Origin of the sequence: Pseudomonas putida (genome assembly GCF_028682635.1) — a bacterium.
GTDB classification, from domain to species: Bacteria; Pseudomonadota; Gammaproteobacteria; order Pseudomonadales; family Pseudomonadaceae; genus Aquipseudomonas; species Aquipseudomonas putida_AE.
The window spans coordinates 114,221-170,093 of the sequence record NZ_JANHLK010000004.1; the positions used below are offsets into that span (position 1 = coordinate 114,221).

Consider the following 55,873-nt stretch of genomic DNA (forward strand, 5'->3'; position numbering starts at 1 on the left):
GCTTTACTCGACAAGGTCCTGGAGCGTCGCCGCGGGCAACCGCTGGCCCTGGGGCTGATCGCCCTGGAACTGGCCCGAGGCCTGGAGATTCCCCTGGTCGGCGTCAACTTCCCCGGGCATTTCCTGCTGCGGGTGCCAGGCGCCGATCATCTGCTCGACCCCTGCGGCGGCCGGCGCCTGTACCCCAACGATTGCCGGGAACTGCTGCACCGCCAGTACGGCCCGAACCTGAAACTCAACGCTGAGCACCTGCTCACCGCCGACCCCGCGCAAATGCTCCAGCGCCTGTCACGTAATTTGCGCCAGCTGCACCTTTCCCACGACGATTACATTGGCGCGCTGGTCGACGCCGAACGCGTGCTGGAACTGGGCAACGCCAGCGCCTCCGACTACCTGGCCCGGGCCAGCCTCTACCAACGGCTGGACTGCCCGAATGCCGAGCGCTTCGACCTGGAACATGCGCTGTTGCTCAGCGACGACCCGATCCAGCGGATTCGCCTGACTGAGCGGCTGGGGCACCTGCCGCCCAATTCCATCGTTCATTGAACATGCGGGTGTGCCCGGCGCTGCGGTGTACCTGTTATACCGCGTCATCGTTCTTCGCCGGCAAGCCGGGCTCCTACAGGTACATGCGAGGCTTTATGGGGTGTCTGGCTGGTTAGCCGGATGCGCCTTGATGAACGCCGGATGCGCCGCCGCCAACCCCGCCACTCGACGAATCCGTGGATACGCCTCAAGGGCGATGTTGAAGCGCTCAGCCGCGTACAGCTGCGGGATCAGGTAGACATCCGCCAGACCTGGCTCAGGCCCGAAGCAGTAACCCTCCTCCCCAATCAATTGTTCCACGGTCGCGAGGCCTTGAGTGATCCAGTGCCCGATCCACTCCACCACCTGCGGTTCTTCGTGACCCAATTGGCGCAGCCGGTTGAGCACGCTGACGTTGTGCAGCGGATGCACATCGCAGCCAATCACCGCCGCCACGCCACGCTCACGGGCGCGGGCCGCGAGGTCCGTGGACAGCAGCGGCACCTGTGGATAACGTTCCTCCAGATACTCGATGATCGCCGGTGACTGGATCAGCAGGTCGCCTTCATCGATGCGCAAGGCCGGCACTCGGCCTTGGGGATTGATGGCCAGATACGGCGGCTGCCGATGTTCGCCACCTGGCGGCGCGATCAGGTTGACCGGAAGGGCCTGGTAATCCAGGCCCTTCAACGCCAACGCAATCCGCACCCGATAGGACGAAGTCGAGCGGTAGTAGGTAAAGAGCTCCATGACCCGATCCTCTTAACGCGCCGACACGACTGTGCCACGACATTCGCCGAAACCGATGGAGGCAAAACCTTCGCGGCTGCAACGGCCACGCAAGATGATTTCGTCGCCGTCTTCAAGGAATTTGCGCACCTCGCCCGAGGCCAGTTCGATCGGTTTTTTACCGCCCTCGGTGATCTCCAGCAAGCTGCCGAACTGACCGTTTTCCGGCCCGGACAAGGTGCCCGAACCGAACAGGTCACCGGCCTGCAACTGGCAGCCGTTGACGCTGTGGTGCGCGACCATTTGCGCCACGGTCCAGTACATGTGTTTGGAGTTGCTCAGGGTCAGGCGATGGGCAGGCAGGTTCTGTTCGCGCATGGCTTCGGTCAGCAGCAGCACTTCCAGCTCGATGTCAAAAGCGCCGGCGGCTTGGTCGCGCTGGTCGAACAAGTACGGCAGCGGCTGCGGATCGCCTTCCGGGCGTGCAGGCTGGGCGCGGCGGAACGGCTCCAGCGCTTCGGCGGTGACGACCCAGGGTGAAATGCTGGTGATGAAGCTCTTCGACAGGAACGGCCCCAGCGGCTGGTATTCCCAAGCCTGGATGTCGCGTGCCGACCAGTCGTTGAGCAGGCAGAAACCGGCGATGTGATCGGCGGCATCACCAATGGCGATGGAATCGCCCATGTCATTGCCCTGGCCGATCCAGATGCCCAGCTCCAGTTCATAGTCCAGGCGCGCGCACGGGCCGAAGGTCGGCTCGGTCTGGCCGGCCGGCAGCGTCTGGCCTTTCGGACGGCGAACGTCGGTGCCCGACGGGCGAATGGTCGAGGCGCGGCCGTGGTAGCCGATGGGCACGTACTTGTAGTTCGGCAGCAATGGGTTGTCCGGGCGGAACAGTTTGCCGACGTTCTGCGCGTGTTCGATGCCGACGTAGAAGTCGGTGTAGTCGTTGATTTTCGCCGGCAGGTGCATGTCGCAATCCGCGGCCAGAGGCAGCAGTTTTGCGCCCTGGGCTTCGACCTTGCCGTGCAGGGTGCTGCCGTCCCTGAGCAGTTCGATCAAGCGTTCACGCAAGGCCACGCGAGCCTCGCGGCCCAGCTCGAAGAACGCATTCAACTGGCCGCCACGGGTGGCTTCGACCGCAACTTTTGCAGCGCCTTCGAACAGGCCGGCCTCGAGTGCCGCTTGCAGATCGAAGATATGGTCGCCGATGGCCACGCCACTGCGCGGCGCCGAACCTTTCACGCTGAACACGCCCAGCGGCAGGTTCTGCAGCGGGAAATCCGCATGATCGTTGGCCGAAGCAACCCAGCTGCGAGTGATGGAAGTTTGCGTCATGGGTTATCTCCGGGTCGGGTCGAAAGTGGCGGGCAGCGTGGCCCAGCAAGCATCGTAGTTGGTTTGCAGTTGCGGGCAATCGAGGGCATGGCGGCTCGGGCGCAACACCTGGCTGGTCTCGAACATGAAGGCCATGGTGTTGTCGATTTTCGCCGGTTTGAGGTCGGCGTTGACCGCCTTGGTGCAGGTCTCGCCGTCAGGCCCGTGGGCGCTCATGCAGCTGTGCAGCGACGCGCCGCCGGGCACGAAACCTTCGGCCTTGGCATCGTACTCGCCCTGGATCAGCCCCATGAACTCGTTCATCAGGTTGCGGTGGAACCACGGTGGACGGAAGGTGTTCTCGGCCACCATCCAGCGCGGCGGAAAGATCACGAAGTCGAGGTTGGCCAGGCCGTGGACGCTGGTCGGCGAGGTCAGCACCGTGAAGATCGACGGGTCCGGGTGATCGAAGCTGACCGTGCCGATGGTATTGAAACGGCGCAGGTCATATTTGTACGGCACGTTGTTACCGTGCCAGGCAACCACGTTCAACGGCGAGTGATTGAGCTCGCAAGCCCACAACTGACCGAGGAATTTCTGCACCAGGGTCGTGGGTTGTTGCAGGTTTTCGTAGGCCGCCACCGGGGTCAGGAAGTCCCGCGAATTGGCCAGGCCGTTGCTGCCGATCGGCCCCAGGTCCGGCAGGCGCAATGGCGCGCCGTGGTTCTCGGCGATGTAGCCGCGCGCTTGCGGGTCGAGCAGTTCGACACGGAATTTCAACCCGCGAGGCAATACGGCAATTTCCAGCGGCGCCACTTCCAGCACACCCAGTTCGGTGGCGATGCGCAGACGGCCCTGTTGCGGCACCAGCAGCAGCTCGCCGTCGGCGTTGAAGAACACGCGCTCCATGGAGCGGTTGGCGCAGTACTGGTAGATGCTGATCCCCGCCGGTTTATCCGCGCCAGAGTTGGCCGCCATGCTCACCAGGCCGTCGATGAAATCGGTCGGCTCGTCTGGCATATCCAGCGCGTTCCAGCGCAGGCGATTGGGCGTCACTTCGCCCAACGGACCGCCGGCCAGTTGCCGATCGAGCTTGGCGAACGCCGGGTGATTGGCCGAAGGCTGAATGCGGTACATCCAGGTCCGCCGCGCTTCGCTGCGGGCCATGGTGAAGGCGGTGCCGGAGAACAGTTCGGTGTAGAGACCGTACGGCGCTTTTTGCGGGGAGTTCTGGCCGACGGGCAGTGCGCCGGGCAATGCCTCACTGCTGAATTCGTTGCCAAAGCCTGACTGATAGGCCAGCGCCTGGACGTTTGAATCGGAGTTCATGGAGCCTCCTGAACAGGGAGTCGGCAATGGCCCTTCACGCTATGACAGCGATCATGGCACGCCGGGGTTGTTTTTATCGTAATCTGATTACGCATAACGTAATTTGATTGGTATTGACCGTCAAGCTATAAAGACGCCCATTCGTCCCGGGATCCCTCCATGGAAAAGCCTGAAAGCAACGGTAAACAGAAAGTCCGCTCCGCCGAGGTGGGTACCGACATCCTCAAGGCGCTCGCCGAGCTGTCGCCCTCGACTTCGCTGTCGCGCCTGGCCGAGCACGTGCAAATGCCGGCGAGCAAGGTTCATCGCTATCTGCAGGCGCTGATCGCCAGTGGTTTTGCCGAACAGAATGCCGCGACCAACCATTACGGGCTCGGCCGCGAAGCGTTGCGCGTCGGTTTGGCGGCACTCAACAGTATGGACGTGCTGAAAGTCGCTGCCCTGCCATTGGCCGAACTGCGCGACGACTTGAACGAAACCTGTTTTGTCGCGGTGTGGGGCAACCAGGGCGCGACCGTGGTGCATATCGAACCGGCGGTGCGCGCGGTGACGGTGGTGACCCAATTGGGCTCGGTATTGCCGTTGCTCAGTTCATCGACCGGCCTGGTCTTCGGCGCCTACCTGCCCAAGCGCGAAACCGTCGAGTTGCGCGAGCAGGAACTGCAATCCGTCAGCGCCCATCCCCTCGGCGATGATCAGGCCTATGAAACGCTCTGCGGGCAGATCCGCGACCGCGGCTTGCATCATGTGCACGGCTTGTTGATGCCCGGCGTCGATGCCCTGTCCGCGCCAGTGTTCAACGCCGTCGGGCAGGTGGCTGCCGTGATGACCATTGTCGGCCCGGCCTCGTTGTTCCATGCCGACGAAAACGGCCCGGCGGCCCAGCGCTTGCTGGCGGCGACCCGGGCCGTCAGTTGGCGGATGGGGTATGAACCGTCCACCGTCATCGGCTAGCCGGATTACATCAAGATCGTTCGCTCGCTGGAATCAGGCTCGGCGAGCGACTGCTTCATCAGTTCGCTGACAACGGCCAGATCCACCGTTGTGCCGGTGCACGCAGAGATTGCCCCCATGCAGGTATTAACATTCCCGAGCTGTTTGGCAATGGCCTTCTGCGCCACCGAGAACCCCAATTTGCCGATGCGCATGGTGGCCAGTTCCATCATGCAATCGAGGTAACTTGAGAACAACTTCTCGTAGTCCCCTTCCTGATACGCCTTAGCCCCCTCAAACACCGCTTTCGTCATCACGACTGCACTCAATGCGAGTCCGATGGGTGCAAAAGGAATGCTGGCAATGGCGACCGCCGCGACGGCAGTATCGTAGATCAGCTTGCCGACGATCTCCCCAAGGCTGGTAGTCTTGGCATCAACGTCGTCAATGATTTGAGCGATTGCATCGGTGTAGCAACGGGAGAAATCGCGGACTCGACTATCGAACTGCAAATGAGGGATGTCCTCGATGCTGCTGCGCTTCACTTTCTCGAGGTATGCACCGACGACTTTCTGCTGCGTGTACTTGACTCGCTTGCTGTAATAACTGCCAAGGCCCGCCGTTTTTACCGATTTGGCAAACTCGGCCAAGGGTCTGAACGATCTGCAATCCGGTGCATAGGGGGTATACAGCAGATCCTCGGCGACGCCATTGCGCATGAGGCGGAAAATATAAACGCCGTCGACCTGGCGATCTTGCAGATAAAACGTGTAGACACCCTCGCGTTGAGGGGAATCAGGATCTTCAGAATCCGGGCTTTCGCCAGGTTCCGCTTCGCGCAGCTGATCAATGAGCCGTTCGAGCTGCTCAAATTGTTGGCGTTCAAGATGACCACTGAACAATTCTTCCAATGCTGATCGATGCATTTCATGTCGCCGCAGATCCAGGAAGACGTCGCGCTTCAAGGCATAACCCGGAGCGCCCTGATCCAGATAGTCGCGCCTCAACATGGCGATGTACTGCTCACCTGGGCGCAACGTTCTTGACCAGCCCGGCAAATACTCGATCAGCAGGTCGGAAACAGGCGGATGACCGGGAGATAGACGAATGGACGGGTAGATTCCGGGGTTGTGGGCCGGACCACTGGCTTCGGTAATGTGATGTTCCTCGATGATCATCCGGGACAAGGTCATCTCTTTCGAGGCATCAAGCCTTACCACAATCAGGTCAGGATCGATGTCGACTGTTTCGCCGTTTTGCGCCAGGACCTCCTCTGCACACTTCTTGATCAGCCCATGGGCGAATTCCTCGTAACTGATCAGCGCTGCCTCGCGGCTTGCAAGTCGGGTTAAACCTTTGAGCTCGGTGTTCAGCCGGGCATAACATTGGCGCTGGGCTGCGGTAGCCGAGCGATAGCCTGCGGGCACTACCGCGTCCATTTCTCCCCGCAGCCAATCGACATGCTGCATAACTGCCTTGTGCAATGCACCCTCTGCACTATTCGACCATGGGCTGCGCTGGATGCCACGCCACTGAGTCGGCAGGTCTTGTACGAGTCTCATGTACGCGTCGATGCTGGCGCGTTCACTGGCGAGGGTCTGGCGGCTCAGGTAACTGCGCCCTTCGGCTTGAGCGATCCAGTCAGCCAGATGGAAAGTCAACTGCCTGAAGCTCGGGAACTCATACCAGCTCCGGCCACCCGGACCCTGCGGAGCATAAAGTACACAAGGGCCTTCTTCACCCTGTGGCCCGCAATAGACAATCATCCCCTCGAAACCGCTTTTCGAATCAACGATCGAGAGTGCTCCCATGGAATAATGCTCGTCACCCTGCGTGGCAATAGCGACGATCTTCAGGCTATCGTCATTAATTTGTCTCTGCAGCTTCGCACTGAACGAACTCAGGGCTATACGACAACCCAAAAGAAGCTGTAGGGCCTGAAGCACGGCTTCATCCGCGTATTTCTTTTCGAATTTTTCCGCATAGAGCTTGCGCATGCTTGCGTCGAGCATCAGCTCCAGAAGATCTTCCTCATCCATGCCGGACGGCAGCGCCTCCCCTTCCAGTTTGATCTCCAGCGGGATTGCGGTGGATCCGTACAATCCGTTGAGCATGAATTCGGGAAGCGTTACGCGATTGCCCTGCACGACCTTTTGCTTGCCGACAAAGAATGTGTGGCGAGCGTTGACGAAAACATGTTCCGGCTCGAGAACTTCACCGGTGAGAATCCGTACAACTTCCTGCGCATAAAATCGGGCGAACGCCTTGAAGGATTTTGTTTCCCCCAGCAGTTTGTCCAGCGCCTGTTCACTTTCTGTCAGGGACTGCTCGGCGTCAAAGTAGTATTGGCGATCCTCCTCACTTGCACGCTGCAGCCAATCCGGCAGCTGTTGTGTTTGCCTGGTCGGGCGTAACACTTCTTCTTGAAGCCTGTACTTGGCCTCATTGGTTAATCCATTAATATTCATGCACTGTCCTTTTTGCATCCATCATTATGCAGATTGTTACTGCGAACGCCCCAATCCTGTTCAAAACTCAAACTGAATGACTGTCACTACCGGGGCGATTCAAATTTTATAAACACTCCAGCCAGCGAAGTACACCCCGAAACTTGTGTGCATTCATGAACAGACAAAGTACCTGCCAATTCAAACATCAAGTAACAATACCTAATACTTTCGCCCTGGCCACGGCTTGCGTCCGGCGCTCCACACCCAACTTGCCGTTGATGCGTCGCGCGTGGGTCTTGACCGTATGCAAGGAAATGAACAACAGATCGGCAATCTGTTGATTGGAGTTGCCCTGCGCCACTAGCCGCAGAACCTGTATTTCACGTTGGCTCAAGCGGTTCTGGTCCGCACCCGGCGCCTGGGGATCATCGCGCGACTCGGTCACGCCAATGGCTTGCGGCAGCTGCGCCTGGCGCAACTGCAGATCGCGCAGGGCCTGTTGCAGGTTGCACCGCTCGACCAGTGCCAGTCCTTGCGCCAGTGCTTGCCGGGCAGCGTCCGCATCGCCTGCAAGCCAGGCGACTTCAGCCAGCGCCAGATGCAATTGCCCTTGCAGCGCCGTCATCCCCCGCTGCCTGGCCCGTTGCAGTTGCCCTTCAAGCCGCTCCAGAGGCGTTTGCGCCTGCCCCAGGTAAACCTCGGTCAGGACCAGCAGCAATTCCAGGCCGTCAATCAGCTCCAGCGTGGCCGGAGGGGCTTGGCGTGCACAGGGGCCATGATAGTGACGCAACACCCGGGTCAGGGCCTGGTACGCCAGTTGCGGTCGCCCTTGTTGCAACCAGAAATGGATACTGGTGTGCAGCAAGACTCCGCGATACACGGTCTCGGGAATCCGCCGTTGCTGCATCAGCCGTTCGGCGTCGCGCAGCTGGTCGAATGCCTGGGCGTAATCGAGGCGATTCGCCGCCAGCTGGGCCAGCCCGAGGAAGCCATACAGCGCGCGTTTGTCCTGGCTGCGCAAGCAGATCTGCAGACCGGTCTCGAAGTACATGGCCGCCTGTTGCTCGCGGCCCAGGCTCAGGTTCAAGCGGCCGCGACGCAGGGCGATCCGCCCCAACAAGGGTCCGGCATTGCCATGCTGGCTGCAGAGCAGGCCGTGCATGTGGGCGAGCAGGTCATCGGCCCTGCCGGACGCTCCGCGCTGCTCGAGCAATTGCGCGTGATCGAGCTCCAGCAAGCCTTCGAATACCAGTGAGCCGTGCGCCCGGGCGAGACACAACGCCTCCCGGCTGAGCGCCTGTGCGACGTCGAGTTCGCCCCGCAGCAAGGCCTGTTGGGTCAACCCGGACAGGCACATCAGCCGGGCAGGCCAACATTCGAGGTCGAGCTCGTCGAGCGCCTCGAGCAAGTGCGCCCGGGACGCATCCATGCGCCCCAACAAATGCAGGAGCCAACCCTGTTGAGCCTGCCAGCGTGCGATCAATTGCCGTTGCAGAAATGCCGACGGCTGGGGGCTGAATCGCGACAATTGTTCGATGCACTCGGCGGCCTGCTCGAAGCGCCCGGCGAACAACAAGGCCGCGGTGATCAAGCCGACCAGTTGCGGCGAGCCAAACAGCAACTCCTCGCCGCGTTGCTCGTGCAAACGCAGGAGCAAAACGACGGTCTGCTCTTCGAACAACTGCTCGAAACCGAAATGCTGCAACAGGCTGACGGCGACCTCGAACTCCTGCGCCAGCAAGGCCTGTTCAAACGCGGCCTTCCAGTCCTGCTCGGCGACGAACCACTGGCAGGCACGACGATGCCAGAAGCGTGCGGCCGGCCATTGTTCATCGCGCATCAAACGGCTCAGGGGAGCGAAGACCTGCAACCAGTCTGTGGAGTCTTGCCAGGGCTCGATGAAACAGCCCCGCTCCTGCAACGCACTCAGGTATTGCGCGCCCTCGCCAGCGCCGAACAGGTGATCGCTGAGCCGAGCGTTGAACCGTGGCAACTGCGCCAGCACCCGCCAGGCCTCGGCAAGCTCCGGCGCCAGATGGGCGAAGAGCTCATGCTCCAGGTAGTCGTGCAGGGTATCCGGTCGACCGTTCGGGGTGTCGTGGCGGGTCCAGTCGCATTTTTGCAGCAGCGCTATCCGCACCCCGGCGCACCAGCCACCACTGTTCCGGAAAATTCTCTCGGCACCTTTTGCGGCCAGGGCCGGCTCCAGGTGATGCAAGAGTTTTTCGATTTCATCCTGATTGAACGCCAGTGCGGCAGGCTCGGCATCGTACAGCTCGTCACCGAGCAGCAGCCGTGGCCAGTTGCATTGCGCACGTCGCCGCCCACTCAACCACCAGGTGATCATCGGGCTGCTGCCGGCCAGCAAGCGATCGAGCAACAGGTCCAGCGCCGGGTGAGGAACACGACAATAGTCATCGATAAACAGCCAGGTTGCGGTCGGTAATCGAGCCAGGTACTCCAACAATACCGACTCATCCGCCGTTGCTAGTCCCAGCGCCTGCGCCAGGCGCTGGCAAAAGCCATCGACACTGAGCGCCTCCCCCGCCATTGGCAGCCAGCGGACCTGGCAGGTTGCAGGCGCATTGAGCATGCACTCGACGAGCAGCGCACTCTTGCCACTGCCGGCCGGCGCGCAGAGCAATTTCACCCGCGCCGTCGAGGCCAGCAACGGCTCGACCAGGCGCGCGCGATACAAGTGATGTGGAGACAATCGGGGCAGGTGTCCAGGACGGTCCAGACACGTCGTCATGGCAGTCATAGTGGTGCGCCTTTTTATTTTTGTGGCGCCACCCTAGCCCCCTGTCGAGCGCTTATTGAAGAAGTATTCAACACACTTATCGAGCCCTATAAAAAAGGTGACCACGAGGTCACCTTTTTGTGCAAACGCTGTAGGAAATCTACCTCACACCTGTACTCCGCAATGCTGCAGGCGTGTAGTCCCCGGCTTTGGCGGCGATGTTGAATTCGAAGCTGCGCTTCTCCTCGTTCTTCATCCCCAGGGCGATGTAACGACCGGCAATCAGGTCGTACAGCGCTTCAACGGTGTAGGCCGGGACCTGATGATCGTAGTAGAACTGCGCGTGCCCTTCAGCCACCCGCCAGAGCTGGCCACGACCGTCGTAATGATCGGCCAGGGCCACCTGCCAGGTGTCTTCGTCGATGTACATGTGGCGCTTGGCATACACGTGCCGCTCATTGGGCTTGACCGTGGCGACCACCTCCCAGACCCGATGCAGTTCATAGCGGGTCAGGTCCTGGTTGATGTGCCCGGCCTTGATCACATCGGTGTACTTGAGGTTAGGCGAGTCGAGCTTGTAGCTGTTGTAGGGGATGTACATTTCCTTCTTGCCGATCAGCTTCCAGTCATAGCGATCCGGCGCTCCGGAAAACATGTCGAAGTTGTCCGTGGTGCGCAACCCGTCGGACGAGGTGCCCACGCCGTCATAGGCCACTTGCGGTGCCCGGCGCACACGGCGCTGACCGGCGTTGTAGATCCAGGCCTTGCGGGGTTCCTGGACCTGGTCGAGGGTTTCGTGGACCAGCAGCACGTTGCCCGCCAGGCGCGCCGGCGCGGTGACTTCCTGCTTGAAATAGTTGAGGACGTTTTCATCGCTGCCTGGCTTCAGGTCTCCCAGCAGTGACGGCACCGCCACTTCGTCCTTGAAGCGGATGACCGTGAAATCACCATTGGACTGGGGCGTGGCCTGGGTGATGGTGCGACGCAGGTTGCCGCCGTGATAACGGGTGATGTGGTTCCAGATCACCTCGACCCCGTTCTTCGGAATCGGAAAGGCGTAGTAGCGATTGCCGGTGAAATTGGCCAGGCCGTTGCCGTCATTGGTCGGCGTCACATTCAGTGCGCTGCGCTTGGCCGCCTCGTAAACCTCCGGCGGCAGTGCCGCCGTGCGATGGCTCGGATAGACCGGTATTTTGTAGGTCTCGGGGTAGCGCTTGAACATTGCGACCTGGCCATCGGACAGCTTGTCCTTGTACTGGTCGACGTTCGCGGCGGTGATGATGAACAAGGGTTTTTCATTGGCGAACGGATCGGCCAAAAAGCCCTTGCTGTCCACCGCACCCGCATTCTTGGGAATACCACCGGTCCAGGCTGGAATCGTTCCGGCGGCATTGCCGGCCTTCTCGGCGCCCAGGGGCGTGAGGCTGGTACCGAGCTTGTTGGCTTCTTCGGCCGATACCGCCGCCATCACGTTGACGGCCAGCAGGCTCAGGGCCAGGGCGGTGCCCAATTGCAGAATCATCTTGCGCATTGAATTCATCCTTTTTCAGCCAGGTCAGAAGTTCACGCCAAAGCTCAACGCGACGAAATCGCGGTCTTCGAGCACGTTGTAGTCACCGCCGAAGAAGTCGGTGTAACTGAGGCTTGCGGTGTAGGTGTTGCGGTAGTCCGCATCGACGCCGAGGCTGACCGCCTTGGCCCCTTCATTGAACAGCCCGTTGGGGCCGTAGCCGGCGACGTCGTGGGACCACGACAGGTTGGGACGGAAATTGATCCCGGCGATGACGTTGTTGTAATCGAGGATGGCGCGGGCGCGATAACCCCAGGAGGTCGACGTGACGAAACCATCGGTATCACCGCCGAAGCCGTATTGGCCGTACACCGAGTCGCGGCCGTAGCGCAACTTGCTGCGCGCCTCCAGGCCACCGACCCGGACCACGGCCGCTTCACCCACCAGGGTCAGGCGATCCGCGCCCGCGACCTGGTCGACGAAGTGCGTCAGGGTGCTCTGGACCTGGGTCACTTCCTTGCGCCGGTAGCCTTTGTTGTCGGCACCCGGTGAAGTCTGGATCGGCGACGCGGCGCCACCGGCAATCGGGTTGAGCATCGCCAGGGTCAGGTCGGTGCTGTTGATCTGCACGGGCAGGTTGGGGCGATAGCTGATCTCGCCGGTCCACGCCGTGCCGGTGGGCAAGGTGGTGGAGAAACTCGCGCCATACAGGCGAATGTCTTCCGGGTATTCAAGGTAATACTGGCCGCGACCGAGCATTACGCTTTGCGCCAGGCCTGAGCCGCTACCGGGAGCGATACGGTTGGCGGCCGCGACAATTCCGGGAATGCTCGCCAGTGTGGACAGGCCGGCCGTCGTGGTACCGACGTTGGGCGTACGACTGTGGTAGTTCATGAAATACAGACCGTACTCGGTGTCATCCCCCAGCCAGCGCAGCGCAGTACCCCACTGCCCGGAATCCCGGGCATCGCGGTCTTGACCACGAGGAACGACCACGCCTTCGCGGGTGACCTCGAAACCCTGGCCAAACGCAGCGGCAATCGGCTGCAGTGGCGCAATGGCCGGGCTGGCCACGGTGTAGCCCTTGTCACACCCATCGGCCACCACGTCGGTGCCGAAGAAGGTGCCGCAGTTATCGACGACGGTCTGGTCCCACTCCAGCTGATAGAAGCCTTCCACCGTCAACTTGTCCGTCAGGCCCTGGGAGGCGAACAGCATGTTGACCGGAATCAGGCCCTCCTTGATCTCTGCACCGGGACGGCGGAAAGCCGAGACGTCGACCGGGTTGATGCTGTTGATCGAGTTGCCGATGAAGGTGCTTTCGCCCCAACTGACCACCTGCTTGCCGGCGCGCACCGTGCCTGGCAGATCGGCGATGGAATAGTTGTGATAGACGAAGGCGTCGAGGATCTGCCCGCCGGACGACTTGGAGCCCTCTTTGCGATTGTGATCGCTGATCGGCTTGAACGGCCGGTCTTCGTCCTTCAATTCGAAGTCGTACCAGTACTTTCCACGCACGAACACACCAGTGTCGCCGTACTTGAGTTCAAGGTCGTGAATACCCTTGAAGATCTTCGAGAAAGTTTCACCCTTGCTGAAATTCTGCCGCCCGTCATCACCCGTCGACGCCTGCCCGCTGCCACCGTTGACGATGCCGACCAGAGCATCATCGGCATCGCGCATGCCCCAGCTCGCACCGACCGACAGCGAAGAGTCGAACGTGCCCTCGATTTCGCCAATGTTGAATGAAAGCGCCTGCGCCTGGGCACAGCACCCCAAGGCCACCGCAACGGCCAGCGCCTGCGGTGTGAAGATGGCGCGCATTGTTGTTTTTGTCATGCGTCTTCCCCGGTGAGTGACAGAAGGCCACACCCTACTGCCGCACGCCGGGAGCGATAAGCGCACCAAGGAGGTATTCGTGGTGTCGCTCGAAAGGATGAATGACTGCGTGGCACGGGGGGATTGCGCGGGGCATAGACACACTGGATGTGAAGGCATCATTCAGAAACATGGTCTACGCTGCTGGCAGGCAGGACTGTTGCACCAACCGTAACGGTGCATCTCCGCGATCGCTATTTTTCCTTGGCAGGCAAAGACTTATTCTTGCCCTGCGCTTTCGGAAAAGCAGCCGCAAAGCGCCCTCGCGGTTCGCGACAGATTTCAGATGATTTGAACGTATCGAGTCATCGCCCCGTGTACATCGACGTTGATTTGTAGCTCCTGGATCCAACGTCTTCTTTGGCCGCTGCGTTTGCAGCGGCCTTTTTTATGGGCGGTGGTTTGTGCGGAATTTCCCAACCACTAAAGTTAAAACGTACGTCCTACAAGAAATTTCCTATAACACTATAAGAAATAGCTTTTCACACAGAAAGATAATCCAGCATATATTCCTGCCGGATCGAAACCTCTCTCAATTTCCTCTGTAAAAGCCTACGCACTTCTCAGACCCCTTACTTGTCATTTAGCTGTAACTTTTTAGTGGCCAGACGAGACGGTTGGTAGCGTAACCGCGCCAACAAGTTTGCATTCCAAACACGCGCCTACTAAAAGGATTTTAATATGCAAAGGCCACCAGCGCGCCCCAAGGACAAAAATTCAAGGCCCGGTTTTCTTGAAATAGACACACCGCTGGTAACAATCGGGGTAGCACCCGATCACTTTATTCCCCCTCCCCAATCGGGAACGCGTTTGCAAGCTGGACCTTTTGGACCTGGGGTATCAACTTATAATCAAAATCGTGGAACCGTAATAAACACCACTCGAGCGCTGGAACAGGAGTATCAAACCAGATCCGCCCAGCTACCGGCAACCCTGGAAGCAGAACTTACAGCGACCCGAAATGAAGGCCCCACGGACCCGGTGCCACCATTGCAATCAATCGCCCGGGAATTAGGCGTACTGAACAAAGTTACAGAACGAAAAACCGCTGAACTTAACATTAAATCAGCTTCTGCCAATGCGTTTTATGGAGGCGACCCGTTTAATCGACATATCAATGAATTCATGCTCAAGGCCACGAAGATGGAGAAGTGGCCGGGGCCGGAAGGCATTGCCATGCAGGCTTTGAATCAATCCCTCAGAGCCGCGATCGAGGTCAGATTACTTTCTCAAACCCTGCAATCTCTCCATCAGCGAACTGTCGACCTTCAACACACCTTCAATGGCATGCAGGCCGCTGAACAGGCGCGACTGGCAGCTGAACAGGAAGCTCAACGTGTCGCGGCTGAACAGGCACGCATCAGGGCTGAAGCTGAAGCACTGGCCTTTGCGCAAGAGCAGGCGCGGTTAGCTGCACTGGCTGAAGCCGAGCGGATGGCCGGCGAGCAAGCCCGGATTGCCGCTGAGGCTGCCGCACGGTATATCGCTGCTGAACAGGCACGCCTGGAAGCCGAGGCCGAAGTAAAGCGTCAAGCCGAACAACTGCGTCTCGAAAATCAACGGCAAGCTGAGGAACAGGCACTCCGCGAGGCAATGGCGGCGCTTGATGCCGCGAAGGGAGTTCGCTCGTTTCCAGTATCGGGCGCGGCGGCGGCAAGCGGTCCGGTGTTCACCGTTGCGGCAGGAACACTGGCCGTCGACGCGGTCACCCAGCTCGCGATCAAGACTGCTCTGCGCTCGGCGGCAGCCACTGCAATAACGGCGTTGGCAGCAGCTATCGGCACAGCGTCAGGTGTCGTGATCGTCGTGGGTGTCGCAGCGCTTGTTTATTACGCATTGAGGGACAACAAAGAGCCGTACGCCTTGAGCGTGCCGCTCTCGGATCTGACGACATACGACGCCGACGAACTGCATGCCATCGCCCTGGCCAACGGGGAAATCGAGCTGCCGGTCACCGTCGGCGCCAAAACTGTGGATGACGCCACCGAGTATTCTGTCGTTGCCACGAACGGCAACACGGTGCCTCGCAAAGTGCCGGTTCGTCTCGCGACTTACGATCAAGTTCAAAAAATCTACAGGACTGAAACCCCGGACGCCCAATCCCCTGGCATGACATGGACGCCAATTGTCAGACCAGGCGATACGTCAACGACTCTTCCGGTGAAGGAACCGGACGTTGCCCCCTACACAGGTGCCAGCGCCAACGCCATCGAAGGAAGGGTAGATACAAATCCGGAGTTGGATCTCTACAGCTTTGGTGGCTTCATCTATGTGTTCCCGATTGAGTCGGGAATTCCGCCTCAGTTTGTGATGCTCAGGGATCGGCGGAGCGAACCCGGTCTATCTAGTGGGACAGGACAGTTAATATCTGGAAATTGGTTGGAGACAGCGTCAATGACCGAAGGTGCACCGATTCCCGCGCAGATTGCGGACAAACTCCGAGGACGAAGGTTTTCGACATTTAAAAATTTCCGCAGCGAATTTTGGAAAGCTGTGAGTAACGATGAGCTATTGAACGGCCAGTTTACAAAACTAAGGCAAATGGACATGAAGCAGGGGCTCGCTCCAGCTGCCTTTCCTCAAGATCAAGTGGGCAAGAGAATCAAGTATGAAATCCACCATATCATCCCAATCGGGAAAGGCGGTGAAGTCTATGATATGGACAACCTTCAAATCATGACGCCTAAATCGCATATCCAAACTCACGCCAAGGCAAAAGGAGTAAAAAAATGACCCTTAAGAGCAAACTGGAAGAATACACAGAAGCCGAATATATGGCTCTGATTGAACGTTTGTTCGAAGGTAATTATTCTTCTGAAGAAGAACACGATGCAATTGTTGAAACCATTGTTAGCACCTCAGAGCACCCCGATGGCACGGGAGTTTTGTATGACCCAAGACAGGGCATTGAAGACAGCCCGACGGGGGTGCTAAATGCAATAAAACAGTGGAGACTAGACAACGGAAAAGCAGGCTTCAAAGTCTAGTTATAGCCACATAAAAAGAGAGGGAGCAAGCCCGCAAGTTTGCTCCCTCATCTAAACTTTCTTTACATCGAATACTTCTGCAAATTCCCCATCATCTCCTTCAGCGCTTCAATATTGTCCTTCGGATGCGCCGCGCCCTCGAAATCACAAATCTGCTGCCAGTGCGCCGCGACGTCTTCCGGGGAGAAACCGACCCGCGGATCGAACCCGGCGCCGAGGCTGCGTTCCCAGCGCACCTTGCCCATCCAGCCGCCGCCGACTTCGAACAGCCCGGAGGTTTCCTGGCAGTTCTCGCTGGCCAGGTACACCACCAGCGGGCTGACCAGTTCCGGCTTGAGTTGCTCGAACACTTGCGGCGGGATCAGGCCTTCGGTCATGCGGGTGCCGCCGGTGGGGGCGATGGCGTTGACCAGGATGTTGTTCTTGCGGCCTTCGATGGCCAGGGTGCGGGTCAGGCCGTAGAGGCCGAGCTTGGCCATGCCGTAGTTGGACTGGCCGAAATTGCCGTAGATGCCTGAGGTGGACGCGGTGAAGATGACCCGGCCATAGTTTTGCTCGCGCAGGTGCGGCCAGGCGGCGCGGGTGACTTTGTAGGCGCCTTCGACGTGGACGCGGTAGACCAGGTCCCAGTCGCCATCCTCCATTTTGTGGAAGGTCTTGTCGCGCAGGATGCCGGCGTTATTGACCACCACGTCGACGCGACCGAAGACGTCAAGGGCGTGCTGGACGAGTTTGTCGCCGTCGGTGACCGAGTCGTGGTTGGCCACGGCGGTGCCGCCCGCCTCACGAATTTCGCTGACCACGCGGTCTGCCGCCGAGGCATTGGCGCCTTCGCCCTGGGTCGAGCCGCCGAGGTCGTTGACCAGCACCTTGGCGCCCTGTTTGGCGAACAGCAGTGCGTGCGCCCGTCCCAGGCCGCCACCCGCGCCGGTGATGATCACGACTTTATCTTCGAAACGCACAGACTCATTCATGGGGAACTCCAGCAGGCCAGGGACAATGGATTGGAGTGTCAGGCACGGCGTTGCCGGTCACAATGAATACGGGGGAGGCTGAATGGTGTGCGATAAGGCAGGGGGATGATGAGCATGAACCCTGTAGGAGCGAGCTTGCTCGCGAAAAACCTGAGAGCACCGCGGGGTGTCAGGCTCCCCGCGTCATCGTTGACCTCCATCGCTGGCAAGCCAGCTCCTACAGGGGATCGGGTGTGGTCGCGAGGGGCGGTTTCCACAGGGCTACTAGGAGCAGGCCACCTTGAGCGGCATTGCGATCAACCGGTCGCGAAACGCCAGGTAGTGCTTGAGCACCTGGCATGGCGCTTCGATCTGTGGGTAATGACCAATGTCGCTGAGCAGGACCGCGTCCGCGTTGGGGATCAGCTCACGATAGCGCGCCACCATGTGCGCACCGGAAATCGGATCGACCTCGCCATCGATCACCCGCAGCGGCACGTCGCCGCGCTGCATCGCCCCGACCCAACGCTCGCGTTGGACTCGCCGCTCGGGGATGTAGGCAATCAATTTATGCATGACCCGTGGGCCGTGGTTGCTTTCGACCAGGCTCCAGAAATCATCCATCTGGCTCTCGCTGGGACGGGTTTGTGGGCCGAAGATCTGGCGGAAACTCTTCACCAGGCCATCGCGACTGAACGCACGGCCGATCATCCAACCCAGCGGGCTGAGCAGGAGTTTTTGCACCAGCACCGGGCGATGGGTTTCGGGGAATAGCCCGCCATTGAGGAACACGCAACTGGCGAGGTCGATGCCCGCTTCGTAGTGCCGGGCCAGCAGTTCCTGGGCCACGCTGTCGCCGTAGTCGTGGGCCAGCAGGTGCAGCGGTTGCTCGACGCCCAGGTGGGCCAGCAGCGCCTGTTGCAGGTCGGCCTGCTCCAGCAGGCTGTACTCGTGATTCAGCGGTTTGGCCGAGTCGCCGAAACCGAGCATGTCACAGGCAATCACCCGATAACGCTGGGCCAAGGGTTGCCAAAGGTAATGCCAGTCCCAACTGGCGCTCGGGAAACCATGGATGAGCAACAGCGGCTCACCCTGCCCCGCCGTCCAGTAACGGATGGCGTGACCACGAAACAGGAAAGTCTGGCCGCGCTTGCGCCAGACACTCAGGGGGATCTCGGCAAGTTGCATTAGAGTTTATATCCCGGGTCGAGTTTATCGAGCTTGCGCAGCAGCGCCGGCCAGGCCAGCGCTCCGCCCATTCCTTGAGCACTTTTGGTGACACCGGCGATCATCGCCTTGGCCCCCGCGAGAATCTGCGGTTCGATGGCAATCAGTTCGGCGCCACCGTTCTGCGCCATGACCTGGATATCGCAGGCGCGCTGAAAGATAAACATCGCCAGGAAGGTGTCGGCGATGGTGCTGCCACAAGTCAGCAGACCGTGGTTGTGCAGCATCAGGAAATTGTTTTCACCGAGGTCGGCTTGCAGTCGCGCCTTTTCCTCGTGGTTGAGGGCAACGCCTTCATAGGCGTGATACGCCAGGCTGGACAGGACAAACAGCGACTGCTGGCTGATCGGCAGAATGCCCTGGCGCTGCGCCGACACCGCCACGCCCGAAGCCGTATGGGTGTGCAGCACGCACACGACATCGTGGCGAACTTCATGCACCGCACTATGGATGGTGTACCCCGCCGGGTTGATCTCGTAGGGGCTGTCCATCAACTTGTTGCCGGCCTGATCGACCTTGACCAGGCTCGAGGCGGTAATTTCGTGAAACATCAGCCCATAGGGGTTGATCAGGAAGTCTTCGGTGCCGGGCACCTTGGCGGAGATGTGGGTGAAAATCAGATCATCCCAGCCATGCTGGGCGACCAGGCGGTAGCAGGCAGCGAGGTCGACGCGGGCCTGCCACTCGGCAGCGCTGACTTGGTCTTTGACGCTGGAAGCGGATTGGACGGGGGCTACGCTCACGAAAAGGAACCTCGGTTTTTATTATGGAGTGTTTCCAATGACTACCGAGTCTAGTCACCCTCCGAGGTTCGCGTAGTTGCATTGGCAGCCAGCTTGATGGCCGAGCGAGTCAGCGGTGTCGATCAGCCCCGCAGGGCGTCGACCAGTTCCGCCAGCCAAGGCTCGGCGTCCGTTTCCGGGGTCACGCTTTCACTGGCGTCCAGGCGCAGCATCGGCAGGACTTCGACAATGCCCAACTCACCGAACAGCTCGCGCATCAGCTCACCACCGCCGCAAAAGGTATCGCCATAGCTCGCATCGCCCAGGCCGATCACCGCCCCCGGCAAGCCTCGCCAGGCACTGGGCAGCAGGTCGCGAATCATCGAGTACAGGGGCTGCAGGTTGTCCGGCAGCTCGCCCATGCCGGTGGTCGACGTCACCGCCAGCAAGGCTTCGGGCGCGAAGGCCTGAAGATCGGCGAGGCTGGCACGGGGGTTGTGGAAGGTTTCGAAACCGGCGTCTTTCAAAATATTGGTGGCATGGCGGGCAACTTCTTCAGCCGTGCCGTACACCGAGCCGGAAATGATGGCGACTTTCATCAATCTGATCCTGAAGCTGAATAAAAGACCGGGATATTAACAGCACGGTCTGGATTGTTCTTTTAGAATCCCACAGACGACCAACAAGGAAGGGTTTTACCGATGATCAACGCGAAGCTGCTGCAGCTGGCGATCAATGCCTCCAACGACGGTATCGTGATTGCCGAAAAGGAAGGCGATCAGGACAAGATCCTGATCTACGTCAACCCGGCTTTCGAACGCCTCACCGGCTACACCAGCGAAGAAATCCTCTACCAGGATTGCCGCTTCCTGCAGTCAGGCGACCGCGACCAGGACGCCTTGCCGAAGATTCGTGACGCACTGGACAGTGAAGGCTCCTGCCGGGAAATCCTGCGCAACTACCGCAAGGATGGCACGCCGTTCTGGAACGAACTGTCGCTTTCGACGGTGAAAAGTCCGAGTGACGGGCAGGTTTATTTCATTGGCGTACAGAAGGACGTGACCATCCAGGTCAAGGCGCAGCAGCGAGTGGTGCAGCTTGAAGCGCAATTGGCCGAGGTCCAGGCCGAGCTTGATGCGCTCAAAGCGACGAACGGCAAAAACAAAACCGCGAATTAATTGTCATTAACTACAATCACCAGTGCCTCTGTAACTAAATTTTTCGAGCCCATCATGCAACGCGACGCGCTCCTCACCCAGGACGAGCTGGATTTTATCCAGACCATGCAACACAACCCGCAGCTGAATGTGCGGGATGCGACGTCGAGCCTGCTGGTAAACGGTGGCTCGCAGATCCGTGACCTTCTCACGCGCCTGGCCGCGCATGAGCAGGTCACCCTGCAAGCCAACTTCGAAAACCAGCAAATGACCTTCCCCCTGCATTTGGTGGAAGACGAATTTCATGCCATGCACCTGCGCCTGGGCGTGCCGAGCATTTATGAAGGCGGGCCATCGGTCCGGCCATGGCGGCTGGTACTCGACGAACCGGTGGCGCTGGAAAACGCCAAGGGCCAACCCGGCACCCTGTGGGTGCACGAAGTATCGTTCAAAGGGGTGTTGCTGGAGATTCGCAACAAGACCAAGGCACCCAAGCATTTCGCCTTGTGGTTCAGCCCATCAGGTTATGAGCGGATCGCCTTGCGTGGCACGCTGGAAAAAGAAACCGAGCGGGGTTTCTTTGCCTACCAACTGAGCCAGAACGACCTGGATGAAACCGAGCGCCTGCGCCAGTTCATTCTGCAACAACATCGCTTGACCCATCCTACCCTGCACCTCTGAGCCCTGCCCTTCTGAATCCTGCCCTTCTGAACATCAGGTATCCAGGTTGCCCGCCAGAAACTGGTTGAGGCGCTGACGCATCACCGTTCCCTCATTTCCCAGGCATCCGATCGATGACCCGGCGAGGTTTTCCTGCGCCAGGTCGCACGCATCACCGGCCAGCAGCAAAGGGCAATCCAGGCTCATCGCCAGACGATTCAGGCGCCGGGGCAAGTCGGGGCTGGGGACGTGGTTGGAAAACAGCACCAGCGCCCGGGGCTTGATCCTTTCGCAGACCAGGGTCAGTTCGTCGAACGGTTGGCCGGTGGTCAGCACCCGCACCCCCATTTGATCGTTTGCGAGGAACAACGCGGCGATCAGCAATTCAAGCTCGCGACACTGGCCTGCCAAGGCGCTCACGATGACGCGCCTGGGGTGCCTGTCACGGATCAACAGCAGGCGCTGCACCACCCGTGAGCGCAGGAAACCATCGAGGAACAACCACTCGCTGGCCCGGCCAAACGTGTCCTGGCGCTGCAGCAATTGCCGCCACAGCGGAAGAAGGATGTCCTGGAAAACAACCGGCTGGGAGTAGCTGGAAAAAATCTGCCCATAGACCTGCTCCAGCCGGGCGTCGTCAAAAGCGCTGACGGCAGCCGCAAGCTGTTGCTGCCATTGTGCGTAATCGGCCTGCACCAGATTGTTGGGAATGATGTGGGCCAGTGCCTGTAACGGCGCTGCCTTGGCCAGGATCTTGCTGATCTTGCTGACCGCTACCCCGCGTTCGATCCAGTTGAGGATGCTGCGCACCCGCTCGATATCGGTCATCGAATACAGGCGGTGCCCGCTTTCGGTGCGAGTGGGCACGATCAGGCCATGCCGTCGCTCCCATGCGCGAAGCGTGACCGGGTTAACACCGGTAAGGCGCGCCACCTCGCGAATCGGAAAAAGCTCTTCCCGTTCCAGGGAGAGCGCCGGTGACACATCCAGGTCAACGTCGGTCAAGACAGGCATTTATCGGCCTACATCCATGTGTGGTTCAAATCCCATTGTACCTCCGCTGCACCTCTATGGTTCAAGGCATAGATTGTTACCGAGCCACTGACGTCGCGGGTAGAATCAGGAATAATTTTTGCTTGTCCCAAGATGCAGCCCACCACCCCGGCGCTGCGCCTGGCGAAACTCCTACCCGGAGCGACGCATTTGTTTACGGAGATACATGATGTCTACCTCCCCCGTCACGCTGATGGTGGCGCGCCGCGTCGCCGATGGGCGTTATCAGGACCTGATGGTCTGGTTGCGCGAAGGCGAACAACTGGCCACCGACTTCCCCGGTTACCTGGGCTCCGGCGTGCTCGCTCCGCCGCCCGACGATAACGAATTCCAGATCATCTTCCGCTTCGCCGACGAGCCGACGCTGCACGCCTGGGAGCACTCGGCTTCGCGTACCGCCTGGCTGGCCCGTGGCAGCGATCTGTTCGCTCACCCGAAGGAACATCGGGTGAGCGGCATCGAAGGCTGGTTCGGTGCAGCGGGACAACGCCCGCCGCGCTGGAAACAGGCAGTTGCGATCTGGCTGGCGTTTTTTCCGGTGTCGCTGTTGTTCAATTTTGTACTTGGGCCGTTGCTGAGTGAGATGACGCTGTTGCCTCGCGTGCTGATCAGCACCCTGTGCCTGACGCCGTTGATGGTCTATTTCTTCATTCCGTTGTCGACCCGTTTGTTGGCCAATTGGTTGAATGGCACATCTGCACGACCGTTGCCTATTCGACCGTCCACCCAAAACCGCTGAAATAGGTAGACCGCCCGCGTCGCTGGTATAGTTTTGCTCTTACCGCGATGCGAGCCGTTCATGACTTCTACCGCAGCCCCCATTCTCATCACCGGTGCCGGCCAACGTGTCGGCCTGCATTGCGCGCAGCGCTTGCTCGAAGACGGTCATCGGGTGATTTTCAGTTACCGCAGTGAACGTCCCGGCGTGCAAACCCTGCGTGACCTGGGGGCGATCGGGCTGTTCGCGGACTTCTCCAGCGAAGCAGGGATCGTCACCTTCATCAGTGAACTGAAAACCCATACCGACAGCCTGCGAGCGATAATCCACAACGCCTCCGAATGGCTGGCCGAAACACCGGACACCGATGCCACGGCCTTCACCCGCATGTTCAGCGTGCACATGCTGGCGCCTTACCTGATCAACCTGCACTGCGCCGACCTGCTCGAACGCTCGAGCCCCGCCGACATCGTGCACATCAGCGATGACGTGACCCGCAAGGGCAGCAGCAAGCACATCGGCTACTGCGCCAGCAAAGCCGGGCTCGACAGCCTGACCCTGTCCTTCGCCGCCAAATATGCGCCCGGCATCAAGGTCAACGGAATCGCCCCCGCCCTGCTACTGTTCAATCCCGACGATGATGCGGCCTATCGCGCCAAGGCACTGGCCAAATCCGCGCTGGGCATCGAACCTGGCAGCGAAGTGATCTATCAGAGCCTGCGTTATCTGCTCGACAACCCTTATGTCACCGGCACCACCCTGACCGTCAACGGCGGAAGGCACATCAAATAAGTGTCCCTGAGGAACTTCCATGACGCTTTCGCTACCCCATAATCGCCTGTCACAGAGTTATCGCGAGATCCTCATCGGGCTCGGAGAGAACCCAGATCGCGAAGGCCTGCGTGATACGCCGCTGCGCGCGGCCAAAGCCATGCAGTACCTGTGTCATGGTTACGAGCAAAGTGTCGAGGAAATCATCAACGGCGCCTTGTTCGCGTCCGACAACGATGAAATGGTGATCGTCGACAACATCGAGCTGTATTCGCTGTGCGAACATCACATGCTGCCCTTCATCGGCAAGGCGCATGTGGCTTATATTCCAACGGGCAAGGTGCTGGGGCTGTCGAAGATTGCGCGGCTGGTGGACATGTTCGCCCGTCGCCTGCAGATCCAGGAAAACCTCACCCGGCAAATCGCCGACGCCGTGCAACAGGTGACCGGCGCGGCCGGCGTCGCCGTGGTCATCGAAGCGCAGCACATGTGCATGATGATGCGCGGCGTCGAAAAACAGAATTCGACCATGAACACCTCGGTGATGCTCGGCGCCTTTCGCGAGTCGAGCAACACCCGCCAGGAGTTCCTGCAATTGATTGGACGGAGCAAGTAGCAATGCCACAACTTCAACCAGGCATGGCGCGCATCCGGGTCAAGGACCTGTGCCTGCGCACCTACATCGGCATCAACGAGGATGAAATCCTCAACAAGCAGGATGTGCTGATCAACCTCACCATTCTGTACGCAGCCCAGGAAGCGGTGCGCGACAACGATATCGATCACGCGCTGAACTACCGCACCATCACCAAGGCGATCATCGCCCACGTGGAAGGCAATCGTTTTGCCCTGCTCGAACGCCTGACCCAGGAGTTGCTGGACCTGGTCATGGCCAACGAGTCGGTACTGTACGCCGAAGTCGAAGTCGACAAGCCCCACGCCCTGCGATTCGCCGAGTCGGTGTCGATAACGCTTGCAGCGAGCCGCTAGCTTCAAGCTTCAAGCCGCAAGCTGTAAACTTCACCTCACCGCCAACCATCTTGCAGCTTGAAGCTTGCCGCTTGAAGCTGTCTCACAGAGCCCCCCATGACCGATCAAGAACGCCTTGAGCTCGAAGCCGCCGCCTTCCGCCGGCTGGTGGCCCACCTGGACAGCCGCAAGGATGTGCAGAACATCGACCTGATGAACCTTTCCGGTTTCTGCCGCAACTGCCTGTCCAAGTGGTACAAGGCCGCGGCCGACGAGCGCCAGATCGAGGTCAGCCTCGATGACGCCCGCGAAGTGGTCTACGGCATGCCGTACGCCGAGTGGAAAGCCCAATTTCAGCAAGAAGCCAGCGCCGAACAACAAGCGGCGTTCGCCAAAGGAAAACCCAATGAGTGATTTGAACACCCTGCGCGCCAGCCTCAAGAGCGGCGAACACGTCTTCGCCGACACCCTGGCATTCATTGCCGCCGGTTACGACTACCAGCCCCAGGCCTTCAACAATGGCGGCGTGGAAAACGCCGCCGGGCAGAACGAAGGCTCGTGCAAGACCTTGGGCCTGGCATTGCTGGAAGGCCTGAGCGATGACGAAGCACTGCTGGCGTTCGGCGAGCATTACCGTTCGGTGCTGACGACGCCTGAGGGCAGCGATCACGGCAATATTCGTGCGTTGATGGTGCATGGCCTGGCCGGGGTGAAATTCACCCAGCAGCCCCTGACCCGCCGCTGATCCCTGTAGGAGCCGGCTTGCCGGCGAAGGCGTCCTGAGGGGTGATGCCAAATTCAAGGGCCCCTTCGCTGGCAAGCCAGCTCCTACAGGTTCTGCGTCTGTTTTTGGAATGTTCAACACATCCCGACTTTTAAGATTAACCCGCTCACTTTATTTCGTTTGCCCGCCACCGCTGCACGCGGCTTAGATAAAAGAAGCCTCCCTTCTTCCGAGCCGACTACCCATGCGCAGTGAAACCATCAGCCAGTCGATCAACATCGTTCACCCTGTCACCCTCAGCCACGGCAAAAACGCCGAGGTCTGGGACACCGATGGCAAGCGCTACATCGACTTCGTCGGCGGCATCGGCGTGTTGAACCTCGGCCATTGCCATCCGCGCATCGTCGATGCCATCCGCGAACAGGCCACCCGACTGACCCACTACGCCTTCAACGCCGCGCCCCATACGCCCTACATCGACCTGATGGACCGCCTCAGCGCCTTTATCCCGGTCGATTACCCGGTCAGCGGCATGCTCACCAACAGCGGCGCCGAAGCGGCGGAGAATGCGCTGAAGATCGTCCGTGGCGCGACCGGGCGTACGGGCGTGATTGCCTTTGATGGGGCATTCCACGGCAGAACGCTGGCCACCCTCAACCTCAACGGCAAGGTGGCGCCCTACAAACAGAAAGTCGGGGTGTTGCCCGGGCCGGTGTATCACCTGCCGTTCCCCAGCCGGGACAACGGCGTGACCTGTGCCGAGGCCCTGAAAGCCATGGAGCGCCTGTTCAGCGTCGAGATCGATGTTGCGGACGTGGCCTGCTTCATCGTCGAGCCGGTGCAGGGCGAAGCGGGTTTCCTGGCCATGGATGTCGAGTTCGCCCAGGCATTGCGCAAGTTCTGCGACGAAAAAGGCATTGTGCTGATTGCCGATGAAATCCAGTCCGGCTTCGGCCGCACTGGCCAGCGCTTTGCATTCTCGCGACTGGGCATCGAACCGGACCTGATCCTGCTGGGCAAGAGCATCGCCGGCGGTGTGCCGCTGGGTGCGGTGGTCGGGCGCAAGGCGCTGCTGGATAACTTGCCCAAGGGCGGGCTCGGTGGCACCTATTCCGGCAACCCTATCGCTTGCGCTGCTGCGCTGGCGACCCTGGACGAAATGACTGACGCCAATCTGCAGGCCTGGGGTTCGCAACAGGAAGAAGCGATTGTCAGTCGCTACGAAAGCTGGCGCGATCGTAATCTGTCACCGTTCCTTGGCCGCCTGACCGGCGTTGGCGCGATGCGCGGCATTGAACTGGCCAACGCTGACGGCACACCGGCTTCAGCTCAGTTGACGCAACTGCTGGCCCTGGCGCGGGACGCCGGTTTATTGCTGATGCCCAGCGGCAAGTCGCGCCACATCATTCGCTTGCTGGCGCCATTGACCACCGAATCTTCGGTGCTGGAGGAAGGCCTGGACATCCTTGAGGCGTGCCTCACCAAACTGACCTGAACACAAACCCAATGTGGGAGCGGGCTTGGTCCGGGCGGCGTTCCGACGAAGGCGTCGTGTCAGGCAACCTGTTTATCAACTGTCACACCGGCTTCGCGAGCAAGCCCGCTCCCACAGGGGATAGCATTCAGGCATGAATTGCAGATAGAAAAAAACCGGCCGAAGCCGGTTTTTTTACCAACGCAGAATCAAGCGTTCTGCAGATTGTCCAGGTAACGCTCGGCATCCAGTGCCGCCATGCAACCGGCGCCAGCGGAGGTGATCGCCTGGCGGTAGACGTGGTCGGCCACGTCGCCGGCGGCGAAGATGCCTTCGAGGTTGGTCGCAGTGGCGTTGCCGTCACGGCCGCCGTGCACCACCAGGTAACCGTCTTTCAGGGTCAACTGGCCTTCGAACAACGAAGTGTTCGGGGTGTGGCCGATGGCGATGAACACGCCGTCGACTTTGATCTCGTCGAAGCTGCCGTCGTTGTTCTTCAGGCGGGCACCGGTCACGCCCATGTTGTCGCCCAGGACTTCGTCCAGGTTCGCGTTCAACTTCAGGATGATCTTGCCTTCAGCCACGCGGGCATTGAGCTTGTCGATCAGGATCTTCTCGGCGCGGAAGGTTTCGCGACGGTGGATCAGGGTCACGGTGCTGGCGATGTTGGCCAGGTACAGTGCCTCTTCGACAGCGGTGTTGCCGCCACCGACCACGGCCACTGGCTTGTTGCGGTAGAAGAAACCGTCGCAGGTCGCGCAGGCCGAAACGCCTTTGCCCATGAATGCTTCTTCCGATGGCAGGCCCAGGTAACGAGCGCTGGCGCCGGTGGCGATGATCAGGGCGTCGCAGGTGTAGGTCGCGCTGTCGCCGGTCAGGGTGTACGGCTTGGCAGCGAAATCCACGGCATTGATGTGATCGAACACGATCTCGGTTTCAAAGCGCTCGGCGTGCTCGCGCATCCGCTCCATCAGCGCCGGGCCGGTCAGACCATGGACGTCGCCCGGCCAGTTGTCGACTTCGGTGGTGGTGGTCAATTGACCGCCGGCCTGCATGCCGGTGATCAAGAGTGGCTTGAGGTTGGCACGGGCGGCATAGACGGCGGCGCTGTAACCGGCAGGGCCGGAACCGAGAATAATCACTCGCGAATGACGGACTTCAGACATGACCTGCTCCTGTTGACCGGCCCGGAATACCTGGCGCGGAACGCCGGATGACCGGCGGGAATAAAAAAGGACCATTGAAAGCACTTGGGGAAGGCTTGAACTCGACAGTCCTGTAAAAAGTTGGGTGCAGCGTATCGAGGGGGCGAAGATTAAGGAAATACCGTTTAACAATCCAGCTCATAGGTGGTCTCTATCCCTACTGAGTGATGATCGGGACGCCTTTGTTACAGTTAATGTCGATGTCGCTGTCGCGCTTTCGCCGGTCAGGCAAAGCCGGTAAGGTCGGCGCGTTTTCCTTTGTTCGGAGCACCCTATGCCCGCCCCTGTACTGTCCGGCCCGCAATACCTGCGTGAAGGCCTGAAACTGGTGCTCAGCCCCAGCCTGCGCCTTTTTGTATTACTGCCACTGGTGATCAACCTGGTGCTGTTCGTCGGATTGATCTATCTGGCCGGCCATCAGTTCAGCCTGTGGGTCGATACGCTGATGCCGTCCCTGCCCGACTGGCTGGGCTTCCTCAACTATGTGCTGTGGCCGTTGTTCGTGGTGCTGGTGGTGTTGATGGTGTTCTTCACCTTCACCATGCTCGCCAACGTCATCGCCGCGCCGTTCAACGGCTTCCTGGCGGAAAAGGTCGAAGTGGTGGTGCGCGGCACCGACGACTTCCCGGCCTTCAGCTGGGGCGAGCTGATCGCCATGATCCCGCGCACCCTGGCCCGGGAAATGCGCAAGCTCGGTTACTTCCTGCCCCGGGCGCTCGGGCTGTTCATCCTGTCGTTCATCCCGGTGGTGAACATCATTGCGGCGCCGCTGTGGCTGCTGTTCGGGGTGTGGATGATGGCGATCCAGTACATCGACTACCCGGCGGACAACCACAAGCTCGGCTGGAACGAGATGCTCGCCTGGCTGCGCCAGAAGCGCTGGCAAAGCATGAGCTTTGGCGGGATCGTCTACCTGGTGCTGCTGATTCCGGTGGTGAATATCCTGATGATGCCGGCGGCCGTGGCCGGCGCGACCTTGTTCTGGGTGCGCGAGCGTGGGGCGGAGAATCTGGTGACCCAGCGCTGAGTCGGTCACAAATCCATCATCCTGTCGTCACAACGCCGACATGGCCTCAGGCCACACTGAGGTCATGACGACAGCTCTGCATATCACCCTGATCACCGAAACCTTCCCTCCGGAAATCAATGGCGTGGCCAACACCCTTGGGCGCCTGTGCGACGGTTTGCGCGCGCGCGGGCATCAGGTGGAACTGGTGCGACCTCGCCAGGGTTGCGATCAATCGGCGAGCAGCGACGATGAGTTGCTGCTGTGCCGAGGCTGGCCACTGCCGGGCTATCCCGGGCTGCAATGGGGGCAGTCGTCGATGCACAAGCTGCTGCGGCGCTGGAAGCGCCATCGCCCGGATGTGCTGTATATCGCCACCGAAGGACCGCTCGGCCTGTCGGCCTTGCGCGCCGCACGACGCCTGGGCATCTCGGTGGTCAGCGGCTTTCACACCAACTTCCAGCAGTACTCCAGCCAGTACGGCTTCAGCTTGCTGTCTCGCCTGCTGACCCACTACCTGCGCTGGTTCCACAATCGCTCGAACCTGACGCTGGTGCCCAGTGTCAGCCAGCGCATGGAGCTGGAACGTCGGCATTTCGAGCGCCTGGCGTTGCTGTCCCGCGGGGTCGACAGCCAGTTGTTTCACCCGGCCAAACGCTTGAATGCGCTGCGCGATCAATGGGGGCTGGGGGAAAAAGACATCGCCGTCATCCATGTAGGACGGTTGGCTGCGGAGAAAAACCTCGGGTTGCTCAAACGCTGTTTCGACACGCTCAAGGCTACTTATCCACAGCGCACCTTGAAGCTGATTGTGGTGGGCGATGGCCCGCAGCGTCTGCAGATGGAAAGCGAATTACCGGAAGCGATTTTCTGTGGGGCACAACGAGGCGAAGCCCTGGCCAGTCATTATGCGTCGGGGGATGTGTTTGTGTTTCCGAGCCTGACCGAAACCTTCGGCAATGTAGTGCTTGAGGCGCTGGCCTCGGGGCTGGGGGTGGTGGCTTACGACCAGGCGGCAGCGGCGCAGCATATTCGCCATGGCTACAACGGTGTGCTGGCGATGCCGGGGGATGAGGAGGCGTTCTGCGATGCCGCGGTGTGGTTGCTGGAGAAGCGCGAAAACTTGCGTTGTCTGCGGCTCAATGCGCGCCAGCATGCGAGTCGCCAGGGTTGGGCGGCGATCATTGAACAGTTCGAGGGGCAGTTGCGAGGGGCTTGTGTTGGGGAGGTGGTGGTGCCGAATGCACCGACCTTGCCCTGAGCCTAGGGTGACATTGGGTCAGTCATCGCCAGCAGGCTGGCTCCCACAGGTTCTGTGTACACCACAGAAACCATGTGGGAGCCAGCCTGCTGGCGATGGGGCCCTTACGGACTCGACTTAAACCAGCGTCATCAACGCTTCACGGCTGAACGGCAGGATGTCTTCCTCGCGACCGTCACGCACTTTCTGTGCCCAGTCCGGGTCCACCAACAGCGCACGCCCCACCGCCACCAGATCGAACTCGTCGTTATTCAGACGCTCCAGCAGTTTTTCCAGGCTGGCCGGCTGCGCCACCTTGTCGGTGTTGACCATGAACTGCAGGAACTCGCCGTCCAGGCCAACGCTGCCCACGGTGATGGTTGGCTTGCCGGTGAGTTTGCGCGTCCAGCCTGCCAGGTTCAGTTCGGAACCGTCGAACTCCGGCTCCCAGAAACGGCGTGTCGAGCAGTGGAAAATATCCACGCCAGCGTCGGCCAAGGGCTTGAGGAAATCGCCCAAGGCCTCTGGCGTCTGCACCAGGCGCGCGGTGTAGTCCTGCTGCTTCCACTGGGAGAAGCGGAAGATGATCGGGAAGCCTTCGCCAACCGCGGCACGTACCGCCTGGATCAATTCGATGGCGAAACGCGAGCGGTTGGCCAGGCTGCCGCCGTATTCGTCGGAGCGCTGGTTGCTGCCTTCCCAGAAGAACTGGTCGACCAGGTAACCGTGGGCACCGTGGATTTCCACGCCATCCATGCCAATGCTCTGGGCATCCTTCGCCGCTTGGGCGAACGCGGCAATCACGTCCTGAATGTCCTGTTTGGTCATGCCGTGAACCACGACCTGGCCGTCCTTCACTTTTTCCGATGGACCGTAACCTGGCACGCTGGCGTCCGGCTCGGTGCCGATGCGACGCACGCTGCCGACATGCCACAGTTGCGGAACGATCTTGCCGCCCTCGGCGTGAACCGCATCGACGACTTTCTTCCAGCCGGCCAGGGCCGCTTCACCGTAGAAATGCGGAACGTTCGGGTAGCCGTTCGAAGCCTTGTGCCCGACTGTGGTGCCTTCGGTGATGATCAAGCCCACGCCGGCGGCGGCGCGACGACGGTAGTACTCGATCACTTTGGAATTGGGTACGCCGCCCGGCGAAAACGAACGGGTCATCGGCGCCATGACCACACGGGTCGGCAGTTCGAGGGTGCCGAGGTGGAACGGTTTGAACAGGGCTTTAACGGGCATTTGGACGCTCCACGGAAGAATGACTTTATGACGGCGATAATATGGAGAGTCCGACGCCTTGAACAGCATTATTGATCAGCGTGATTAAGGGTCAGAAGGAGGGAACACTGTAGGAGCGAGCTTGCTCGCGATGAACCTGAGAACGCTGCGGGGTGTCAGGCTGGCAGCGTTATCGTTAACGACCATCGCGAGCAAGCTCGCTCCTACAGGGGGGGTATCAGGCCAGGGCTTTTTCGATCGCCTGAACCACACTCGGATCATCCGGCGCCGTACGTGGCGAGAACCGCGCCAGCACACGACCGTCTTTACCCAGCAGGAATTTCTCGAAGTTCCAGGTAATGTCGCCGGGGAACTCCGCGCCCTCGCCCGCCAGCAGCTTGTACAGCTGATGACGCTCGTGACCGTTGACTTCCAGCTTGCTGGACAACGGAAAGGTCACGCCATAGTTGAGGTTGCAGAAGTCCTTTATTTCCTGCTCGGTACCTGGTTCCTGCCCGGCAAACTGGTTGCACGGCAGGCCCAGCACGCTGAAACCCTTGCCTTTGTATTGCTGGTAGAGGTTTTCCAGCGCCGCGTACTGCGGGGTCAAGCCGCATTTGGAGGCCACGTTGACCACCAGCACGACGTGCCCCTTGAAAGGGGCCAGAGGGAGCGCCTGACCATCCAGGGCTGTCAAATTAAGTTCGTGAAAAGCACTCATGACGTACTCCAGATTCCCGTGTTCTTCTCGAAACAGCCACTTGGTGGTGTCGCCTGGAACAGCCGCAGACTAAAAAGGCGCCCTCGGGGCGCCTCTCCAGCTATCTGAGCTTAGCGCAGAAATCAGTGGTGATGGCCACCTTCGCCATGGACGTGACCATGGGCGATTTCTTCCTGGCTGGCATCACGGATGTTGATGATCTTGACCTGGAAGTTCAGGCGCTGACCAGCCAACGGGTGGTTGCCGTCTACGGTGACGTCGTCGCCGTCCAGATCGCGGATGGTCACGATCTGCATCTGGCCATCCGGAGCGGAAGCGTGGAACTGCATGCCCACTTCCAGCTCATCAACGCCTTCGAACATGCTGCGGCTCAGGGTGCTGACCAGTTCGGCAGCGTACTCGCCGTAGGCATCTTCCGGTTCAACGGCCACGGTCAGCTCGTCGCCGACTGCTTTGCCTTCCAGGGCTTTTTCCAGGCCCGGGATGATGTTGCCTGCGCCTTGCAGGTAGACCAGCGGCGCGCCGCCGGCTGAGCTGTCGATGACCTCACCAGCGTCGTTGGTCAGGGTATAGTCGATGGAGACAGCCTTATTGGCGGCGATCAGCATGGGGCGAGACCTTTTGCATAAGAATATTGAAAGACCCAGTTTAGCGAAGCAATCGCCCGAAAGCGAACACAACCCGGACAGACGGGATTCGACGATCACGGGCTTTCATCAGGATGAAGACGGCCACTGGGTGGTCGAGCTTTCCTGCGGCCACACCCAGCACCTGCGGCACCAGCCACCCTGGCAATCCCGAGCCTGGGTCCTGGACCCTGCGCAACGCCTTGAAAAAATAGGCCAGCGCTTTGACTGCGGTTGGTGCGCACAGGGCTCGGTTAGCGATAACCTTGGCGACTGAATTTCGGTAGATCGTCAGATATAGATGATCACCACTGCCATGCACCTCTAGAGAATCCGCATGCAAACTTTTTTTATCGCACCCACCGATTTTGGCGTGGGCCTGACCTCCATCAGCCTCGGGCTGGTACGCACCCTCGAGCGGGCCGGCCTCAAGGTCGGCTTTTTCAAGCCGATTGCCCAGCCCCATCCGGGCGACACCGGACCCGAGCGCTCCACCGAACTGGTGGCGCGCACCCACGGCCTGAAGCCGCCGCAACCCTTGGGCCTGGCCCATGTCGAGCGCATGCTTGGCGATGGCCAGCTCGATGAGCTGCTCGAAGAAATCATCACCCTTTATCAGCAGGCCGCCATCGGAAAGGACGTGTTGATCGTCGAGGGCATGGTCCCGACCCGCAGCGCCAGCTATGCCGCGCGGGTCAACCTGCACCTGGCCAAGAGCCTCGATGCCGAAGTGATCCTGGTTTCGGCACCGGAAAACGAAGTACTGACCGAACTGTCCGGTCGCGTCGAACTGCAGGCGCAATTGTTCGGCGGCCCCAAGGACCCGAAAGTCCTCGGCGTGATCCTCAACAAGGTCAAGACCGACGAAAGCATGGAAGCCTTCGCCGCCCGCCTGAACGAACACTCGCCGCTGTTGCGCAGCGGCGACTTCCGTCTGCTTGGTTGCATCCCGTACCAGCCGGAGCTGAATGCGCCGCGCACGCGAGACGTGGCGGACCTGATGGGCGCCCAGGTGCTCAACGCCGGCGACTACGAAACCCGGCGCATGACCAAGATCATCATTTGCGCGCGCACCATGCGCAACACCGTGGAGCTGCTCAAGCCCGGCGTACTGGTGGTGACCCCCGGCGATCGTGACGACATCATCCTCGCCGTGAGCCTTGCGGCCATGAATGGCGTGCCCCTGGCCGGCCTGTTGCTGACCAGTGATACCCTGCCCGACCCTCGCATCATGGACTTGTGCCGTGGCGCCCTGCAGGCGGGCTTGCCAGTGTTGTCGGTGAGCACCGGCTCCTACGACACTGCCAACCAACTCAATGGCCTGAACAAGGAAATCCCGATCGACGACCGCGAGCGCGCGGAGATCATCACCGATTTCGTCGCCAGCCACCTCGACGCCAACTGGCTGCACCAGCGTTGTGGTACCCCGCGGGAAATGCGCCTGTCGCCAGCGGTGTTCCGTTACCAATTGATCCAGCGCGCACAGTCCGCCAACAAGCGCATCGTCCTGCCGGAAGGCAGCGAACCGCTGACCGTCCAGGCCGCCGCCATCTGCCAGGCCCGTGGCATTGCCCGTTGCGTGCTGCTGGCCAAACCGGCAGACGTCGAAGCCGTGGCCCGCGCCCAAGGCATCGAGCTGCCGCCAGGCCTGGAAATCCTCGACCCGGACCTGATCCGCGAGCGCTACATCGAGCCGATGGTGGCCCTGCGCAAAAGCAAAAGCCTCAACGCACCGATGGCCGAGCAGCAGCTGGAAGACACCGTGGTGATCGGCACCATGATGCTGGCGCTCGATGAAGTGGACGGCCTGGTGTCCGGGGTCATTCACTCCACCGCCAATACCATTCGCCCGGCCCTGCAGCTGATCAAGACCGCGCCGGGCTGCACCCTGGTGTCGTCGGTGTTCTTCATGCTGTTTCCCGAAGAAGTGCTGGTCTACGGCGACTGCGTGATGAACCCGCACCCGAGCGCCAGCGAGCTGGCCGAGATTGCCCTGCAAAGCGCCGACTCGGCGGCCGCGTTCGGCATCACCCCGCGGGTGGCGATGATCAGCTATTCCAGCGGTGAGTCGGCCAGCGGCGAGGAAGTCGAGAAGGTACGCGAAGCGACATTGCTCGCCCATGAGCAGCAACACTCGCTGCTGATCGACGGTCCGTTGCAGTATGACGCCGCCGCCAACGAAACCGTGGCCCGGCAACTGGCGCCGAACAGCCAGGTGGCCGGTCGCGCCACGGTGTTCGTGTTCCCCGACCTGAACACCGGCAACACCACGCACAAAGCCGTGCAGCGCAGCGCCGACTGCGTCAGCCTCGGGCCGATGCTGCAAGGCCTGCGCAAACCGGTGAACGATTTGCCGCGCGGCGCGCAGGTCGACGACATCGTCTACACCATCGCCCTGACGGCGATTCAAGCTGCCAACCGACCTATGGATGTGTAAATGCTGGATTTCCTGCCCGCGTTCTTACGCGGAGTAATCGCCGCGCTGCTGTTGGCGTTGAACACGATTTTGCTGTGCTCGTTCCTGTTCTGTGTGGCGCTGTTCAAGGTGTTGCCGTTCGCGCTCACCCAAAGCATTGCCCAATGGCTGATGAGCCATACCCATGAGGCCTGGATCAGCGTCAACAAGGGCTGGATGAACCTGGTCCGGCGCACCCGCTGGCACGTCAGCGGCCTGCAGGGCCTCGACTATCAACACTCGTACCTGGTCACCAGCAACCACCAAAGCTGGGTCGACATCCTGGTGCTGCAATACGTGCTCAATCGGCGTATCCAGCCGCTGAAGTTCTTTCTCAAGCAAGAGCTGATCTGGGTACCGGTGATTGGCCTGGCGTGGTGGGCGCTGGGCTTTCCGTTCATGAAGCGCTACTCCAAGGCCTATCTGGAAAAGCACCCTGAGAAGAAAGGCAAGGACCTGGAAACCACGCGCAAGACCTGCGCGAAATTTCGCGATAACCCGGTGGGCATCTTCAATTTCGTCGAGGGCACGCGCTTCACCGAAGGCAAGCATGCCCAGCAGAAATCGCCGTTCCGTTATTTGCTCAAACCCAAGGCTGGTGGCATTGCGTTCGTGCTGGACGCGATGGGTGAGCAACTGGAATCCATCGTCAACGTGACCATCCACTACCCGGCCGGGCGTCCCGGTTTTTGGGATTTGTTGTGCGGGAATGTGACGGATGTGGTGGTGCACTTTGAGGAGCTGAAGATTCCGCCGCAGTTCATTGGCAAGAACTATGACCAGGATGGTGAGTATCGGTTGCAGTTCCAAGGCTGGATCAACCAGTTGTGGGAAGACAAGGATGTGCTCCTGGGGCAGATGCACCACGAATATCCGAACCGACACTGATCTCCTGTGGGAGCTAGCCTGCTGGCGATAGCGGTTTCACATTCAGCAGATCTGTTGACTGATTCACCGTAATCGCCAGCAGGCTAGCTCCCACAGTTGACCGAGTAGGTCTCAATAAAAAACCCGCCGATGATCACTCATCGGCGGGTTTTTCATTTCTGGCTAAGGCTTAGATCGCGCCGCGTTTACGCAGCAGATCCAGCACTTGCTTCACGCCCTCTTCCAGCGACACGGACTGGGTGTCGATCACCAGATCGGCATCCAGCGGCACGTCGTACGGGAAGGATTCGCCCGGGATGTTATCCCCGGCCGCCGCGTAAAGGCCTTGCGGGTCACGCTCGGCGCAGACCGTCGGCGAAGCCTGGACGTAGACCGTCAGCAGACGTTCCTTGCCGATCAGTTCCCGCGCCTGTTCACGACCTTCGGCACTCGGTGCAACGAACGCCGCCAGGGTCAGCAGGCCGGCTTCGTTGAACTGACGCGCCACATGCGCGGCACGACGCCAGTTCTCGGTGCGCCCGGCGCGATCCTGTGGCAGACCTTTGTTCAGGTCGTGACGCAGGTTCTGGCCATCGAGCACGAACACCGCACGACCCAGGTCGAACAGCTTGCGCTCAACCGCATAGGCAAGGGTGCTCTTGCCCGCGCCCGACAAGCCGCTGAACAACACGGTGGCCGGTTGCTGGCCGAAGCGCTGGGCGCGTTCTTCGGTGGCAACGTGGGCCAGTTTGCCGTGGTGCGTGCTGGTGCCATGGGCCAACGGCTGGGCGACGATCATGCCGGCGCCGACGGTGCCGTTGGTCAGGCGGTCGATGATGATGAACGCACCGGTGGTGCGGTTGCTGTCGTAACCGTCGAGGGCAATCGGCGCGTCGAGCGCGATCTTGACCTTGCCGATTTCGTTCAGCTGCAACGCGCTGGCCGGGCCTTCTTCCAGGGTGTTGACGTCGACCTTGTTGACGATGCTGGCGATGGAGCCCGGCACGTAACTGGTGGCGCGCTTGATGTCGTATTTCTTGCCCGGCAGCATCGGCTCTTCGGCCATCCATACGAGCATGGCTTCGAAGCTGTCGGTCACCGGCGGCACGTTGTCGGCGTGAACCAACAGGTCGCCACGGGAGATGTCGATTTCGTCTTCCATGGTCAGGGTGACTGCCTGACCTGGACCTGCGTGTTCCAGCTCACCTTCGAAGGTGACGATGGATTTCACGCGGCTGCTCTTGCCCGACGGCAGCACCACGACTTCGTCGCCTTTCTTGACGATGCCGCTGGCCAGGGTGCCGGCGAAACCGCGGAAGTTCAGGTTCGGACGGTTGACGTACTGCACCGGGAAACGCAGGTCGGTGAAGTTGCGGTCGCCCGCCACTTCCACGGTCTCGAGGATTTCCATCAGCGACTGGCCGGTGTACCACGGCGAGCGCTCGGACTTGTTCACCACGTTGTCGCCCTTCAAGGCGGACATCGGCACGAAGTGCATGCTGGTCGGCTTGAGCTTCAGGCCTTCGGCGAACTGCAGGTAGTCGGCCTTGATCGACTCGAACACGCCCTGGTCGAAGTCCTTGAGGTCCATCTTGTTGATGGCGACGACGATGTGCTTGATGCCCAGCAACGAGGCGATGAAGCTGTGGCGGCGGGTCTGGGTCTGCACGCCGTAGCGGGCATCGACCAGGATGATCGCCAGGTCACAGGTGGAGGCACCGGTGGCCATGTTGCGGGTGTACTGCTCATGGCCGGGGGTGTCGGCGATGATGAATTTGCGCTTGGCGGTGGAGAAGTAGCGGTATGCGACATCGATGGTGATGCCTTGCTCGCGCTCGGCCTGCAGGCCATCGACCAGCAGCGCCAGGTCGATGTCTTCACCGGTGGTGCCGACTTTTTTCGAGTCGCGGGTAATGGCTTCCAGGTGATCTTCGTAGATCATCTTGGAGTCGTGCAGCAGGCGCCCGATCAGGGTGCTCTTGCCGTCGTCGACGTTACCGCAAGTCAAAAAGCGCAGCAGCTCTTTACGTTCGTGCTGGCCCAGGTAAGCGAGGATGTCCTCGCTGATCAAATCAGATGCGTGCGACATGACAACCCCTTAGAAATAACCCTGACGTTTTTTGTCTTCCATGGAGCCTGCGCCATCGTGGTCGATGACACGGCCCTGGCGCTCGGAAGTTCGCGTCAGGAGCATTTCCTGAATGATGTCCGTGAGGCTTTCGGCCTCGGACTCCACCGCGCCCGTCAACGGGTAGCAACCTAGGGTACGGAAACGCACTTTCTTTTTGACGATGCGGGCTTTGTCTTCATCGCTCAGGTGTTCGAGGATGCGCTCGTCGTCGATCATGATCAGGGTGCCGTTCTTCTCGATGACTTCACGCTCGGCGGCGAAGTACAGCGGGACGATCGGGATGCCTTCCAGGTAGATGTACTGCCAGATGTCCAGCTCGGTCCAGTTCGACAACGGGAATACGCGGATGGATTCACCCTTGTTAACCTTGCCGTTGTAGACGTTCCAAAGCTCCGGACGCTGGTTCTTCGGGTCCCAGCGGTGCTTGCTGTCGCGGAACGAGTACACGCGCTCCTTGGCACGGGATTTCTCTTCATCGCGACGGGCACCACCGAAGGCGGCGTCGAAACCATGCTTGTCCAGTGCCTGCTTCAGGCCCTCGGTCTTCATGATGTCGGTGTGCTTGGCGCTGCCGTGGGTGAACGGGTTGATGTTCTGCGCCACGCCATCCGGGTTGACGTGGGTGATCAGGTCCAGGCCCAGCTCGGCAACCATCTTGTCGCGGAAAGCGTACATCTCCTGGAATTTCCAGCGAGTGTCGACGTGCATCACCGGGAACGGCAGCTTGCCTGGGAAGAAGGCCTTGCGTGCCAGGTGCAGCATCACGGCGGAGTCTTTACCGATGGAGTACAGCATCACCGGGTTATCGAACTCGGCGGCCACCTCGCGGATGATGTGGATGCTTTCCGCCTCCAGCTGTTTCAGATGCGTCAGTTTGTCGACCATGGCTACTCACGAAATCTTTCTTATGAACGGCCAGCGGGCCGTGTTCGAGCGGGGAATCCTAGCACAGCGCCCCCTTCTAATGAGGACGCCAACTAGATCGAAAGAGCATATGAATATGCCCGCCCGTTTGGGCGCCTCGGACCTTTGTGGGAGCGGGCTTGCTCGCGAAGGCGGCGAATCAGTCAGCATAAATGTTGAATGACACACCGCATTCGCGAGCAAGCCCGCCCCCACATTTAGATCGGGTTGGGGCAATCGATGAAGATGTGTTCGAGGGCGAACCTGCGCGCCAAGTAGTCACCCAGCGCCTGCACGCCATACCGCTCGGTGGCATGGTGACCGGCGGCGATGAAGCTGATGTCGTTCTCACGGGCACTGTGGAAGGTCTGCTCGGACGCTTCCCCGCTCAGGTACAGATCGACACCCGCCAGCACCGCCTGATCGATGTAGCCCTGACCGCCACCGGTGCACCAGCCGACCCGGCGTATCATGTTGCCGCCTTCGATCAGCAAAGGTTCGCGGCCCATCACCTCGCGCACGCGGCGGGCGAAGTCCCGGGGCGTCACGGGTTCGTTCAACGAACCGACCAGGCCGACGATCTTCAAATTGTCCGGGTCCAGCGGACCTTCGACAGTGATGTCCAGCTGCCGCGCCAACTGCACGTTGTTGCCAACGTCAGGGTGCAGGTCCAGCGGCAGGTGATAGGACAGCAGGCTGATATCGTGCTTGAGCAGCGTCTTCAGGCGGCGCTGCTTCATGCCGGTGATGCACGGGTTTTCGCCTTTCCAGAAGTAGCCGTGATGCACCAGCACCAGGTCGGCGTTGGCCTCCACCGCAGCATCGAGCAAGGCCTGGCTGGCGGTGACGCCGCTGACGATGCGCATCACCTGCGGCCGGCCCTCGACCTGCAGGCCGTTGGGGCAGTAATCGGCAATTTTCGAACTGCCGAGGTAACGGTCGGCTTCTTCGACCAGGGTGCTCAGGGCGACGGCCATAAAAGACTCCTAAATATCCCGTTCAGAGGCACGCGCGGCCTCGTATAATGCGCGTCATTATGAGCGGTCTCATACCGCCTGCAACTCTCTCAGGACGTGCTTAATGCTCAAGGCGCTGCGTTTTTCCGGCTGGCCGCTGTTGGCCGGCGTGCTTGTCGCTCTGTTAATCATCCAGCGTTACCCGCAGTGGGTCGGGCTTCCAAGCCTCGACGTCAACCTGCAACAAGCCCCGCAAACCACCAGTATGCAGCAAGGCCCAGTGTCCTATGCCGACGCGGTGACCACCGCCGCGCCGTCGGTGGTGAACCTGTACACCACCAAAGTCATCAACAAACCCAATCACCCGCTATTCGAAGATCCGCAGTTTCGCCGTTTCTTCGGCGACAACTCGCCCAAGCAGAAACGCATGGAGTCGAGCCTCGGTTCCGGCGTGATCATGAGCCCGCAAGGCTACATCCTCACCAACAACCACGTGACCAGCGGTGCCGATCAGATCGTGGTGGCGCTCAAGGACGGCCGTGAAACCCTGGCAAGGGTGATCGGCAGCGATCCGGAAACCGACCTGGCGGTCCTCAAGATCGACCTGAAGAACCTGCCGTCGATCACCGTGGGCCGCTCCGACAACATCCGCATCGGCGACGTGACCCTGGCCATCGGTAACCCGTTCGGCGTCGGCCAGACCGTGACCATGGGCATCATCAGCGCCACCGGGCGCAATCAGCTGGGCCTGAACAACTACGAAGACTTCATCCAGACCGACGCCGCGATCAACCCCGGCAACTCAGGCGGTGCGCTGGTGGACGCCAACGGCAACCTGACCGGCATCAATACGGCGATTTTCTCCAAGTCCGGCGGCTCCCAGGGCATCGGCTTCGCGATTCCGGTAAAGCTGGCCATGGAAGTGATGAAATCGATCATCGAACACGGCCAGGTGATTCGCGGCTGGCTCGGTATCGAAGTGCAACCGTTGTCCCAGGAACTGGCGGAGTCGTTTGGCCTGTCGGGGCGCCCGGGCATCGTGGTCGCGGGGATTTTCCGTGACGGTCCGGCGCAAAAGGCCGGCCTGCAATTGGGCGATGTGATCCTCAGCATCGACGGCGAGCCGGCTGGCGATGGCCGTCGCTCGATGAATCAGGTGGCGCGGATCAAGCCGACCGACAAGGTCGCGATCCAGGTGATGCGCAATGGCAAGGAACTGAAGCTAACGGCTGAGATTGGCTTGCGTCCGCCGCCTGCGCCGGTCAAAGAGAAAGAAGAAAACTAAGCCGTATACAAAAACCAATGTGGGAGCGGGCTTGCTCGCGAAGGTGTGTCAGTCGACACCCATGTCGCTGACACAGCTTCGCGAGCAAGCCCACTCCCACAGGGTTTATAGGTCGCCGAGGCCGTCGATCAGCGCCTGATTCTGCTCAGGTGTACCGATCGAGATCCGCAGGAACTGGGCAATCCGCTCCTGCTTGAAGTGCCGGACAATCACGCCTTGCTCGCGCAGTTTGGCCGCCAGGCCTGCTGCATCGTGCTGGGGGTGACGGGCGAAAATGAAGTTCGCCGCCGATGGCAGTACTTCAAAGCCCTTCGCTTTCAACTGTGCAACAACCTTCTCGCGACTATCGATCACCAGGCGGCAAGTCTTGTCGAAGTACTCACGATCCTCGAACGCCGCCGCGGCCCCGACATTCGCCATCCGATCCAGCGGATAGGAGTTGAAGCTGTTCTTGATCCGCTCCAGCGCCTCGATCAGGTCCGGATGCCCCACCGCCAAGCCGACCCGCAGACCGGCCAGCGAGCGCGACTTGGACAGGGTCTGGGTCACCAGCAGGTTCGGATAACGATCCACCAGGCTGATCGCCGTCTCGCCGCCGAAATCGATGTAGGCCTCATCGACCACCACCACCGAATCCGGGCTGGCCTTGAGGATCTGCTCGATGGCATCGAGTGCCAACAGGCAACCGGTCGGTGCGTTCGGGTTGGGGAAGATGATCCCGCCGTTCGGTTTGGCGTAGTCCGCCGGGTTGATCTGGAACTGCTCGTCCAGCGGCACTGCATCGAACTGGATGCCGTACAACCCGCAGTAAACCGGGTAGAAGCTGTAGCTGATGTCCGGGAACAGCAACGGCTGATCGTGCTGCAGCAAGCCGTGGAAGATGTGCGCCAGGACTTCGTCGGAACCGTTGCCGAGAAACACCTGGTTGCTCTGCACGCCGTAGTACTGGGCCACGGCATTTTTCAGCCGATCGCTGTTCGGGTCCGGGTACAGGCGCAGGTTGTCGTTCAGTTCAGTCTGCATCGCAGCCAGGGCTTTGGGCGATGGACCGTACGGGTTTTCATTGGTGTTGAGCTTCACCAGTTTCGCCAGTTTTGGCTGTTCGCCCGGTACGTACGGCACCAGGTTCTTGACGAACGGGCTCCAGAATTTACTCATCTCAGTTCCCCTGCTTGTCGTCGATGATGCGATATTCGGCACTGCGGGCGTGGGCGGTCAGCGACTCGCCACGGGCCAGCACGGAAGCGGTTTTGCCCAGGTCGGACGCGCCCTGCTCCGAGCAAAAAATGATCGACGAACGCTTCTGGAAGTCGTACACACCCAGCGGCGACGAGAATCGCGCCGTGCCGGAAGTCGGCAACACATGGTTCGGGCCTGCGCAGTAGTCGCCCAGCGCTTCGCTGGTGTGACGGCCCATGAAGATGGCACCGGCATGGCGAATCTGCGGCAGCCAGGCCTGTGGATCGGCAACCGACAGCTCCAGGTGCTCCGGCGCGATGCGGTTGGCCACTTCGATGGCTTGCTCCATGTCGCGCACCTTGATCAGCGCACCACGGCCGTTGATCGAGGTTTCGATGATCTGGGCGCGTTCCATGGTCGGCATCAGCTTGGCGATGCTCGCGGCAACCTGGTCGAGGAACTCGGCATCCGGGCTGACCAGGATCGCCTGGGCGTCTTCATCGTGCTCGGCCTGGGAGAACAGGTCCATGGCGATCCAGTCCGGATCGGTCTTGCCGTCACACACCACGAGGATCTCCGACGGACCGGCGATCATGTCGATACCGACCTGGCCGAATACGTGGCGCTTGGCAGTGGCAACGTAGATGTTGCCCGGGCCGACCACTTTATCGACCATCGGCACGCTTTCGGTACCGTAGGCCAACGCGGCCACCGCCTGGGCACCACCGATGGTGAATACACGGTCGACACCGGCGATGCAGGCGGCAGCCAGCACAAGCTCGTTGATCTCACCGCGAGGGGTCGGCACCACCATGACCACTTCGGTCACGCCGGCAACCTTGGCCGGAATCGCGTTCATCAGCACCGACGACGGGTAGGACGCCTTGCCACCCGGCACGTACAGGCCGGCGCGATCCAGCGGCGTGACCTTCTGGCCCAGCACGGTGCCATCGGCCTCGGTGTAGCTCCAGGAGTCCTGCTTCTGCTTTTCGTGATAGCTGCGTACCCGGGCCGCGGCTTTTTCCAGGGCTTCGCGCTGGGGCACGGTAATGCGGGTCAGTGCCAGCTCCAGACGCTCGCGCGGCAGGATCAGGTCAGCCATGGACTTCACGTCCAGGCCGTCGAACTGACGGGTGAAGTCCACCAGCGCCGCGTCACCGCGCTCGCGCACGGCCTTGATGATGTCCAGCACCCGCTGATTGACCGAGTCGTCAGACACACTTTCCCAGCTCAGCAGATGATCCAGATGATGCGCGAAATCCGGGTCAGCAGCGTTGAGTCGGCGAATTGCAGTCGGTGCGGTCATAGCGAGAGCCTCATAGGATTGGCAAAAAACTCAGGCGCCCTAACTTAGCAGTCGTTTCCGCTTGGGCACCTGAGAATTCTGGCTATGAGGCGGATAGACGGGCGCGACTCAAGGCCGCGCAGGTGAATCAGCCGCGGTGTCGAGACTCCACTGCCTTGCGCAGGGTGTCGATCAACGCCTGGATACGGGCGTGCTGCATTTTCATCGAAGCCTTGTTGACGATCAGTCGGGAGCTGATGGCCGCGATGAAATCCTGTGGCTCCAGGCCGTTGGCCCGCAGCGTGTTACCGGTGTCGACCACGTCGATGATCTTGTCGGCCAGCCCGATCAGCGGCGCCAGTTCCATCGAGCCGTAGAGCTTGATGATGTCGACCTGACGGCCTTGTTCGGCGTAGTAACGCTTGGCAACGTTGACGAACTTGGTGGCGATACGCAGGCGGCCCTTGGGCTCGACTGCGCCGACCTTGCCGGCGGTCATCAACTTGCACTGGGCAATCTGCAGGTCCAGCGGCTCGTACAGGCCCTGGCCGCCGTATTCCATCAGCACGTCTTTACCGGCGACACCGAGGTCGGCGGCACCATGCTCGACATAAGTCGGCACGTCGGTGGCACGCACGATCAACAGGCGTACATCTTCCTGGGTCGTGGGGATGATCAGCTTGCGGCTCTTGTCCGGATTCTCGGTCGGCACGATGCCCGCTTCAGCCAGAAGCGGCAGGGTGTCGTCAAGGATGCGGCCCTTGGACAGTGCGATGGTCAACATGGGAAACGTCAGTCCTTATCAAGGTACTCATGCCCGGTCGCAAATGGCGCCGGACATACATCGAGGGTGTAGACCACCCTCGACTTTGAACAATTCAACGGGCACTTCCCTGTGCCCATGCAGCAGGTACTAGCCCGGAACGCGGCGGATCTTGGCGCCCAGCATCTGCAGTTTCTCTTCGATGCACTCGTAGCCACGGTCTATGTGGTAGATGCGGTCGATCAGGGTGTCGCCGTCGGCGATCAGCGCCGAGATCACCAGGCTGGCCGAGGCACGCAGGTCGGTGGCCATCACTGGCGCGCCCTTGAGCTTCTCGGTACCGGTAACGATGGCGGTGTTGCCTTCGACCTGGATCTTGGCGCCCATGCGGTGCAGTTCGTACACGTGCATGAAGCGGTTTTCGAAGATCGTCTCGATCACGGCGCCGGTGCCTTCGGCAATGGCGTTGAGGGAGATGAACTGCGCCTGCATGTCGGTCGGGAACGCCGGGTACGGAGCGGTGCGCACGTTGACGGCTTTAGGCCGCTTGCCGTGCATGTTCAGCTCGATCCAGTCTTCGCCGCAGGTGATTTCGGCACCGGCTTCGCGGAGTTTTTCCAGCACGGCTTCGAGGATGGTCGGATCGGTGTCCTTGACCTTCACACGCCCGCCGGTCACGGCCGCGGCCACCAGGTAGGTGCCGGTTTCGATACGGTCCGGCATCACCTTGTAGGTGGTGGTGTGCAGACGATCGACGCCATCGATGGTGATGGTGTCGGTGCCAGCACCGGAAACCTTGGCACCCATGGCGTTCAGGAAGTTCGCCAGGTCGACCACTTCCGGCTCGCGCGCGGCGTTAGCCAGAACGCTGCGACCCTTGGCCAAAGCGGCCGCCATCATGATGTTTTCGGTACCGGTCACACTGACGGTGTCGAAGAAGAAGTGCGCGCCACGCAGGCCGCCTTCAGGGGCCTTGGCCTTGATGTAGCCGCCTTCGACGTCGATGATCGCGCCCATGGCTTCCAGGCCACGGATGTGCAGGTCAACCGGACGCGAGCCGATGGCGCAACCGCCAGGCAGCGCGACTTCGGCTTCACCGAAGCGGGCAACCATCGGGCCCAGCACCAGGATCGACGCACGCATGGTTTTAACCAGTTCGTACGGAGCGATCAGGGTCTTGATGGTGCGCGGGTCGATTTCAACGGCCAGCTTCTCGTCGATCACCGGCTCGATGCCCATGCGACCGAACAACTCGATCATGGTGGTGATGTCGTGCAGGTGCGGCAGGTTGGCCACGGTCACGGGACCGTCGCACAGCAGGGTGGCAGCGAGAATCGGCAGTGCCGAGTTCTTTGCCCCGGAGATACGGATTTCGCCATCGAGACGAGCACCGCCAGTAATAATCAATTTATCCATAAGAATCTCGACGCCCTTGGGCTCAGGTGCGCTCGGCCCAGGCCGCGCTGCTGAAAAATTTCATAGTGACCGCATGGATGCTGCCATCGGTGATCCATGGGTTCAAATGGGCATAGATCTGCTGCTGACGCTTCACCGGGCTCAACGCCGCCAGTTCATCGCTAATCACGTTCAGCTGGAAATTGCAGCCTTCGCCCTCGACTTCTACATTCGTTCCGGGCAGCTTTCCTTCAAGAAAGCTCTTAACTTCGTTGGCCTGCATGCTCAACCTCAATCGGCGCCCTGTGCGCGCGGGTCGGACATCATACAAAAAAGCCCCGCGCCTGCGAACCCCGGGAAGCAGGACTCTGACGGGGGGCTTCCTTATAGATGCGGGTTAGGGATGCGCCAACAGCTCGGTCAGCTCACTGACCTGGGCTATTTCGCGCATATCTTCTGGCATCCCGCGGATGCTCAGCGCCTTGCCGGCCGCCTGGGCATCACGCATGAAACACAACAGCAACGACAGACCGACGCTGCTGGACTTCTCCACCGCTGAACAATCGACCACCACGGCCGCGGCCTTGCTGGAGTTAATCAGCGACTGCCCCTGCCGGCGCAGTTCCGGACCGGTTCGATAATCCAGCACACCGCTGAGCCGCAGCTCGCCGGCCTCGTCCATGCGGACCGCCGACTCACTCATTGGGTCTGTTTCTCGGTGGATTCCTTGGCCTTGGCGACTTCCCCTGCCCAACCATTGATGGTTTTGTCCAGGTCGTTGCCATTGCGCTGCATCGCATCAGCGAACTGATCACGGAACAGCTTGCCAATGTTGATGCCGTTGATGATGACGTTACGCAGCTTCCACTCGCCGCCGACCTTCTCCAGCGTGTAGGACACAGGATAGATCGCGCCGTTGCTGCCCTTGACCGTCATGCCGACGCTGGTACGTTCGCCCGACTCGTCCTTGGCAGGGTCAACGGTGATGCCCTGGTTGTTGTACTCGAGCAGGGCATTGCCATAGAACTGGAACAGACCCTTCTTGAAGTTTTCTTCAAAGGTCTTCATTTGCGCAGGTGTGGCTTTGCGCGAGTACTTGACCGTCATGATGCTCTTGGAAATGCCCTCGGCATCCACCACCGGGCCGACAATGCTGTTGAGCGCTGCATAGAAGTCCTGCGGATCCTGCTTGTACTTCTCTTTGTTGGCGGCCAGGTCGGCCAGCAACCGGTTGGTAGTGTCCTGGACCAGTTCGTGCGCGGAAGGTGCCGCCACGGCGTTAGCCACCAACGGCAAGGCCGCGAGCAAAACCAACAGGCCACGTCGCAAGGTAGAGATCATTCAAAAGCTCCTCATTTGGCGTCTTTGCTAACGGTATTGAGCAGGAATTTACCGATCAGGTCCTCGAGCACCAGCGACGACTGGGTGTCATGGATGGTCCCGCCATCCTTGAGCAGGGCTTCTTCCCCACCCACGCTGATACCGATGTACTTCTCGCCCAACAGGCCAGCGGTCAGGATAGATGCAGTGGAGTCTGCCGGTAGATTATCTACACGCTTCTCCAGCTGCATGGTCACCCGACCAGTGAAACTGTCGCGGTCCAGATCGATTGCCGTGACCTTGCCGATGGTCACACCGGCCATGGTCACCTTGGCTCTGACAGTCAATCCGGCGATATTGTCGAAATACGCATAAAGTTTATAGGTTTCGGTGTTCGGGCTCGGGGACAGGCCACTGACCCGCAACGCCAGCAACAGCAAAGCCAGGATGCCAGCCAGCAAGAAAAGGCCGACACCGATTTCCAGGGTGCGGTTTTGCATCAGAAATCTCCAAACATCAAGGCGGTCAGAATAAAGTCCAGGCCGAGCACAGCCAAAGAGGCATACACCACGGTCTTGGTAGTGGCACGACTGATCCCTTCTGAAGTGGGCTCACAGTCATAGCCTTGGAATACGGCGATCCAGGTCACGACAAAGGCAAAGACCATGCTTTTGATGATGCCGTTGAGCACATCGTCGGCAAACGTCACGCTGTTCTGCATGTTCGCCCAGTAGGAGCCGTCATAGACACCCAGCCAGTCGACGGCCACCCAGGAACCGCCCCAGATACCCACCACGCTGAAAATCATCGCCAGCACCGGCAAGGAAATGAAGCCGGCCCACAGGCGCGGGGCAATGATGTACTTGAGCGGGTCCACCCCGATCATTTCCAGGCTGGAGAGCTGTTCGGTGGACTTCATGTTGCCGATTTCCGCCGTCAGCGCCGAACCGGCACGCCCGGCGAACAGCAATGCGGTGACCACCGGCCCCAGTTCACGCAGCAGCGTCAGCGCCACCATCTGCCCCACCGCCTGCTCCGAACCGTAGCTGGACAGGATGTTGAAGCCCTGGAGCGCCAGCACCATGCCGATGAATATCCCGGAGACCACGATGATCACCAGGGACATTACCCCCACCGAATGCAGTTGCTTGACCAGCAGGCCAAACCCGCCACCGATCCCCCCGCGTCCCAGCAGTGCATGAAACAGGAAAATCGAGGAGCGCCCGAACACCGCCAGCACATCGATGCCCGCGTGGCCGAACCGGCGCACCCTTTCCAACAGTGAAATCTTGCGCATCAACGCTTCCCCAGAAGATCTGCGCGGTAATCCGTCGCTGGAAAGTGATAGGCGACCGGACCGTCGGGCTCGCCTGTCATGAATTGACGGATACGCGGCTCGTCCGAGTTCATCAGTTCGTCGGGCGTGCCCTGCCCCAATACCTGGCCATCGCCCACCACATAGATGTAGTCGGCAATGCTGGCGGTTTCGGCCAGGTCATGGGACACCACGATACTGGTAATGCCCAGCGCATCGTTGAGCAAGCGGATCAGACGCACCAGCACACCCATGGCAATGGGGTCCTGGCCGACAAAAGGCTCGTCATACATGAGAATCTGTGGATCGAGCGCAATCGCCCGCGCCAGTGCGACGCGACGTTTCATGCCGCCGGACAGCTCGTCGGGCATCAGGTCGATGGCGCCACGCAACCCCACGGCCTGCAATTTGAGCAGGACGATGTCGCGGATCATTTCTTCGGGCAGCCCGGTATGAACGCGCAACGGGAAGGCGACGTTCTCGAAGACATCGAGGTCGGTAAACAGTGCGCCACTCTGAAACAGCACACCCATGTGCTTGCGTGCATCGAACAGATCACTGCGCGACAACGCCGGCAGGTTCTGGCCATTGACCCAGACTTCGCCACTGGCAGGCCGCAACTGCGCGCCCATCAGGCGCAACAGCGTGGTCTTGCCACATCCGGAAGGCCCCATGATGCCGGTGACCTTGCCGCGCGGGATGCGGATATCAATGTTATTGAAAATGCTGCGCGTACCGCGCTTGAAGGTCAGTCCCTTCAGCTCGACCGCGTAGGCGTTATCGGCGCTCATCTAAACTCCTTGCGATGCAGCCTCACACTCGGACGCCTGGCTTCCTGACAAAAGCACACTACCTCCTGGGCGGGCCGAACTGGCGGCGAACTATATCACTGCAAGCGGCACGCGCCCAAGGCCAATGCCGGGCCATGTTCAGCAACATGACAGCCAGGAAGGCTCAATCCAGAGGGGATTAGGTAACAATGAATGACAATGGGCAACGAACTTGCGTGAGGGTTTGAACCATACCGGCTATAATCGCCGCCTTTTCATCAGGCTAAACATTTTCGAAATGAGCCAATCCAGCGACCTGATCAAGTCAGCACAACGCACCATCCGCCTCGAAGTGGAAGCCGTAAAAGGCTTGCTGCCCCGTATCGACGCGGATTTCGTGCGCGCCTGCGAAATGATTCTGGCCAGCAAAGGCCGTGTCGTCGTGGTCGGCATGGGCAAATCGGGGCATATCGGCAACAAGATCGCCGCGACGCTGGCCAGTACCGGCACCACGGCCTTTTTCGTGCACCCCGCCGAGGCCAGCCATGGCGACATGGGCATGATCACCCGCGACGACATCATCCTGGCGCTGTCGAATTCCGGCTCAACCAATGAAATCGTCACCCTGTTGCCACTGATCAAGCGCCTGGGCATCCAGTTGATCAGCATGACCGGCAAGCCCAACTCACCGCTGGCCAAGGCCGCCGAGGTCAACCTGAATGTGCATGTCGAGCATGAAGCCTGCCCGCTGAACCTCGCGCCCACCTCGTCGACGACCGCCGCGCTGGTCATGGGCGATGCCCTGGCCGTTGCACTGCTGGAAGCCCGCGGTTTTACCGCCGAGGATTTCGCCTTTTCCCACCCGGGCGGTGCATTGGGCCGACGCCTGCTGCTGAAAGTCGAAAACGTCATGCACGCCGGGCAGGAGCTGCCGCAAGTACAACGCGGCACCCTGCTCAAGGATGCGCTGATGGAAATGACCCGCAAAGGCCTGGGCATGACCGTGGTGCTCGAGGCCGATGGCAAGCTGGCCGGGATCTTCACCGACGGTGATTTGCGTCGCACGCTGGACCGCAGTATCGACATCCACAGCGCCACCATCGATCAGGTCATGACAGCCCACGGCAAGACCGCCCGCGCCGAAATGCTCGCCGCCGAGGCCCTGAAAATAATGGAAGATCACAAAATCAACGCGCTGGTCGTGGTCGACAGCGAAGATCGCCCGGTCGGCGCCTTGAACATGCACGACTTGCTGCGTGCGGGAGTAATGTAATGAGCGCTGACCTGCTGCAACGCGGCAAACAGATCAAGCTGGCGGTGTTCGATGTCGACGGCGTCCTGACCGACGGGCGCCTGTACTTCCTCGAAGACGGCAGCGAATTCAAGACCTTCAACACACTCGACGGCCAGGGCATCAAGATGCTGATGGCGGCCGGCGTGCAAACCGCCATCATCAGCGGGCGCAAGACCCCGGTGGTCGAGCGACGGGCGAAGAACCTCGGCATCCCCCACCTGTATCAGGGCCGCGAGGACAAACTGGTGGTGCTCGACGAGCTTCTTGGCCAACTCGGCCTAAGCTATGAGCAGGTCGCCTACCTCGGAGACGATTTGCCGGACCTGCCAGTGATCCGCCGCGTCGGCCTGGGCATGGCCGTGGCCAATGCCGCCAGCTTCGTGCGCGAGCACGCTCACGGCATCACCCAGGCCCGAGGTGGCGAAGGTGCCGCCCGTGAATTCTGCGAATTGATCCTGCGCGCCCAAGGCCGTCTCGATGAGGCTAACGCCGCGTACCTGTGAGCCAGATAATGCTAAGTAAAAAGTTTCGCAACATACTGGTGTTCGGTAGCATCACGGCGATTTTCGCTGCGGTCGGCTACTGGAACATCAGCCCGGAACGCTTCCTCGACAAGCCGGTCGTGCAAGTCGATGAGAGTGCGATCGACTATTACGCCACCAACGCCCACAGCGTACAGTTCCTGCCGGACGGCAGGCTGCAGTACGAGATGACGTCGGACAAGGTCGAGCACCTCAAGGCCACCGAGGTGACGCTGCTGACAAACCCCGACCTGAACATGTTCCGCGGCACCGAGTTTCCGTGGCACGTGCAGAGCGAAAAAGGCGAGGTCAATCCCGACGGCACTGAGGTCGAGTTGATCGATTCGGTACGCATTACACGTTTTGACGAGAAAAATCGCAGGACGCTGATCACCACCACTCGCATGACCGTGTTCCCGCAGCAGCAATATGCGCAGACCGAGCGAGACGTTAGAATCGACGGCGCTGGCGGTGTATCGACTGGCAAGGGAATGAAGGCGTATTTGAAAGAAAGCAGGATACACCTGCTATCGAACGTAAGAGGACAGTATGAGGCTCGTTAAAACCCTCCCTATTTTGCTCAGTCTGGGCGCTGCACTGGGAAGCGTGAGCGCCTGGGCTCTGCCGGACGATCAACAGCAGCCTATTCGCATTCAGGCCGACGATGCCCAGCTGGACGACAAGCAAGGCATCGCCACGTACAGCGGCGACGTCATCATCACCCAGGGCTCGATGAAGGTCACCGGCAATAAGGTAACGATGACCCGCGCGCCGAACGGCGACATCGACGTGGTGACCTCGGTGGGCAACCTGGCCTACTTCGAGCAAATGCAGACGGCTGGCGACTCCAAGCCGGTGCAGGGCTGGGGCGTGACCATCCAGTACCTCGCTCCGCAAAACCGCGTCGTGCTGATCGACAAGGCCAAAGTCATCGACAAGGACAACAACGTCACCCAAGGCGAGAAAATCGTCTATGACACCGAGAAGAAACTGGCCAGCGCCGGTCGCGCCACAGGCAGCAAGGTGACCGAGTCGCGTCCGCGCATCGACATGGTGATCCAGCCGAAAAAGAAAACCGACGAGCAAAAGGCCCCGTAATGGCAACTCTGAAAGCCCAGCACCTGGCCAAGAGCTACAAGAGCCGCCAGGTCGTGCGTGACGTCAGCCTGTCCATCGACAGCGGCCAGATCGTCGGCCTGCTCGGCCCCAACGGCGCCGGCAAGACCACCTGCTTCTACATGATCGTCGGCCTGGTACAGGCCGATCAGGGCCGCGTGCTGATCGATGACCTCGACGTCAGCCACCAGCCGATGCACGGTCGCGCCAAGGCGGGTATCGGCTATCTGCCACAGGAAGCGTCGATCTTCCGCAAACTGTCGGTGGCCGACAACATCATGGCCATCCTCGAGACCCGCAAGGAACTCGACAAGGCCGGCCGCCGCAAGGAACTGGAAAGCCTGCTGCAGGAATTCCACATCAGCCACATCCGCGACAACCTCGGCATGAGCCTGTCCGGCGGCGAGCGCCGCCGCGTGGAAATCGCCCGGGCACTGGCCACCAACCCGAAATTCATCCTGCTCGACGAACCGTTCGCCGGCGTCGACCCGATTTCGGTGGGCGACATCAAGCAGATCATCCATCACCTCAAGGCCAAGGGCATCGGCGTGCTGATCACCGACCACAACGTCCGTGAAACCCTGGATATCTGCGAAACCGCCTACATCGTCAACGATGGCCAACTGATCGCCGAAGGTGACGCTGAAACCATCCTGGCCAATGACCTGGTCAAGGAAGTGTACCTGGGGCACGAATTCCGTCTGTAAGCGTCGAGGTGTCCGGCGGGTCGACCGAGCGCTCGGCGCAATAAAAAATCAACCTTTTTTTATTGTTACAGCGCTCTAGGCAAACGCCGCGGTTTCGGGCATATAATTTGCTTATGTTTGGCGCTCCGGCGCCCTGTAGTGGATGGCGCATGTGCGCCGGCGAATAAGGTGTTAAGCCCCTGCCATGAAACCATCGCTAGTCTTGAGAATGGGCCAGCAGCTGACGATGACACCGCAGCTGCAACAGGCCATCCGCCTGCTCCAATTGTCGACCCTGGACCTGCAACAGGAAATCCAGGAGGCCCTGGAGTCCAACCCGATGCTCGAGCGCCAGGAAGAAGGCGACGACTTCGACAATTCCGACCCGCTGGCCGACAACGCCGAACACAAGCCCAGTACCGACATCCAGGAACCCTCTTACCAGGAAACCGCCCCGACGGTCGATAACCTCGAGGAAGGCGACTGGAACGAGCGCATTCCTAACGAACTGCCGGTCGACACCGCCTGGGAAGACGTGTACCAGACCAGTGCCAGCAGCCTGCCGAGCAACGATGACGACGAGTGGGACTTCACCACCCGCACATCGGCGGGCGAGAGCCTGCAAAGCCACCTGCTGTGGCAATTGAACCTGGCACCGATGTCCGACACCGATCGCCTGATCGCCGTGACCCTGATCGACTGCATCAACAACCAGGGTTATCTGGACGAGACGCTGGAGGAGATCCTCGAAGCCTTCGATCCGGAACTGGACATCGAACTGGACGAAATCGAAGCCGTCCTGCACCGCATCCAGCAATTCGAACCCGCCGGCATCGCTGCCCGCAACCTGGGCGAATGCCTGCTGCTGCAATTGCGCCAGCTACCCGCCAAGACGCCTTGGCTGGCCGAGGCCAAGCGCCTGGTCACCGACTACATCGACTTGCTCGGCAGCCGCGACTACAGCCAGCTGATGCGCCGCATGAAGCTCAAGGAAGATGAACTGCGCCAGGTGATCGAACTGGTGCAGAGCCTCAACCCGCGCCCTGGCTCGCAAATCGAGTCGACCGAAGCCGAATATGTGGTGCCCGACGTGATCGTGCGCAAGGACAACGAGCGCTGGTTGGTGGAGTTGAACCAGGAGTCAGTGCCGCGCCTGCGGGTCAACGCCCAGTACGCAGGCTTCGTGCGCCGTGCCGACACCAGCGCCGACAACACCTTCATGCGCAATCAGCTGCAGGAAGCCCGCTGGTTCATCAAGAGCCTGCAGAGCCGCAACGAAACCCTGATGAAAGTGGCCACGCAGATTGTCGAGCATCAGCGCGGCTTCCTGGAGTACGGCGACGAGGCCATGAAACCGCTGGTGCTGCATGACATCGCCGAAGCGGTCGGCATGCACGAGTCGACGATTTCGCGGGTGACCACGCAGAAATTCATGCATACCCCTCGGGGCATCTATGAACTGAAATACTTTTTCTCCAGCCACGTCAGCACCTCCGAGGGCGGAGAATGCTCGTCCACGGCGATTCGCGCGATCATCAAAAAACTGGTGGCGGCGGAAAATCAGAAAAAGCCGTTGAGTGACAGCAAGATCGCTGGTTTACTGGAGGCACAAGGCATTCAGGTGGCTCGCCGCACCGTCGCCAAGTACCGCGAATCCCTCGGGATCGCGCCTTCGAGCGAACGCAAGCGGTTGATGTAGGGCCACGCCACAGCGTTCCAGTGGCAGATCATCTGGATCTGCCGCTTTATGCACTGGCAACGAAGGAGAAGCTGTATGCAAGTCAACATCAGTGGACACCAACTGGAAGTGACCGAACCTCTTCGCACCTACATCGGCGAAAAACTCGAACGATTGGAGCGACATTTCGACAAGATCACCAACGTGCAAGTCACGATGTGCGTCGAAAAGCTGAAGCAAAAAATCGAAGCCACGCTGCATATTCCCGGCAATGAGGTCGTCGCAAACGCGGAACATACTGATATGTACGCAGCTATCGACTTACTGACCGACAAGCTGGATAAACAACTCAAAAAGCATAAGGAAAAGACCCAGAGCCTCCTCCAGGGCGCTACGGGTCGTTAACACTCCCAACCCATGATCCGACTTGAAAGCATCCTGACCCCCGGCCGTTCCCTGGTGAACGTGCCGGGCGGCAGTAAAAAGAAAGCCCTCGAGCAAATTGCCAACCTGATCGCCCGGGAAGTGCCGGATCTGGAGATGCAAGATGTCTTCGAGGCTTTGATCGCCCGTGAAAAACTCGGTTCGACGGGTTTTGGCAACGGCATCGCCATTCCCCACTGTCGCCTGAAGGGCTGCACATCGCCCATCAGCGCCTTGATGCACCTCGACGCCCCCATCGATTTCGACGCCATCGACGGCGCTCCGGTTGACCTGCTGTTCGTGCTACTGGTCCCGGAAGCCGCTACCGATGCGCACCTGGAGCTTTTGCGCCAGATCGCCAGCATGCTCGACCGCAAGGAAGTGCGCGAAAAACTGCGCAGCGCCGCGAGCAATGAAGCCTTGTATCAGGTTGTCCTGGACGAGCAAAACGGTCACTAATCATGCGCTTGATCATCGTCAGCGGTCGTTCCGGCTCAGGTAAAAGTACCGCCCTCGACGTCCTCGAGGACAACGGCTACTACTGCATCGACAACCTGCCTGCCGGTTTGCTGCCCGAACTGGCCGAGCGCGCGCTGATTCACACCGAGCTGGCGCAACCGCTGGTTGCCGTATCCATCGATGCGCGCAACCTGCCAAGTCACCTGTCGCGTTTCCCCGAACTGCTG

At 60.3% G+C, this 55,873-nt stretch carries 57 protein-coding genes and 2 pseudogenes (2 of these 59 cut by a window edge); 28 read left to right on the forward strand and 31 right to left on the reverse strand.

Annotated features, from left to right (window positions below):
- A protein-coding gene (locus tag NPS56_RS06570) for a SirB1 family protein (protein WP_274073967.1) crosses the window boundary here: on the forward strand, positions 1-546 show its 3' portion. Its footprint begins 258 nt before the window's first position; the window shows 546 of its 804 coding nt (coding positions 259-804); its start codon lies off the left edge, out of view; it ends in the stop codon at positions 544-546.
- Between the two features lie 93 nt (positions 547-639).
- Here NPS56_RS06570 and maiA read toward each other — a convergent pair whose 3' ends face one another.
- Genes maiA through hmgA form a run of 3 tightly spaced genes read right to left on the reverse strand, consistent with a single transcriptional unit; the run spans position 640 to position 3,900 of the window.
- Positions 640-1,275 (reverse strand): maleylacetoacetate isomerase, encoded by a 636-nt coding sequence (gene maiA / locus NPS56_RS06575; protein ID WP_274073968.1) that lies wholly within the window; start codon positions 1,273-1,275, stop codon positions 640-642.
- A 12-nt stretch (positions 1,276-1,287) separates the two neighbouring features.
- On the reverse strand, positions 1,288-2,592 hold the full coding sequence (fahA, locus tag NPS56_RS06580) for a fumarylacetoacetase (protein WP_274073969.1): 1,305 nt from the start codon (positions 2,590-2,592) through the stop codon (positions 1,288-1,290).
- 3 nt (positions 2,593-2,595) lie between these two features.
- The gene (gene hmgA / locus NPS56_RS06585) at positions 2,596-3,900 is read right to left on the reverse strand and encodes a homogentisate 1,2-dioxygenase (RefSeq protein ID WP_274073970.1); all 1,305 of its coding nucleotides are present in this window, start codon (positions 3,898-3,900) and stop codon (positions 2,596-2,598) included.
- Between the two features lie 159 nt (positions 3,901-4,059).
- Here hmgA and NPS56_RS06590 point away from each other — a divergent pair, with 159 nt between their 5' ends.
- Positions 4,060-4,854 (forward strand): IclR family transcriptional regulator, encoded by a 795-nt coding sequence (locus NPS56_RS06590; RefSeq protein WP_274073971.1) that lies wholly within the window; start codon positions 4,060-4,062, stop codon positions 4,852-4,854.
- Between the two features lie 5 nt (positions 4,855-4,859).
- Here the strand turns inward: NPS56_RS06590 and NPS56_RS06595 are convergent, their stop codons facing one another.
- The 4 genes from NPS56_RS06595 to NPS56_RS06610 all read right to left on the reverse strand — a co-directional run bounded on the left by NPS56_RS06595 (position 4,860) and on the right by NPS56_RS06610 (position 13,372).
- The gene (locus NPS56_RS06595; protein WP_274073972.1) at positions 4,860-7,301 is read right to left on the reverse strand and encodes a dermonecrotic toxin domain-containing protein; all 2,442 of its coding nucleotides are present in this window, start codon (positions 7,299-7,301) and stop codon (positions 4,860-4,862) included.
- 187 nt (positions 7,302-7,488) lie between these two features.
- Positions 7,489-10,044, reverse strand: a complete 2,556-nt coding sequence (locus NPS56_RS06600) for a helix-turn-helix transcriptional regulator (protein WP_274073973.1) — start codon at positions 10,042-10,044, stop codon at positions 7,489-7,491.
- Between the two features lie 139 nt (positions 10,045-10,183).
- Entirely contained in the window at positions 10,184-11,554 is a 1,371-nt protein-coding gene (locus NPS56_RS06605; protein ID WP_274073974.1) for a DUF1329 domain-containing protein, read from the reverse strand.
- Between the two features lie 24 nt (positions 11,555-11,578).
- Positions 11,579-13,372 carry a DUF1302 domain-containing protein gene (locus tag NPS56_RS06610; RefSeq protein ID WP_274073975.1) on the reverse strand — a complete coding sequence of 598 codons (1,794 nt, stop codon included), beginning with the start codon at positions 13,370-13,372 and terminating at the stop codon, positions 11,579-11,581.
- Positions 13,373-14,092: 720 nt separating this feature from the next.
- Between NPS56_RS06610 and NPS56_RS06615 the strand changes: the two genes are divergently transcribed.
- A complete protein-coding gene (locus NPS56_RS06615) occupies positions 14,093-16,144 on the forward strand; it encodes an S-type pyocin domain-containing protein (protein WP_274073976.1) in 2,052 nt (683 codons plus the stop codon).
- Positions 16,141-16,398: a bacteriocin immunity protein gene (locus NPS56_RS06620; RefSeq protein ID WP_274073977.1), complete on the forward strand. Its 258-nt coding sequence runs from the start codon at positions 16,141-16,143 to the stop codon at positions 16,396-16,398. Before NPS56_RS06615 ends, NPS56_RS06620 begins: the two co-directional genes overlap by 4 nt.
- Positions 16,399-16,460: 62 nt before the next feature.
- Here the strand turns inward: NPS56_RS06620 and NPS56_RS06625 are convergent, their stop codons facing one another.
- The 5 genes and pseudogenes from NPS56_RS06625 to NPS56_RS06645 form a co-directional block, all read right to left on the reverse strand.
- Positions 16,461-17,372 carry an SDR family oxidoreductase gene (locus NPS56_RS06625; RefSeq protein WP_274073978.1) on the reverse strand — a complete coding sequence of 304 codons (912 nt, stop codon included), beginning with the start codon at positions 17,370-17,372 and terminating at the stop codon, positions 16,461-16,463.
- A 95-nt stretch (positions 17,373-17,467) separates the two neighbouring features.
- Positions 17,468-17,572 (reverse strand): annotated as a pseudogene (locus tag NPS56_RS06630) (outer membrane lipoprotein carrier protein LolA); the annotation flags it as partial.
- 64 nt (positions 17,573-17,636) lie between these two features.
- Entirely contained in the window at positions 17,637-18,539 is a 903-nt protein-coding gene (locus NPS56_RS06635) for an alpha/beta fold hydrolase (protein WP_274073979.1), read from the reverse strand.
- Entirely contained in the window at positions 18,539-19,321 is a 783-nt protein-coding gene (locus NPS56_RS06640; protein ID WP_274073980.1) for a class II aldolase/adducin family protein, read from the reverse strand. Before NPS56_RS06640 ends, NPS56_RS06635 begins: the two co-directional genes overlap by 1 nt.
- 122 nt (positions 19,322-19,443) lie before the next feature.
- Positions 19,444-19,899: a flavodoxin gene (locus NPS56_RS06645; protein ID WP_274073981.1), complete on the reverse strand. Its 456-nt coding sequence runs from the start codon at positions 19,897-19,899 to the stop codon at positions 19,444-19,446.
- A gap of 102 nt (positions 19,900-20,001) precedes the next feature.
- On the opposite strand from NPS56_RS06645, the gene NPS56_RS06650 reads away from it, so the two are divergent.
- Both NPS56_RS06650 and NPS56_RS06655 read left to right on the forward strand, forming a co-directional pair.
- Complete coding sequence (locus NPS56_RS06650) at positions 20,002-20,478, forward strand: PAS domain-containing protein (protein ID WP_274073982.1); 477 nt, start codon at positions 20,002-20,004, stop codon at positions 20,476-20,478.
- A 54-nt stretch (positions 20,479-20,532) separates the two neighbouring features.
- Entirely contained in the window at positions 20,533-21,138 is a 606-nt protein-coding gene (locus tag NPS56_RS06655) for a hypothetical protein (RefSeq protein WP_274073983.1), read from the forward strand.
- A 33-nt stretch (positions 21,139-21,171) separates the two neighbouring features.
- Here NPS56_RS06655 and NPS56_RS06660 read toward each other — a convergent pair whose 3' ends face one another.
- The gene (locus NPS56_RS06660; protein WP_274073984.1) at positions 21,172-22,131 is read right to left on the reverse strand and encodes a MerR family transcriptional regulator; all 960 of its coding nucleotides are present in this window, start codon (positions 22,129-22,131) and stop codon (positions 21,172-21,174) included.
- A 208-nt stretch (positions 22,132-22,339) separates the two neighbouring features.
- On the opposite strand from NPS56_RS06660, the gene NPS56_RS06665 reads away from it, so the two are divergent.
- From NPS56_RS06665 to NPS56_RS06695, 7 genes are all read left to right on the forward strand, one after another.
- Complete coding sequence (locus tag NPS56_RS06665) at positions 22,340-22,909, forward strand: antibiotic biosynthesis monooxygenase (RefSeq protein WP_274073985.1); 570 nt, start codon at positions 22,340-22,342, stop codon at positions 22,907-22,909.
- Positions 22,910-22,969: 60 nt separating this feature from the next.
- Entirely contained in the window at positions 22,970-23,680 is a 711-nt protein-coding gene (folM, locus tag NPS56_RS06670) for a dihydromonapterin reductase (protein WP_274073986.1), read from the forward strand.
- A 19-nt stretch (positions 23,681-23,699) separates the two neighbouring features.
- Entirely contained in the window at positions 23,700-24,275 is a 576-nt protein-coding gene (gene folE, locus NPS56_RS06675) for a GTP cyclohydrolase I FolE (protein ID WP_274073987.1), read from the forward strand.
- Positions 24,276-24,277: 2 nt separating this feature from the next.
- Complete coding sequence (gene folX / locus NPS56_RS06680; RefSeq protein WP_008054404.1) at positions 24,278-24,649, forward strand: dihydroneopterin triphosphate 2'-epimerase; 372 nt, start codon at positions 24,278-24,280, stop codon at positions 24,647-24,649.
- Positions 24,650-24,745: 96 nt separating this feature from the next.
- Complete coding sequence (locus NPS56_RS06685; RefSeq protein WP_272604657.1) at positions 24,746-25,042, forward strand: DUF1244 domain-containing protein; 297 nt, start codon at positions 24,746-24,748, stop codon at positions 25,040-25,042.
- Positions 25,035-25,373: a HopJ type III effector protein gene (locus NPS56_RS06690; RefSeq protein WP_274073988.1), complete on the forward strand. Its 339-nt coding sequence runs from the start codon at positions 25,035-25,037 to the stop codon at positions 25,371-25,373. Before NPS56_RS06685 ends, NPS56_RS06690 begins: the two co-directional genes overlap by 8 nt.
- Before the next feature lie 223 nt (positions 25,374-25,596).
- Positions 25,597-26,847: a 2-aminoadipate transaminase gene (locus NPS56_RS06695; RefSeq protein ID WP_274073989.1), complete on the forward strand. Its 1,251-nt coding sequence runs from the start codon at positions 25,597-25,599 to the stop codon at positions 26,845-26,847.
- A gap of 188 nt (positions 26,848-27,035) precedes the next feature.
- Here the strand turns inward: NPS56_RS06695 and trxB are convergent, their stop codons facing one another.
- Entirely contained in the window at positions 27,036-27,992 is a 957-nt protein-coding gene (gene trxB, locus NPS56_RS06700) for a thioredoxin-disulfide reductase (protein ID WP_274073990.1), read from the reverse strand.
- A 313-nt stretch (positions 27,993-28,305) separates the two neighbouring features.
- Here trxB and cysZ point away from each other — a divergent pair, with 313 nt between their 5' ends.
- Both cysZ and NPS56_RS06710 read left to right on the forward strand, forming a co-directional pair.
- On the forward strand, positions 28,306-29,058 hold the full coding sequence (cysZ, locus tag NPS56_RS06705; protein ID WP_274073991.1) for a sulfate transporter CysZ: 753 nt from the start codon (positions 28,306-28,308) through the stop codon (positions 29,056-29,058).
- 40 nt (positions 29,059-29,098) lie between these two features.
- Entirely contained in the window at positions 29,099-30,298 is a 1,200-nt protein-coding gene (locus tag NPS56_RS06710; protein ID WP_274073992.1) for a glycosyltransferase family 4 protein, read from the forward strand.
- A 117-nt stretch (positions 30,299-30,415) separates the two neighbouring features.
- On the opposite strand, the gene NPS56_RS06715 is transcribed toward NPS56_RS06710, so the two are convergent.
- From NPS56_RS06715 to NPS56_RS06730, 4 genes and pseudogenes are all read right to left on the reverse strand, one after another.
- Complete coding sequence (locus NPS56_RS06715; protein WP_274073993.1) at positions 30,416-31,519, reverse strand: NADH:flavin oxidoreductase; 1,104 nt, start codon at positions 31,517-31,519, stop codon at positions 30,416-30,418.
- 102 nt (positions 31,520-31,621) lie between these two features.
- Positions 31,622-31,705: pseudogene (locus tag NPS56_RS06720) on the reverse strand (YqgE/AlgH family protein); the annotation flags it as partial.
- Positions 31,706-31,736: 31 nt separating this feature from the next.
- Positions 31,737-32,219, reverse strand: a complete 483-nt coding sequence (locus tag NPS56_RS06725) for a glutathione peroxidase (RefSeq protein ID WP_274073994.1) — start codon at positions 32,217-32,219, stop codon at positions 31,737-31,739.
- 122 nt (positions 32,220-32,341) lie between these two features.
- Positions 32,342-32,827, reverse strand: coding sequence for an FKBP-type peptidyl-prolyl cis-trans isomerase (locus NPS56_RS06730; RefSeq protein ID WP_008054392.1), 486 nt, complete (start codon positions 32,825-32,827; stop codon positions 32,342-32,344).
- Here NPS56_RS06730 and NPS56_RS06735 point away from each other — a divergent pair.
- The 3 genes from NPS56_RS06735 to NPS56_RS06745 are packed head-to-tail and all read left to right on the forward strand — an operon-like array spanning position 32,796 to position 36,188.
- Complete coding sequence (locus NPS56_RS06735; protein ID WP_274073995.1) at positions 32,796-33,122, forward strand: DUF3565 domain-containing protein; 327 nt, start codon at positions 32,796-32,798, stop codon at positions 33,120-33,122. The genes NPS56_RS06730 and NPS56_RS06735 overlap by 32 nt on opposite strands.
- A 60-nt stretch (positions 33,123-33,182) precedes the next feature.
- Positions 33,183-35,282, forward strand: coding sequence for a phosphate acetyltransferase (gene pta, locus NPS56_RS06740; protein WP_046820534.1), 2,100 nt, complete (start codon positions 33,183-33,185; stop codon positions 35,280-35,282).
- Positions 35,283-36,188 (forward strand): acyltransferase, encoded by a 906-nt coding sequence (locus NPS56_RS06745; protein ID WP_274073996.1) that lies wholly within the window; start codon positions 35,283-35,285, stop codon positions 36,186-36,188.
- Between the two features lie 169 nt (positions 36,189-36,357).
- Here NPS56_RS06745 and cysN read toward each other — a convergent pair whose 3' ends face one another.
- The 3 genes from cysN to NPS56_RS06760 form a co-directional block, all read right to left on the reverse strand.
- Positions 36,358-38,256: a sulfate adenylyltransferase subunit CysN gene (gene cysN, locus NPS56_RS06750; RefSeq protein ID WP_274073997.1), complete on the reverse strand. Its 1,899-nt coding sequence runs from the start codon at positions 38,254-38,256 to the stop codon at positions 36,358-36,360.
- Between the two features lie 9 nt (positions 38,257-38,265).
- Positions 38,266-39,183, reverse strand: a complete 918-nt coding sequence (cysD, locus tag NPS56_RS06755; protein WP_007970286.1) for a sulfate adenylyltransferase subunit CysD — start codon at positions 39,181-39,183, stop codon at positions 38,266-38,268.
- Between the two features lie 236 nt (positions 39,184-39,419).
- The gene (locus NPS56_RS06760; RefSeq protein ID WP_274073998.1) at positions 39,420-40,178 is read right to left on the reverse strand and encodes a Nif3-like dinuclear metal center hexameric protein; all 759 of its coding nucleotides are present in this window, start codon (positions 40,176-40,178) and stop codon (positions 39,420-39,422) included.
- Positions 40,179-40,281: 103 nt separating this feature from the next.
- On the opposite strand from NPS56_RS06760, the gene algW reads away from it, so the two are divergent.
- A complete protein-coding gene (gene algW / locus NPS56_RS06765; protein WP_274073999.1) occupies positions 40,282-41,442 on the forward strand; it encodes a Do family serine endopeptidase AlgW in 1,161 nt (386 codons plus the stop codon).
- A 105-nt stretch (positions 41,443-41,547) separates the two neighbouring features.
- On the opposite strand, the gene hisC is transcribed toward algW, so the two are convergent.
- From hisC to NPS56_RS06815, 10 genes are all read right to left on the reverse strand, one after another.
- The gene (gene hisC, locus NPS56_RS06770; protein ID WP_274074000.1) at positions 41,548-42,600 is read right to left on the reverse strand and encodes a histidinol-phosphate transaminase; all 1,053 of its coding nucleotides are present in this window, start codon (positions 42,598-42,600) and stop codon (positions 41,548-41,550) included.
- A gap of 1 nt (position 42,601) precedes the next feature.
- Positions 42,602-43,927, reverse strand: coding sequence for a histidinol dehydrogenase (hisD, locus tag NPS56_RS06775; protein WP_274074001.1), 1,326 nt, complete (start codon positions 43,925-43,927; stop codon positions 42,602-42,604).
- 127 nt (positions 43,928-44,054) lie between these two features.
- Entirely contained in the window at positions 44,055-44,690 is a 636-nt protein-coding gene (hisG, locus tag NPS56_RS06780) for an ATP phosphoribosyltransferase (RefSeq protein WP_008018703.1), read from the reverse strand.
- A gap of 129 nt (positions 44,691-44,819) precedes the next feature.
- Positions 44,820-46,085: a UDP-N-acetylglucosamine 1-carboxyvinyltransferase gene (murA, locus tag NPS56_RS06785; RefSeq protein WP_274074002.1), complete on the reverse strand. Its 1,266-nt coding sequence runs from the start codon at positions 46,083-46,085 to the stop codon at positions 44,820-44,822.
- A 22-nt stretch (positions 46,086-46,107) separates the two neighbouring features.
- Positions 46,108-46,347 (reverse strand): BolA family protein, encoded by a 240-nt coding sequence (locus NPS56_RS06790; RefSeq protein WP_274074003.1) that lies wholly within the window; start codon positions 46,345-46,347, stop codon positions 46,108-46,110.
- 114 nt (positions 46,348-46,461) lie between these two features.
- Positions 46,462-46,767: an STAS domain-containing protein gene (locus NPS56_RS06795; RefSeq protein WP_274074004.1), complete on the reverse strand. Its 306-nt coding sequence runs from the start codon at positions 46,765-46,767 to the stop codon at positions 46,462-46,464.
- On the reverse strand, positions 46,764-47,405 hold the full coding sequence (locus NPS56_RS06800; protein ID WP_274074005.1) for an MlaC/ttg2D family ABC transporter substrate-binding protein: 642 nt from the start codon (positions 47,403-47,405) through the stop codon (positions 46,764-46,766). The genes NPS56_RS06795 and NPS56_RS06800 overlap by 4 nt, the downstream gene beginning before the upstream one ends.
- A gap of 11 nt (positions 47,406-47,416) precedes the next feature.
- Entirely contained in the window at positions 47,417-47,884 is a 468-nt protein-coding gene (gene mlaD / locus NPS56_RS06805; protein ID WP_034147091.1) for an outer membrane lipid asymmetry maintenance protein MlaD, read from the reverse strand.
- The gene (gene mlaE / locus NPS56_RS06810) at positions 47,884-48,681 is read right to left on the reverse strand and encodes a lipid asymmetry maintenance ABC transporter permease subunit MlaE (RefSeq protein ID WP_274074006.1); all 798 of its coding nucleotides are present in this window, start codon (positions 48,679-48,681) and stop codon (positions 47,884-47,886) included. The genes mlaD and mlaE overlap by 1 nt, the downstream gene beginning before the upstream one ends.
- Complete coding sequence (locus tag NPS56_RS06815; protein ID WP_274074007.1) at positions 48,681-49,490, reverse strand: ATP-binding cassette domain-containing protein; 810 nt, start codon at positions 49,488-49,490, stop codon at positions 48,681-48,683. Before NPS56_RS06815 ends, mlaE begins: the two co-directional genes overlap by 1 nt.
- Before the next feature lie 277 nt (positions 49,491-49,767).
- On the opposite strand from NPS56_RS06815, the gene NPS56_RS06820 reads away from it, so the two are divergent.
- The 9 genes from NPS56_RS06820 to rapZ all read left to right on the forward strand — a co-directional run.
- Positions 49,768-50,742 carry a KpsF/GutQ family sugar-phosphate isomerase gene (locus tag NPS56_RS06820; RefSeq protein WP_274074008.1) on the forward strand — a complete coding sequence of 325 codons (975 nt, stop codon included), beginning with the start codon at positions 49,768-49,770 and terminating at the stop codon, positions 50,740-50,742.
- Positions 50,742-51,266 carry a KdsC family phosphatase gene (locus NPS56_RS06825; RefSeq protein WP_274074009.1) on the forward strand — a complete coding sequence of 175 codons (525 nt, stop codon included), beginning with the start codon at positions 50,742-50,744 and terminating at the stop codon, positions 51,264-51,266. The genes NPS56_RS06820 and NPS56_RS06825 overlap by 1 nt, the downstream gene beginning before the upstream one ends.
- A gap of 8 nt (positions 51,267-51,274) precedes the next feature.
- A complete protein-coding gene (gene lptC, locus NPS56_RS06830) occupies positions 51,275-51,847 on the forward strand; it encodes an LPS export ABC transporter periplasmic protein LptC (protein ID WP_274074010.1) in 573 nt (190 codons plus the stop codon).
- Positions 51,834-52,382 carry a lipopolysaccharide transport periplasmic protein LptA gene (gene lptA / locus NPS56_RS06835; RefSeq protein ID WP_274074011.1) on the forward strand — a complete coding sequence of 183 codons (549 nt, stop codon included), beginning with the start codon at positions 51,834-51,836 and terminating at the stop codon, positions 52,380-52,382. The genes lptC and lptA overlap by 14 nt, the downstream gene beginning before the upstream one ends.
- Positions 52,382-53,107, forward strand: coding sequence for an LPS export ABC transporter ATP-binding protein (gene lptB, locus NPS56_RS06840; RefSeq protein WP_008054366.1), 726 nt, complete (start codon positions 52,382-52,384; stop codon positions 53,105-53,107). Before lptA ends, lptB begins: the two co-directional genes overlap by 1 nt.
- Positions 53,108-53,291: 184 nt before the next feature.
- Positions 53,292-54,785 carry an RNA polymerase factor sigma-54 gene (locus NPS56_RS06845; protein WP_274074012.1) on the forward strand — a complete coding sequence of 498 codons (1,494 nt, stop codon included), beginning with the start codon at positions 53,292-53,294 and terminating at the stop codon, positions 54,783-54,785.
- Positions 54,786-54,860: 75 nt separating this feature from the next.
- Positions 54,861-55,169, forward strand: coding sequence for a ribosome hibernation-promoting factor, HPF/YfiA family (hpf, locus tag NPS56_RS06850; RefSeq protein WP_274074013.1), 309 nt, complete (start codon positions 54,861-54,863; stop codon positions 55,167-55,169).
- A gap of 12 nt (positions 55,170-55,181) precedes the next feature.
- Positions 55,182-55,646, forward strand: a complete 465-nt coding sequence (ptsN, locus tag NPS56_RS06855) for a PTS IIA-like nitrogen regulatory protein PtsN (protein ID WP_274074014.1) — start codon at positions 55,182-55,184, stop codon at positions 55,644-55,646.
- 2 nt (positions 55,647-55,648) lie between these two features.
- A protein-coding gene (gene rapZ, locus NPS56_RS06860; RefSeq protein WP_083348227.1) for an RNase adapter RapZ crosses the window boundary here: on the forward strand, positions 55,649-55,873 show its beginning. 633 nt of this gene lie beyond the right edge of the window; the window shows 225 of its 858 coding nt (coding positions 1-225); its start codon is at positions 55,649-55,651; its stop codon lies beyond the right edge, outside the window.

Coding starts and splice junctions, on each gene's coding strand:
- maiA (WP_274073968.1), bottom strand. CDS start 1,275: ATGGAGCTCTTTACCTACTACCGCTCGACTTCGTCCTATCGGGTGCGG.
- fahA (WP_274073969.1), bottom strand. CDS start 2,592: ATGACGCAAACTTCCATCACTCGCAGCTGGGTTGCTTCGGCCAACGAT.
- hmgA (WP_274073970.1), bottom strand. CDS start 3,900: ATGAACTCCGATTCAAACGTCCAGGCGCTGGCCTATCAGTCAGGCTTT.
- NPS56_RS06590 (WP_274073971.1), top strand. CDS start 4,060: ATGGAAAAGCCTGAAAGCAACGGTAAACAGAAAGTCCGCTCCGCCGAG.
- NPS56_RS06595 (WP_274073972.1), bottom strand. CDS start 7,301: ATGAATATTAATGGATTAACCAATGAGGCCAAGTACAGGCTTCAAGAA.
- NPS56_RS06600 (WP_274073973.1), bottom strand. CDS start 10,044: ATGACTGCCATGACGACGTGTCTGGACCGTCCTGGACACCTGCCCCGA.
- NPS56_RS06605 (WP_274073974.1), bottom strand. CDS start 11,554: ATGCGCAAGATGATTCTGCAATTGGGCACCGCCCTGGCCCTGAGCCTG.
- NPS56_RS06610 (WP_274073975.1), bottom strand. CDS start 13,372: ATGACAAAAACAACAATGCGCGCCATCTTCACACCGCAGGCGCTGGCC.
- NPS56_RS06615 (WP_274073976.1), top strand. CDS start 14,093: ATGCAAAGGCCACCAGCGCGCCCCAAGGACAAAAATTCAAGGCCCGGT.
- NPS56_RS06620 (WP_274073977.1), top strand. CDS start 16,141: ATGACCCTTAAGAGCAAACTGGAAGAATACACAGAAGCCGAATATATG.
- NPS56_RS06625 (WP_274073978.1), bottom strand. CDS start 17,372: ATGAATGAGTCTGTGCGTTTCGAAGATAAAGTCGTGATCATCACCGGC.
- NPS56_RS06635 (WP_274073979.1), bottom strand. CDS start 18,539: ATGCAACTTGCCGAGATCCCCCTGAGTGTCTGGCGCAAGCGCGGCCAG.
- NPS56_RS06645 (WP_274073981.1), bottom strand. CDS start 19,899: ATGAAAGTCGCCATCATTTCCGGCTCGGTGTACGGCACGGCTGAAGAA.
- NPS56_RS06650 (WP_274073982.1), top strand. CDS start 20,002: ATGATCAACGCGAAGCTGCTGCAGCTGGCGATCAATGCCTCCAACGAC.
- NPS56_RS06655 (WP_274073983.1), top strand. CDS start 20,533: ATGCAACGCGACGCGCTCCTCACCCAGGACGAGCTGGATTTTATCCAG.
- NPS56_RS06660 (WP_274073984.1), bottom strand. CDS start 22,131: ATGCCTGTCTTGACCGACGTTGACCTGGATGTGTCACCGGCGCTCTCC.
- NPS56_RS06665 (WP_274073985.1), top strand. CDS start 22,340: ATGTCTACCTCCCCCGTCACGCTGATGGTGGCGCGCCGCGTCGCCGAT.
- folM (WP_274073986.1), top strand. CDS start 22,970: ATGACTTCTACCGCAGCCCCCATTCTCATCACCGGTGCCGGCCAACGT.
- folE (WP_274073987.1), top strand. CDS start 23,700: ATGACGCTTTCGCTACCCCATAATCGCCTGTCACAGAGTTATCGCGAG.
- folX (WP_008054404.1), top strand. CDS start 24,278: ATGCCACAACTTCAACCAGGCATGGCGCGCATCCGGGTCAAGGACCTG.
- NPS56_RS06685 (WP_272604657.1), top strand. CDS start 24,746: ATGACCGATCAAGAACGCCTTGAGCTCGAAGCCGCCGCCTTCCGCCGG.
- NPS56_RS06690 (WP_274073988.1), top strand. CDS start 25,035: ATGAGTGATTTGAACACCCTGCGCGCCAGCCTCAAGAGCGGCGAACAC.
- NPS56_RS06695 (WP_274073989.1), top strand. CDS start 25,597: ATGCGCAGTGAAACCATCAGCCAGTCGATCAACATCGTTCACCCTGTC.
- trxB (WP_274073990.1), bottom strand. CDS start 27,992: ATGTCTGAAGTCCGTCATTCGCGAGTGATTATTCTCGGTTCCGGCCCT.
- cysZ (WP_274073991.1), top strand. CDS start 28,306: ATGCCCGCCCCTGTACTGTCCGGCCCGCAATACCTGCGTGAAGGCCTG.
- NPS56_RS06710 (WP_274073992.1), top strand. CDS start 29,099: ATGGCCTCAGGCCACACTGAGGTCATGACGACAGCTCTGCATATCACC.
- NPS56_RS06715 (WP_274073993.1), bottom strand. CDS start 31,519: ATGCCCGTTAAAGCCCTGTTCAAACCGTTCCACCTCGGCACCCTCGAA.
- NPS56_RS06725 (WP_274073994.1), bottom strand. CDS start 32,219: ATGAGTGCTTTTCACGAACTTAATTTGACAGCCCTGGATGGTCAGGCG.
- NPS56_RS06735 (WP_274073995.1), top strand. CDS start 32,796: ATGGAGACAGCCTTATTGGCGGCGATCAGCATGGGGCGAGACCTTTTG.
- NPS56_RS06730 (WP_008054392.1), bottom strand. CDS start 32,827: ATGCTGATCGCCGCCAATAAGGCTGTCTCCATCGACTATACCCTGACC.
- pta (WP_046820534.1), top strand. CDS start 33,183: ATGCAAACTTTTTTTATCGCACCCACCGATTTTGGCGTGGGCCTGACC.
- NPS56_RS06745 (WP_274073996.1), top strand. CDS start 35,283: ATGCTGGATTTCCTGCCCGCGTTCTTACGCGGAGTAATCGCCGCGCTG.
- cysN (WP_274073997.1), bottom strand. CDS start 38,256: ATGTCGCACGCATCTGATTTGATCAGCGAGGACATCCTCGCTTACCTG.
- cysD (WP_007970286.1), bottom strand. CDS start 39,183: ATGGTCGACAAACTGACGCATCTGAAACAGCTGGAGGCGGAAAGCATC.
- NPS56_RS06760 (WP_274073998.1), bottom strand. CDS start 40,178: ATGGCCGTCGCCCTGAGCACCCTGGTCGAAGAAGCCGACCGTTACCTC.
- algW (WP_274073999.1), top strand. CDS start 40,282: ATGCTCAAGGCGCTGCGTTTTTCCGGCTGGCCGCTGTTGGCCGGCGTG.
- hisC (WP_274074000.1), bottom strand. CDS start 42,600: ATGAGTAAATTCTGGAGCCCGTTCGTCAAGAACCTGGTGCCGTACGTA.
- hisD (WP_274074001.1), bottom strand. CDS start 43,927: ATGACCGCACCGACTGCAATTCGCCGACTCAACGCTGCTGACCCGGAT.
- hisG (WP_008018703.1), bottom strand. CDS start 44,690: ATGTTGACCATCGCACTGTCCAAGGGCCGCATCCTTGACGACACCCTG.
- murA (WP_274074002.1), bottom strand. CDS start 46,085: ATGGATAAATTGATTATTACTGGCGGTGCTCGTCTCGATGGCGAAATC.
- NPS56_RS06790 (WP_274074003.1), bottom strand. CDS start 46,347: ATGCAGGCCAACGAAGTTAAGAGCTTTCTTGAAGGAAAGCTGCCCGGA.
- NPS56_RS06795 (WP_274074004.1), bottom strand. CDS start 46,767: ATGAGTGAGTCGGCGGTCCGCATGGACGAGGCCGGCGAGCTGCGGCTC.
- NPS56_RS06800 (WP_274074005.1), bottom strand. CDS start 47,405: ATGATCTCTACCTTGCGACGTGGCCTGTTGGTTTTGCTCGCGGCCTTG.
- mlaD (WP_034147091.1), bottom strand. CDS start 47,884: ATGCAAAACCGCACCCTGGAAATCGGTGTCGGCCTTTTCTTGCTGGCT.
- mlaE (WP_274074006.1), bottom strand. CDS start 48,681: ATGCGCAAGATTTCACTGTTGGAAAGGGTGCGCCGGTTCGGCCACGCG.
- NPS56_RS06815 (WP_274074007.1), bottom strand. CDS start 49,490: ATGAGCGCCGATAACGCCTACGCGGTCGAGCTGAAGGGACTGACCTTC.
- NPS56_RS06820 (WP_274074008.1), top strand. CDS start 49,768: ATGAGCCAATCCAGCGACCTGATCAAGTCAGCACAACGCACCATCCGC.
- NPS56_RS06825 (WP_274074009.1), top strand. CDS start 50,742: ATGAGCGCTGACCTGCTGCAACGCGGCAAACAGATCAAGCTGGCGGTG.
- lptC (WP_274074010.1), top strand. CDS start 51,275: ATGCTAAGTAAAAAGTTTCGCAACATACTGGTGTTCGGTAGCATCACG.
- lptA (WP_274074011.1), top strand. CDS start 51,834: ATGAGGCTCGTTAAAACCCTCCCTATTTTGCTCAGTCTGGGCGCTGCA.
- lptB (WP_008054366.1), top strand. CDS start 52,382: ATGGCAACTCTGAAAGCCCAGCACCTGGCCAAGAGCTACAAGAGCCGC.
- NPS56_RS06845 (WP_274074012.1), top strand. CDS start 53,292: ATGAAACCATCGCTAGTCTTGAGAATGGGCCAGCAGCTGACGATGACA.
- hpf (WP_274074013.1), top strand. CDS start 54,861: ATGCAAGTCAACATCAGTGGACACCAACTGGAAGTGACCGAACCTCTT.
- ptsN (WP_274074014.1), top strand. CDS start 55,182: ATGATCCGACTTGAAAGCATCCTGACCCCCGGCCGTTCCCTGGTGAAC.